This window comes from Sphingomonas sp. CFBP 8760 (assembly GCF_014841615.1).
Taxonomy (GTDB): domain Bacteria; phylum Pseudomonadota; class Alphaproteobacteria; order Sphingomonadales; family Sphingomonadaceae; genus Sphingomonas.
The window spans coordinates 1-57,671 of the sequence record NZ_JACYUG010000018.1 but is presented as its reverse complement, the minus strand read 5'-3'; the positions used below and the strand labels follow the sequence as shown (position 1 = coordinate 57,671).

Annotated in this window: 46 protein-coding genes, 1 tRNA gene, 1 other RNA gene and 3 pseudogenes (1 of these 51 running past the window's edge); 27 read left to right on the top strand and 24 right to left on the bottom strand. The window is 68.0% G+C overall.

The annotated features are described in order from the left end of the window. From IFT82_RS17055 to IFT82_RS17000, 12 genes are all read left to right on the top strand, one after another. Positions 1-464: the 3' end of an alpha/beta fold hydrolase gene (locus tag IFT82_RS17055; RefSeq protein ID WP_244646889.1), read on the top strand. Its footprint begins 499 nt before the window's first position; only the last 464 of its 963 coding nucleotides appear in the window; its start codon lies off the left edge, out of view; it ends in the stop codon at positions 462-464. Continuing rightward, on the top strand, positions 461-1,513 hold the full coding sequence (locus IFT82_RS17050; protein WP_342355142.1) for a serine hydrolase domain-containing protein: 1,053 nt from the start codon (positions 461-463) through the stop codon (positions 1,511-1,513). Before IFT82_RS17055 ends, IFT82_RS17050 begins: the two co-directional genes overlap by 4 nt. Before the next feature lie 322 nt (positions 1,514-1,835). Then, positions 1,836-2,666 carry an aldo/keto reductase gene (locus tag IFT82_RS17045; RefSeq protein ID WP_192129058.1) on the top strand — a complete coding sequence of 277 codons (831 nt, stop codon included), beginning with the start codon at positions 1,836-1,838 and terminating at the stop codon, positions 2,664-2,666. Positions 2,667-2,671: 5 nt separating this feature from the next. Next, on the top strand, positions 2,672-3,196 hold the full coding sequence (locus IFT82_RS17040) for a metallophosphoesterase family protein (protein ID WP_192129075.1): 525 nt from the start codon (positions 2,672-2,674) through the stop codon (positions 3,194-3,196). A 297-nt stretch (positions 3,197-3,493) separates the two neighbouring features. Then, complete coding sequence (locus IFT82_RS17035) at positions 3,494-5,779, top strand: hypothetical protein (RefSeq protein WP_192129056.1); 2,286 nt, start codon at positions 3,494-3,496, stop codon at positions 5,777-5,779. Between the two features lie 17 nt (positions 5,780-5,796). Further along, the gene (locus tag IFT82_RS17030) at positions 5,797-7,143 is read left to right on the top strand and encodes an oligogalacturonate lyase family protein (protein ID WP_192129054.1); all 1,347 of its coding nucleotides are present in this window, start codon (positions 5,797-5,799) and stop codon (positions 7,141-7,143) included. A gap of 150 nt (positions 7,144-7,293) precedes the next feature. Beyond that, positions 7,294-10,122: a TonB-dependent receptor gene (locus IFT82_RS17025; protein ID WP_192129052.1), complete on the top strand. Its 2,829-nt coding sequence runs from the start codon at positions 7,294-7,296 to the stop codon at positions 10,120-10,122. Positions 10,123-10,218: 96 nt separating this feature from the next. Next, the gene (locus IFT82_RS17020; RefSeq protein WP_192129050.1) at positions 10,219-12,483 is read left to right on the top strand and encodes a glycoside hydrolase family 88 protein; all 2,265 of its coding nucleotides are present in this window, start codon (positions 10,219-10,221) and stop codon (positions 12,481-12,483) included. Between the two features lie 20 nt (positions 12,484-12,503). Next, complete coding sequence (pelA, locus tag IFT82_RS17015) at positions 12,504-13,814, top strand: pectate lyase (RefSeq protein WP_192129048.1); 1,311 nt, start codon at positions 12,504-12,506, stop codon at positions 13,812-13,814. A 2-nt stretch (positions 13,815-13,816) separates the two neighbouring features. Next, the gene (locus IFT82_RS17010; RefSeq protein WP_192129046.1) at positions 13,817-15,184 is read left to right on the top strand and encodes a glycoside hydrolase family 28 protein; all 1,368 of its coding nucleotides are present in this window, start codon (positions 13,817-13,819) and stop codon (positions 15,182-15,184) included. Positions 15,185-15,187: 3 nt separating this feature from the next. Beyond that, positions 15,188-17,821 (top strand): glycosyl hydrolase, encoded by a 2,634-nt coding sequence (locus tag IFT82_RS17005; RefSeq protein ID WP_192129044.1) that lies wholly within the window; start codon positions 15,188-15,190, stop codon positions 17,819-17,821. Between the two features lie 377 nt (positions 17,822-18,198). Beyond that, the gene (locus IFT82_RS17000; RefSeq protein WP_244646887.1) at positions 18,199-18,534 is read left to right on the top strand and encodes a DMT family transporter; all 336 of its coding nucleotides are present in this window, start codon (positions 18,199-18,201) and stop codon (positions 18,532-18,534) included. A gap of 199 nt (positions 18,535-18,733) precedes the next feature. On the opposite strand, the gene IFT82_RS16995 is transcribed toward IFT82_RS17000, so the two are convergent. The 6 genes from IFT82_RS16995 to IFT82_RS16970 form a co-directional block, all read right to left on the bottom strand. Continuing rightward, positions 18,734-19,843, bottom strand: a complete 1,110-nt coding sequence (locus IFT82_RS16995; RefSeq protein WP_192129041.1) for a GGDEF domain-containing protein — start codon at positions 19,841-19,843, stop codon at positions 18,734-18,736. Positions 19,844-20,325: 482 nt separating this feature from the next. Beyond that, positions 20,326-20,399 (bottom strand) — tRNA-Gly (locus tag IFT82_RS16990). Positions 20,400-20,442: 43 nt separating this feature from the next. Then, positions 20,443-21,828 (bottom strand): glutamate--cysteine ligase, encoded by a 1,386-nt coding sequence (locus IFT82_RS16985; protein WP_192129039.1) that lies wholly within the window; start codon positions 21,826-21,828, stop codon positions 20,443-20,445. Between the two features lie 53 nt (positions 21,829-21,881). Continuing rightward, entirely contained in the window at positions 21,882-22,844 is a 963-nt protein-coding gene (locus IFT82_RS16980) for a glutaminase (RefSeq protein ID WP_192129037.1), read from the bottom strand. Next, the gene (locus tag IFT82_RS16975) at positions 22,808-24,418 is read right to left on the bottom strand and encodes an amidohydrolase (RefSeq protein WP_244646885.1); all 1,611 of its coding nucleotides are present in this window, start codon (positions 24,416-24,418) and stop codon (positions 22,808-22,810) included. Before IFT82_RS16975 ends, IFT82_RS16980 begins: the two co-directional genes overlap by 37 nt. 167 nt (positions 24,419-24,585) lie before the next feature. Next, the gene (locus IFT82_RS16970) at positions 24,586-25,443 is read right to left on the bottom strand and encodes an NAD(P)-dependent oxidoreductase (protein WP_192129033.1); all 858 of its coding nucleotides are present in this window, start codon (positions 25,441-25,443) and stop codon (positions 24,586-24,588) included. Positions 25,444-25,499: 56 nt separating this feature from the next. Here IFT82_RS16970 and IFT82_RS16965 point away from each other — a divergent pair, with 56 nt between their 5' ends. Next, positions 25,500-26,744, top strand: coding sequence for a threonine ammonia-lyase (locus tag IFT82_RS16965; RefSeq protein WP_192129031.1), 1,245 nt, complete (start codon positions 25,500-25,502; stop codon positions 26,742-26,744). Between the two features lie 50 nt (positions 26,745-26,794). On the opposite strand, the gene IFT82_RS16960 is transcribed toward IFT82_RS16965, so the two are convergent. Continuing rightward, positions 26,795-27,046: a hypothetical protein gene (locus tag IFT82_RS16960; protein ID WP_192129029.1), complete on the bottom strand. Its 252-nt coding sequence runs from the start codon at positions 27,044-27,046 to the stop codon at positions 26,795-26,797. 185 nt (positions 27,047-27,231) lie between these two features. Here IFT82_RS16960 and IFT82_RS16955 point away from each other — a divergent pair, with 185 nt between their 5' ends. Further along, positions 27,232-27,993: an arginyltransferase gene (locus IFT82_RS16955; RefSeq protein ID WP_192129027.1), complete on the top strand. Its 762-nt coding sequence runs from the start codon at positions 27,232-27,234 to the stop codon at positions 27,991-27,993. A gap of 47 nt (positions 27,994-28,040) precedes the next feature. After that, positions 28,041-28,199: a hypothetical protein gene (locus IFT82_RS20600; protein ID WP_207105820.1), complete on the top strand. Its 159-nt coding sequence runs from the start codon at positions 28,041-28,043 to the stop codon at positions 28,197-28,199. A gap of 56 nt (positions 28,200-28,255) precedes the next feature. Here IFT82_RS20600 and IFT82_RS16950 read toward each other — a convergent pair whose 3' ends face one another. The 4 genes from IFT82_RS16950 to IFT82_RS16935 all read right to left on the bottom strand — a co-directional run bounded on the left by IFT82_RS16950 (position 28,256) and on the right by IFT82_RS16935 (position 33,653). Beyond that, entirely contained in the window at positions 28,256-29,047 is a 792-nt protein-coding gene (locus IFT82_RS16950; protein ID WP_192129025.1) for a transglutaminase family protein, read from the bottom strand. Positions 29,048-29,078: 31 nt separating this feature from the next. Next, on the bottom strand, positions 29,079-30,014 hold the full coding sequence (locus IFT82_RS16945) for an alpha-E domain-containing protein (RefSeq protein ID WP_192129023.1): 936 nt from the start codon (positions 30,012-30,014) through the stop codon (positions 29,079-29,081). Then, a complete protein-coding gene (locus IFT82_RS16940) occupies positions 30,014-31,555 on the bottom strand; it encodes a circularly permuted type 2 ATP-grasp protein (protein ID WP_192129021.1) in 1,542 nt (513 codons plus the stop codon). The genes IFT82_RS16945 and IFT82_RS16940 overlap by 1 nt, the downstream gene beginning before the upstream one ends. Positions 31,556-31,646: 91 nt before the next feature. Then, complete coding sequence (locus IFT82_RS16935; RefSeq protein WP_192129073.1) at positions 31,647-33,653, bottom strand: protein-disulfide reductase DsbD domain-containing protein; 2,007 nt, start codon at positions 33,651-33,653, stop codon at positions 31,647-31,649. A gap of 81 nt (positions 33,654-33,734) precedes the next feature. On the opposite strand from IFT82_RS16935, the gene IFT82_RS16930 reads away from it, so the two are divergent. Both IFT82_RS16930 and IFT82_RS16925 read left to right on the top strand, forming a co-directional pair. Then, on the top strand, positions 33,735-35,450 hold the full coding sequence (locus tag IFT82_RS16930) for an alkaline phosphatase family protein (RefSeq protein WP_446740984.1): 1,716 nt from the start codon (positions 33,735-33,737) through the stop codon (positions 35,448-35,450). 162 nt (positions 35,451-35,612) lie between these two features. Continuing rightward, complete coding sequence (locus tag IFT82_RS16925; RefSeq protein WP_192129017.1) at positions 35,613-36,815, top strand: cation:proton antiporter; 1,203 nt, start codon at positions 35,613-35,615, stop codon at positions 36,813-36,815. Between the two features lie 326 nt (positions 36,816-37,141). On the opposite strand, the gene IFT82_RS16920 is transcribed toward IFT82_RS16925, so the two are convergent. The 7 genes from IFT82_RS16920 to IFT82_RS16890 form a co-directional block, all read right to left on the bottom strand. Next, a complete protein-coding gene (locus tag IFT82_RS16920; protein WP_192129015.1) occupies positions 37,142-37,465 on the bottom strand; it encodes a YbaB/EbfC family nucleoid-associated protein in 324 nt (107 codons plus the stop codon). Then, a complete protein-coding gene (locus IFT82_RS16915; RefSeq protein WP_192129013.1) occupies positions 37,462-39,132 on the bottom strand; it encodes a DNA polymerase III subunit gamma/tau in 1,671 nt (556 codons plus the stop codon). The genes IFT82_RS16920 and IFT82_RS16915 overlap by 4 nt, the downstream gene beginning before the upstream one ends. A gap of 230 nt (positions 39,133-39,362) precedes the next feature. Further along, positions 39,363-39,460: signal recognition particle sRNA small type (ffs, locus tag IFT82_RS16910), an RNA gene on the bottom strand. A 66-nt stretch (positions 39,461-39,526) separates the two neighbouring features. Further along, entirely contained in the window at positions 39,527-39,805 is a 279-nt protein-coding gene (locus tag IFT82_RS16905) for a hypothetical protein (RefSeq protein ID WP_192129011.1), read from the bottom strand. A gap of 338 nt (positions 39,806-40,143) precedes the next feature. Further along, positions 40,144-40,449, bottom strand: a complete 306-nt coding sequence (locus IFT82_RS16900) for a 2Fe-2S iron-sulfur cluster-binding protein (protein ID WP_192129009.1) — start codon at positions 40,447-40,449, stop codon at positions 40,144-40,146. Continuing rightward, positions 40,446-41,531: a cysteine desulfurase family protein gene (locus IFT82_RS16895; protein WP_192129007.1), complete on the bottom strand. Its 1,086-nt coding sequence runs from the start codon at positions 41,529-41,531 to the stop codon at positions 40,446-40,448. The genes IFT82_RS16900 and IFT82_RS16895 overlap by 4 nt, the downstream gene beginning before the upstream one ends. Further along, positions 41,528-42,598, bottom strand: a complete 1,071-nt coding sequence (locus IFT82_RS16890; RefSeq protein WP_342355141.1) for a cysteine desulfurase family protein — start codon at positions 42,596-42,598, stop codon at positions 41,528-41,530. Before IFT82_RS16890 ends, IFT82_RS16895 begins: the two co-directional genes overlap by 4 nt. 112 nt (positions 42,599-42,710) lie before the next feature. On the opposite strand from IFT82_RS16890, the gene IFT82_RS16885 reads away from it, so the two are divergent. Continuing rightward, complete coding sequence (locus IFT82_RS16885) at positions 42,711-43,367, top strand: alpha/beta hydrolase (RefSeq protein WP_192129003.1); 657 nt, start codon at positions 42,711-42,713, stop codon at positions 43,365-43,367. 308 nt (positions 43,368-43,675) lie between these two features. Here IFT82_RS16885 and IFT82_RS16880 read toward each other — a convergent pair whose 3' ends face one another. After that, positions 43,676-43,852 carry a hypothetical protein gene (locus IFT82_RS16880; protein ID WP_192129081.1) on the bottom strand — a complete coding sequence of 59 codons (177 nt, stop codon included), beginning with the start codon at positions 43,850-43,852 and terminating at the stop codon, positions 43,676-43,678. Further along, positions 43,849-44,811: a pyridoxal-phosphate dependent enzyme gene (locus tag IFT82_RS16875; RefSeq protein WP_192129001.1), complete on the bottom strand. Its 963-nt coding sequence runs from the start codon at positions 44,809-44,811 to the stop codon at positions 43,849-43,851. Before IFT82_RS16875 ends, IFT82_RS16880 begins: the two co-directional genes overlap by 4 nt. A gap of 187 nt (positions 44,812-44,998) precedes the next feature. On the opposite strand from IFT82_RS16875, the gene IFT82_RS16870 reads away from it, so the two are divergent. Further along, positions 44,999-46,195, top strand: a complete 1,197-nt coding sequence (locus IFT82_RS16870; protein ID WP_342355143.1) for a type III PLP-dependent enzyme — start codon at positions 44,999-45,001, stop codon at positions 46,193-46,195. A gap of 141 nt (positions 46,196-46,336) precedes the next feature. Then, on the top strand, positions 46,337-47,401 hold the full coding sequence (locus IFT82_RS16865; protein ID WP_192128997.1) for a 1,9-bis(guanidino)-5-aza-nonane synthase: 1,065 nt from the start codon (positions 46,337-46,339) through the stop codon (positions 47,399-47,401). 38 nt (positions 47,402-47,439) lie between these two features. On the opposite strand, the gene IFT82_RS16860 is transcribed toward IFT82_RS16865, so the two are convergent. Further along, a complete protein-coding gene (locus IFT82_RS16860; RefSeq protein WP_192128995.1) occupies positions 47,440-48,651 on the bottom strand; it encodes a pyridoxal-dependent decarboxylase, exosortase A system-associated in 1,212 nt (403 codons plus the stop codon). A 137-nt stretch (positions 48,652-48,788) separates the two neighbouring features. Between IFT82_RS16860 and IFT82_RS16855 the strand changes: the two are divergent. Both IFT82_RS16855 and IFT82_RS21535 read left to right on the top strand, forming a co-directional pair. Then, a pseudogene (locus IFT82_RS16855) lies at positions 48,789-49,817 on the top strand (glycerophosphodiester phosphodiesterase); the annotation flags it as partial. Between the two features lie 48 nt (positions 49,818-49,865). Then, a pseudogene (locus IFT82_RS21535) lies at positions 49,866-49,961 on the top strand (PEPxxWA-CTERM sorting domain-containing protein); the annotation flags it as partial. Here IFT82_RS21535 and IFT82_RS16850 read toward each other — a convergent pair. Beyond that, entirely contained in the window at positions 49,947-51,455 is a 1,509-nt protein-coding gene (locus tag IFT82_RS16850) for an AMP-binding protein (protein WP_192129071.1), read from the bottom strand. The pseudogene IFT82_RS21535 and the gene IFT82_RS16850 sit on opposite strands and share 15 nt — an antisense overlap. A gap of 96 nt (positions 51,456-51,551) precedes the next feature. Between IFT82_RS16850 and IFT82_RS16845 the strand changes: the two genes are divergently transcribed. Further along, positions 51,552-51,815, top strand: coding sequence for an acyl carrier protein (locus IFT82_RS16845; RefSeq protein WP_244646881.1), 264 nt, complete (start codon positions 51,552-51,554; stop codon positions 51,813-51,815). A gap of 16 nt (positions 51,816-51,831) precedes the next feature. Here IFT82_RS16845 and trxB read toward each other — a convergent pair whose 3' ends face one another. Further along, positions 51,832-52,800 (bottom strand): thioredoxin-disulfide reductase, encoded by a 969-nt coding sequence (gene trxB, locus IFT82_RS16840; RefSeq protein ID WP_192128989.1) that lies wholly within the window; start codon positions 52,798-52,800, stop codon positions 51,832-51,834. A gap of 109 nt (positions 52,801-52,909) precedes the next feature. On the opposite strand from trxB, the gene IFT82_RS16835 reads away from it, so the two are divergent. The 4 genes and pseudogenes from IFT82_RS16835 to IFT82_RS16820 all read left to right on the top strand — a co-directional run. Next, positions 52,910-55,192, top strand: a complete 2,283-nt coding sequence (locus tag IFT82_RS16835) for an FdhF/YdeP family oxidoreductase (protein WP_192128988.1) — start codon at positions 52,910-52,912, stop codon at positions 55,190-55,192. Continuing rightward, positions 55,189-55,701, top strand: coding sequence for a molybdenum cofactor guanylyltransferase (gene mobA, locus IFT82_RS16830; RefSeq protein ID WP_192128986.1), 513 nt, complete (start codon positions 55,189-55,191; stop codon positions 55,699-55,701). The genes IFT82_RS16835 and mobA overlap by 4 nt, the downstream gene beginning before the upstream one ends. Next, a complete protein-coding gene (gene fdhD / locus IFT82_RS16825) occupies positions 55,698-56,519 on the top strand; it encodes a formate dehydrogenase accessory sulfurtransferase FdhD (RefSeq protein WP_192128984.1) in 822 nt (273 codons plus the stop codon). The genes mobA and fdhD overlap by 4 nt, the downstream gene beginning before the upstream one ends. Before the next feature lie 81 nt (positions 56,520-56,600). Next, positions 56,601-57,251: pseudogene (locus tag IFT82_RS16820) on the top strand (IS701 family transposase); the annotation flags it as partial. Here IFT82_RS16820 and IFT82_RS16815 read toward each other — a convergent pair. After that, positions 57,241-57,671 (bottom strand): IS3 family transposase (locus IFT82_RS16815; RefSeq protein ID WP_192128982.1); only part of this gene is annotated, 431 nt, incomplete at its 5' end. The pseudogene IFT82_RS16820 and the gene IFT82_RS16815 sit on opposite strands and share 11 nt — an antisense overlap.

Sequence of the window (57,671 nt, the reverse complement as noted above, 5' to 3'; positions counted from 1 at the left end):
ATACCGACCTCGGCAAGCTGCGCGCGGAGGAGGCGAAGACGAACGCCGCGTCGATCAAGGCCTATCAGCTTCGCAACTATTATCACGGTGAGTGGCGCGCGGCCTATGACCGCTGGGTCGCGATGCTGGCCGGTCAATATGCCAGCCCCGATGGGAACAGGGTGCGGGACGCACAGGCGCGCCTGTCGGACATGATCCAGACCCAGCCGGTCGCCGCCGAACTGCCCCAGCTGACGGTCCCGACCACGCTCATCATCGGCCAGCGCGACCTGACCGCCTTTCGGGCAAGCAGCGCGCCGGAGGACCAGCGCTCGCGTGTTCGCACCGTGCCGCAAGCGGCCGAGGAGGCGGTGAAGCGCATCCCGAACGCACGCTTGATCCGCCTCGACGATCTCGGCCATTCACCGCAGGTCGAGGCACCCGCCGTCTTCCTCCGGACCCTCCGCGCCGCGATGACGCCGTGAGGCGGACGGCCGGCGCATTGGCGCTGCTGCTCGCCGGCGGTTGCGATGCCGCCCCGGTGCCGCGGCAATCGCCGGCGTCCCGCCCGGTCGAGACGCGTGGCCTGGACGGCGCCATGCTCGCCGACACCGTGACGCAGGCCCGGCGCCTGCCCCGGCTCCGCTCGCTGCTGATCCTGCGTGATGGCCAGATACTGGCGGAGCAACGCTTCAACGGCGGGCCACCGCTCGACCGGCCGGTCAACATCAAGTCCGCGTCCAAGTCGGTGCTGTCCGCGCTGGTCGGCATCGCGATCGCGCGGGGCGTGCTGACCGGCATCGACCAGCGCGTGCTGTCCGTGCTCGACCGCGATGCGCCGCCCGATCCCGACCCGCGTCTCCATCGCCTGACCGTGGAGGATCTGCTGACGATGCGCGCAGGGCTGGAGCGGACGTCGGGCGAGAACTATGGGCGCTGGGTGTCCAGCCGCAACTGGGTCCGCTTCGCGCTGGCGCGCCCGTTCGTCGACGAGCCGGGCGGCGCGATGCTCTATTCGACCGGCAACACGCATCTGCTCTCGGCGATGCTGACCCGTGCGTCGGGTCGCGACACCCATGTTCTGATGCGCGACTGGCTGGCGGCGCCGCTCGGCATCGCGATCCCGCCATGGTCGCGCGATCCGCAGGGCATCTATTTCGGCGGCAACGACATGATGATGTCGCCGCGCAGCCTGGCGCGGTTCGGCGAGCTTTATCGGCTGGGCGGCGTGATCGACGGACGAAGGATCATCCCCGCGCATTGGATCGACGAAAGCTGGACTCCGCGCACCGTGTCGCCGTGGAGCGGCGGGCAATATGGCTATGGCTGGTTCGTCGGCACCAGCCGCGGCCACCCGCTGCGCTTCGCCTGGGGCTATGGCGGGCAAATGCTGTTCATCGTCCCGGACCTGAAGCTGACGATCGTCATGACCTCGGATCCCAACGGGGCACGAGACAATGGCCATATCGCCGCACTCCACGCGCTCCTTGATGACGGGATCGTGCCCGCCGTCGAGCGCGATGCTGCGCCGTAATACCCATTGCGGTGACGATGCCGCAGATCGAAGGCGGCAGTCCGGTGGCGCGACAGACATGGAATCAATCAAGAGATTGCGCTCAGGGTGGCTGCCGACCCGCAAGAAGACATTCATGCCCGCTTGGAAACATCGGACGCTTGGTCGTCTTGTCGATCGCCGATGATCCGCGATGGCGTGACCATCACAGGACAGCCCGCCCCGTTCGTCCCGCCCGGCTTTGAGTGGCCCGCTGTCCGTCCCTCCTCATGAACCGACCGGTATGCACCTGACATCGGCTTCGTTCGTTTGTTCGGCTCCATGGGGTTAGCCGAGGCAAAGCATGCGAACAGTGTCGTTACCGGGCGGCGAACGGATACCCTCACTGGGTCAGGGCACCTGGATGATGGGGGAGCGATCCGATCGCCGGTCGGACGAGATCGCCGCGCTGCGTCTGGGCGTCGATCTCGGCATGACGTTGATCGACACGGCGGAGATGTACGGGGACGGCGCTGCCGAGGAACTCGTCGGCGAAGCGTTGGGTGACGTTCGCGACAAGCTCTTCCTCGTCAGCAAGGCCTATCCCCAAAACGCGTCACATGCTCGCCTGCATGCCGCCTGCGAGGCAAGCCTGAGGCGGCTCGCCACCGACCGGCTCGATCTCTACCTGCTTCATTGGCGAGGATCGGTGCCGCTCGGCGAGACGGTCGAGGCGATGGAGGCGTTGCGAACGGCCGGCAAGATCCGCCGATGGGGCGTCAGCAATCTCGATACCAGCGACATGGGGGAACTGCTCGCGGCTGGCGGTGACGGATGCGCGGTGGACCAGATCCTCTATAATCTCACCCGTCGCGGCCCCGAGCATGATCTGCTGCCGTGGCTGGAGTCTCACGGTATTCCGGCCATGGCGTACAGCCCGGTGGAACAGGGCCGCCTCCTTGCCGATCAGACACTCCGCAGGATCGCCGAGACGATCGGCGCCACGCCCGCCCAGGTCGCCCTCGCCTGGACGCTGCGGCGGGGCGACGTGATTGCCATACCCAAGGCGGGCAGCGTCGCGCACGTCCGCGACAATCGGGCTGCCGTCGACCTGATACTGTCTGATGACGACATGGCCGCGCTCGATGCCGCCTTCCCCGCCCCGCGCAGCCGTCGCCCGCTTGAGATGCTGTGACCGGTATGGCGCTGTTCTTCACCGCCGACACCCATTTCGGCGATCACCGGACGCTCAACATCCATCGCCGCCCTTTCGCGACGGTCGGCGAGATGGACGAGGCGCTCGTCACGGCGTGGAACGCGGTCATCGGCCCGGAAGACGTCGTGTGGCATCTGGGAGACGTGACACGGCGACCGCTCGACGTGGCGGCATTGCTCGCTCGCCTCAACGGTACCAAGCACCTGATCCGCGGCAACAACGATCCCGTTGCGACCGGCGAGGCGGACGGCTGGGCCAGCGTCGGCGATTATGCCGAATTGACGGAGGGCGACCATCGGCTGATCCTCTGCCATTATCCGTTCAGGAGCTGGAATGGCCAGCACCGCCGCGCGATCAACCTGCACGGCCACAGCCACGGCAAGCTGAAACCCATGCTCCGCCAGTATGATGTGGGCGTCGATGCCAGGGATTTCCGTCCGGTTCGACTGGCCGAACTGGTCGCCGGCAAGTTTGCCCCTTTGCCGCCCCCGAGCCATGAACCCGCATGATCGTGAACGACGCCCGCTGAACCGACCCGGCGACGAGCGCTGTCGGAATCATCGGCACAGACCGGGTTACGCTGGCTGCCGACTTCCGTTCGGGGCTCGGGTGGCGATCCTCTTTGGCCCGGCGTTCCTGCCTCCGCCGGGCGAAACGTCAGGCATCTGGTTTGAGGGAGTTTTGTGCAAGCAGAGACGATCGCAGAATCATACCGGTTCATCGAAATTTGTATGATATGTTGCGTGCCAGCGCTGGCTCAGTTATGGACAGTACAACTGACCGTTAGGTGTTGGAGAGTGGATTGAATGCGACACCGTCGGCGCCGTGATGCCTTCCGGTCATTCGGGAAAGGCTCGCTGACGGTCAGTACGACCGTCGCGTTGCTGGCCTTTGTAGCGACACCGGCGGCGGCGAGGATCGACCGGCAGGCGCTGGTCGCGCGTCACATGGTGCTACAGACGCGGATCGATCCCCATGCGCCGGTGATGCTCGGCAACGGGCAGCTCGGCTTCACCGCCGACATCACCGGGTTGCAGAGCTTTTCGGGTCGCTACTCCGAACTGGCGCCCCTGCTCACCATGGCGCAATGGGGGTGGCACAGCTTCCCTAATCCGACGAAGGTGCGGGAACGGGACGGGTGGCGGATGATCCCGGTCGAGGGGCGCGGCAGCCAGCCCTATGCCTGGATGCAGAGCTGGGCGGATGGCGAGAAGAACCCGGCCTATGGCTGGCTGCGCGCCAACCCCCATCGTATCTCGCTGGGCCGGATCGCGCTGGCACTGGGCGAGGCCGCGCCGGACTTCGCCGATGTGACGGAGACCCGCCAGCAACTCGACCTGTGGACCGGACGGCTGACCAGCGAGTTCCGGCTGCGCGGCACGCCGGTGCGGGTGACGACGGTGGTGCATCCGACCGTCGATCTGGTCGCGGTGGAGATCGTGTCGCCGCTGGTGGCGCGGGGCGAACTGGGCGCGACCGTGCGCTATCCCGGCGTCGCCCCGGCGATCAATCCCGATCCGTCGGGCTGGACGCCGCGCGCTACCGAGACGACGCGGGTGCTGACCCGCACTGCCCGGTCGGTCGCGCTGACGCGGACGCTGGACGATACCCGCTACACCTCCCGCATCGACAGCGATGGCTGGCTGGATGTCGCCACCGCTACCGGGGTGCGGGTCACCGGGGGCGGCGGCGACCGGCTGCGCTTCACCGTCCGCTTCACCCCCGATCCGCAGCCCGCCGCGAACCCGGGCGTGCCGGAGTCGATCGACGCCACCGCGCGGCACTGGCGGGATTTCTGGACGAAGGGCGCGGCGGTCGATTTCACCGGCAGCACCGATACCCGTGCGCCCGAACTGGAACGCCGCGTCGTGCTGTCGCAATATCTGTCGGCGATCAACGGCGCGGGTACGCTGCCCCCGCAGGAAGAGGGCCTGTTCTCCAACAGCTGGTACGGCAAGTTCCATCTGGAGATGCACCCGTGGCACGCCGCATGGCAGGCGACCTGGTCGCACCCCGACCTGCTCGCCCGGGCGATGCCGTGGTACGTCGCGCATCTGCCGCAGGCGCGGGCGGAGGCGGCGCGACACAGGGTGCCGGGCGCATGGTGGCCCAAGATGGTCGGGCCGGAGGGGCGGAACAGCCCCAGTCTCGTCTCCCCGTTCCTGATGTGGCAGCAGCCGCACCCGATCCTGCTCGCCGAACTGCTCTGGCGTGCGAACCGTGACGATGCGGTGCTGGCACGGTACGGCGAGGTGGTGGAGGCGACGGCGGACCTGCTGGCGCACTGGCCGCTCGACAAGGGCGGGCGGCTGCAACTGGGGCCGCCGCTGATCCCCGCGCAGGAGAATTACGATCCGCTGACCACGCGCGACCCGACGTTCGAGGTCGAGTATTTTCGCTGGGGCCTGACGACGGCGCAGGCATGGCGACAGCGGCGCGGGCAGCCGCGCAAGCCCGAATGGGACCGGGCGCTCGGACGGATCGCGCCGCCGCCGGTGCGCGACGGGCTGTACCTGCCGGCCGCATCGGTGCCCGGTTTCTGGCGGGACGCGCAGTCGCCGGCGTGTCGCGGCACTGCGGCGGGGCCGTCGTGCAAGAACCGGGATCATCCCTCGTTCCTGATGGCGTACGGCTTCATCCCCGGCGCGCGGATCGACCGCGAGACGATGCGGCGGACGCTGGCGGCGATGGAGGCGACATGGGACCGCCGCCAGACCTGGGGATGGGATTTCCCGATGATCGCGATGACCGCCGCCCGGCTGGGCGAGCCGGACAAGGCGATCGACTGGCTGTTCGCCTCGACGAAAAACAACCAATGGGGTCCGACGGGCATGACGCCGCGCGTCCATCTCGACGAACATGCCGAGGATCTGGTGCCCGCGATCGGCGGCGCGGGCGGGGTCGCGATGGCGCACAATCCCGATGGCCCGGGCTATCGCCGGGCGGCGGAGGCCTATTTCCCGTCGAACGGAGCGCTGCTGCTGGCGGTAGGCATGATGGCGGGCGGCTGGGACGGATCGCGCGGCCCCGCCCCCGGCTTTCCGAAACGGGGATGGACCGTCCGGGCCGAAGGACTGGCCCCCACGCCATGACCGAAGGAAGACCGACCATGACCGCACTGACCCGGCGCGACATGATGCGCGGCACCGTCGCGGCCTCCGCCACCGCCGCGATCGCGACACCCGTGCTGGCGCAGGAAGGCGCCGGGGCGACCGGACCGGTGCCGGTCGACTGGATCGATCCGAAGACCGGCCACCGCATCGTCCGCCTGTCGGGCGACGAGGGCGGCGGCAAGGCGTATTTCTATCGCCCCACTTTCACGCCGCAGGGGGACGCGATGGTGATGTCGACGCCGGCCGGGATCGTCACGGTCGACCTGACCACCCGCCGTCGCCGGATGCTGGTGGCCGATCCGCGCGCCGAACTGCTCTGCGCCGCACGGCGGACGCGCACCGCCTATTACTGGATATCCGATCCGGGCGAGGGCCAGCCGAGCGACCGGCCGCGCACCGTCTACGCGATCGATCTCGACAGCCGCCGGTCGCGCCGGGTCGCCCGGCTGGATCAGGGGCAATGCTGGTCGGTGAACGCCGACGAGACGATGCTGGTCTGCACCATCGCGCATGGCGACACGCCGCTGCAACCCGACGTGCCCGATCCGCGCAATCGCCGGTTCGGGCAGGCGGAATATGCCGCCAACGGCCCCGATGGCCGCCCGCTCAACTTCGCCAAGGCGAAGGGCGTGCGGATGCTGCAACGCTGGGCGGCGCGAGTGCCGATGGAATTGTTCGTCATCGACCTGAAGACCGGCCGGCGGCGCGTGCTGCTGCAATCGACCGACTGGCTGAACCACGCGCAATTCTCCCCCACCGATCCGCAACAGATCATCTATTCGCACGAAGGGCCGTGGCACCGGGTGACCCGCATGTGGCGCATCCGCGCCGATGGCGGCGATCCCGTCGCGATGCACCGGCGCACGATGAACATGGAAATCTGGGGTCATGAATTCTTCAGCCCCGACGGCAAATGGGTCTGGTACGATCTCCAGACCCCGCGCGGGCAGGTGTTCTGGGTCGCGGGGCTGGAACTGGCGACGGGACGACGCCTGTGGCGGCGGGTCGACCAGAACGACTGGTCGGTGCATTTCAACATCTCGCCCGACGGCACGCTGTTCGCGGGCGATGGCGGCGATGCCGACATGGTCGCCCATGCGCCGGACGGCAAATGGCTGGTGCTGCTGCGCCCGGAACCGGTCAGGGACGGGGATACCGAGGTCTACGACCCCGCGCTCGTCACGCCGGAGGTGCTGCGCGGCGAACGGCTGGTCGACATGGGCCGGCACGATTACCGGCTGGAACCCAACCTGACCTTCACCCCCGACAATCGCTGGATCGTGTTCGGGTCGAACATGCACGGGCGCAACCACGTCTACATGGTCGAGGTCGCGAAGACATGATCCGTTCCAAATAATGGAATTTTTTCCATAAAACGGAATGAGTTGCGCCATCCGAAAAGTTGGCATACAACTTCATGACAGAATCGATAAGAAACGGTGAACCAGCCGTTCTTCTGATGACACCGGTGTCAGTTGCCGATGGGAGTGGATATGCAGAACATGTTGATGACGCGGATGGGGTCGTTGCTGGCGACCGTATCCTGCTCGGCGATACTGATCGGGGCCGATGCGGCAGCGGCCCAGACCGTGCCTGCGCCCTCGACGCCGCCATCGGCGACCACCGCCCCGCCCGCCGCCGCCAGCGCGCCCGGCGACCAGATCGCGCCCGATACCACCGCACAGGCGCCGACCACGGATGCTGGTCCCGATGCTGCCGTCACCGACGAACAGTCGGGCGAGATCGTCGTCACCGGCTTCCGCTCCAGCCTGCAACGCGCGCTCAACATCAAGAAGACCGAGGCCGGCGCGGTCGACGCGATCCTGGCCGAGGACATGGCCGATTTCCCCGACCTGAACCTCGCGGAATCGATCCAGCGCCTGCCCGGCATCACCATCGAGCGTGAAGCCGGTCAGGGCCGGTCGATCAGCGTGCGCGGTCTGGGGTCGGATTTTACCCGCGTCCGCATCAACGGGCTGGAAGCGCAGGCGGCGGCGGGCGGCAATCGCGGGCGCGGGTTCGATTTCTCGATCTTCGCATCCGAACTGTTCAACAGCATCACGGTCCGCAAGACCCAGTCGGCCGAGATCGAGGAGGGGTCGCTGGGCGCGACCGTCGATCTCCAGACCGGACGGCCGCTCGATTTCGGCGCGGGGTTCGATTCCGCGGTATCCGGGCAGGCATCTTACAACGACCTGTCGAAACAGGTGCTGCCGCGTATCGCCACGCTGTTCAGCTGGTCGAACGACGACCAGACCTGGGGCGGGCTGGTGTCGGTCGCCTATTCGGAACGCAAGCCGACCAGCGAGAGCTTCAACACCACCCGCTGGCAGAGCGGCAGCGCGGCATTGCCCTATGGGGCCAACCAGAATTTCGGCGGCTGCACCAGCTGCACGACCCCGGCGGACCGGACGCGGTTGCTCAATGCCTTCTATCCGCGCATCCCGCGCTACACCTATGGCCAGTTCAACGAGGATCGGCTGGGCATCACCGCCGCCCTGCAATGGAAACCGGGCGACGATACCGAGGTCGTGATCGATGCGTTGCATTCGCGGTTCAATCAGGAATTCGAGAGCCCGAACGTCGGCGTGATCTCGTTCAGCCGCGGCACCGCCACCGGCGTCCGCGAGACGGTCGTCCGCGATTTCGAGGTCAATGACCGCAACATGCTGGTCTACGGCGTGTTCGACAATGTCGATGTCCGGTCGGAGAACGGTTTCGACCGCAACGAGACCGAATTCACGCAGGTGTCGCTGAACGCCAAACACGCCTTCACCGACCGGTTCCGCGGGCAGCTCAAGATCGGCCGCTCGCTGTCGCGGGCGCGCACGCCGGTCTCGATCTCGTACCAGTTCGATGCGCTGAACGTGAAGGGCTACACCTACGATTTCCGCGACAACGACCGCCTGCCGCTCATCAAATACGGTTTCAACGTCGCCGATCCCAATGCCTATACGCTCACCGAATTCCGGTCGAGCGAGTCCGGCGCGGACTATATCCTCGACGCGTTCTCGGGCGCCCTCGCCTATGATCTCGACGAGCGGTTGACGCTGAAGCTGGGCGGCGAGCGCCGCCATTATGATTTCACCACCTTTGGCCGCAACCGCAACCGCGTGCTGTCCGCCGGCGAGCAGATCCGCGGCGTCGACGGGCTGGGCAAGGTGGAGACGATCGACGGCGGGCTGGACATACCGGCGGGGTCGGACCTGAACTACTACACGCCCGACATCGGGAAACTGACCGACCGGCTGGGGCTGTTCACCAACTATCCGATCAACCCCAACCTCAGCAGCGACCGCGCGGTCACGGAAAAGGACACCGGGCTCTACGCGCAGCTCGATTTCACGATGCCGTTCCTCGGGATGACCGCACGGGGCAATTTCGGGTTCCGCTACGCGCGCACGGAAACCGCATCGTCGGGGTTCCTGAACGCCGCCTACGTGACCGCCGACAACAAGTATAACGACTATCTGCCCTCGGCGAACATGGCGCTGGACGTGACCGACAAGTTCGTCGTCCGGTTCGGTACCGCCAAGGTGATGTCGCGTCCGCCGCTGGGCAACCTGACGCCGGGCGGGTCGCTCAACACCTCCGGCCAGACGATCAACTACGGCAACCCGTTGCTCAAGCCGTTCCGTGCCAAGAATGTCGACCTGTCGGCCGAATGGTATTTCGCGCCGGAAGCGCTGCTGGCGGTGGCGGGCTTCTTCAAGCGGATCGACTCGTTCATCTCCACCGACATCTCGGTCGTGCCGTGGCGCGAGTTGGGCCTGCCGGATTCGCTGCTGATCGGCACCCCGTCGTCGCCCGACCAGAATTTTCAGGTCACGCGCAACATCAACGGCACCGGCGGCACGCTGAAGGGGATCGAGGTCCAGTACCAGCAACCCTTCTCGTTCCTGCCCGCGCCGTTCAACGGCTTCGGCTTCATCGGCAACTACACCCATGTCGCCTCGCGGGTGAATTACGGCACGCCGCAGGCGCCGTCGTTCAACCGGCTGACCGGCCAGTCGTCGAACATCTTCAACACGACGCTGTATTTCGAGCGCGACGGTTTCAGCGCGCGCGTGTCGGCCGCCTATCGCGATCGCTACCTGACCGCGTTTCCCGGCGGCAACGGCAATGACGAGGCGGGGCAGAACGGCACGACCAACATCGATGCCTCGTTCCGTTACGACCTGACGAAGAAGATCTCGCTGACGCTGGAGGCGGTGAACCTGACCGACACGTTCACCGACGCCTATGTCGACACCACCAACCGCGTGTCGAACTACCGGCATTTCGGTCGCGAGATTCTGTTTGGCTTCCGCTGGCGGTACTAATTCCCCTCGCTGCCAGCGGCCCTGGGGTCCGCGACTTCGGGCGCGGACCCGTTTTTATACGATGACGACCCGCAGCCGGTCGGATGGAGAAATGGCATGATCGTTCGCCGGGTACTCTCCCCCGTCATTACCGCCCTTGCGGCGACGGTCCTGTCGACGCAGCCGGCGATGGCGCAGCGCGCGCCCGCGCCGGCTTCGCCACCGACGGCGGCGGTAATCGGGATGGAGACGGCATGGCTCACGCCCCTGCCCCGCCCCGACCTGCGATTCGATGGCGACCGGGCGCCCGATCGCGCCGCCGTGATCCGCGCGATGGAATATGTCGCGTCGGTGCAGATCGCCGACATGAGCCGGCGGCCGATCGCGCTGGCGACCGGCAGCGCGCTGCACGAGATCGGATCGAACTGGGTCGCGGCGGCCTTCTATGTCGGGGCGGCCCGCCTCGCCCGCCTGTCCGACCGGCCCGATACGCTGCGCTTCCTGACCGCGGTGGCGGAGCATTACAATTACGGGCTGCGCGGCGCACGGTCGGCCCGCACGCTGCTCAACGCCGACGACGTGGCGGTCGGCGATCTCTATGCCGAACTCTATGCCCGGCGGCGGCAGGAAGGCGTGCTGATGCCGTTGCAGCAGCGGCTGGATTACGGCGTTCCGCATCTGGCACGACAGGCGAAGGCGGACGATCCGCTGGTCTGGTGGTGGTGCGACGCGCTGTTCATGGCGCCCCCCGTCCTCGCCCGCGCCACCGCATTGACCGGCGATCCGAAATATCTCCGCGCGATGGATGCCGAATGGCGGCGCACGGCAGCGCGGCTATGGTCGCCCGAACACCGGCTGTTCTACCGCGACGCCCGCTTCATCGACCGGCCATCGCCCAATGGGCGCCCGGTGATGTGGGCGCGCGGCAATGGCTGGGTGCTGGCCGGCCTCGCCCGCACGATCGAGGCGATGCCCGCCACCTTCGAGGGCCGCGACTATTATATCGACCAATACCGGACGCTGGCGGGCCGGATCGCGGAGTTGCAACAGCCCGATGGCCTGTGGCGCGCCAGCCTGCTCGATCCGCAGGCGTTTCCCGAACCGGAAACCTCGGGCAGCGGCCTGCTCACCTATGGCCTCGCCTGGGGGATCAACCACGGCCTGCTTCCCCGCGACCGCTACGCACGCGTGGTGACGCGGGGCTGGGCGGCGCTCAACCGCCATGTCCTGCCATCGGGGCTGGTCGGCGCCGCGCAGAAGACCGGGGACCAGCCCGTCCCGACCCGGCCCGACGATGTCGGCCTCTATGCCACCGGCGGCTATCTGCTGGCGGGCAGCGAGGTGGCCCGGCTGCGCGCCGCCCCCCGCACCCTGCCCGAACCCGAACCCGCTCGCGACGACGCGGCCCTGATCGCGGCGACGACACCGCAGCCCCCGCCCCCCGTCACCATCAACACCCCCGAGGAGCGGACGCGCCGCGCGGCCGAGGTTCGCGCGACGCAGGCGCTGGCCTATGATCCCGCCGCCGCCGGCCGCCCCTCCACGATCGAACCGCTGACGCCGCCGACGGGCGACGACCGCCGCCCCCGCGCCCTCGCCTACCACGCCACCGAACGGCTGGACGATATCCTGTGGGAGAACGACCGCGTCGCCTTCCGCATCTACGGCCCTGCGCTGGAGGCGAAGGAGCCGCCCTCGGGATCGGGCATCGACGTGTGGGGCAAGCGGGTGCGCTGGCCCTTCATGCGCCGGCAGCTGAAGTTCCCCAATTACCACATCGATCGGGGCGAGGGGCTGGACTTCTACGATGTCGGCGGCGGCCGTGGCGGCGGCGGCCTCGGCATCTGGCAGGACAACAAGCTGTGGACGTCGCGCAACTGGGCCACGCACCGCATCATCGCCACCGGCGGCGATACCGCCTCGTTCGCGGTGACGTACAGGCCGTTCCCGGTCGATGTCGTGCGCAAGGTGTGGGAGGAACGCCGGTTCGACCTGCCGATGGGATCGAACTTCACGCGGATGACCTCGACCCTGCGGTCCGACACCACCGATCCGCTGGTCGTCGCGATCGGCATCGGCAAGCGGGCGGGCGGCGGCGGCAAGGGGCAAGTCGTGCGCGATGCGGCGCGCGGGCTGCTGACCTTCCATGAACCCGCCGACGCCGGGCACGGCGCGCTGTCGCTGACCGTCGCGGTCGATCCGGCGATGGTGCAGGGCTTCGCGGAGGATGCGAACAACTATCTCGTCCTCGTCCGCGTCACCCCCGGGGTTCCGTTCACCTATTATTCGGGCGCGGGCTGGGACCGTGGGCTCGATTTCCCGACGGCGGCGGCGTGGGACCGGTTCGTCGCCGCCACCCGCTTCGACTTCGCCAAACGATAACGATCAGGAGGGCTCGCCCCATGAAGATCATCCTCGCCGGTTTCGCGCTCGCCCCGATCGCCGTCGTAGCGGCTTCCACCGTCGCGCCGCCGCTCGCAGCGCGGGTATTGCGGATGAACACCCCCGCCCCGTCGCTGACGGCGGACCGGGTGAAGGCGATCCTGCCGCCCGCGCAGCAACCGGCATGGCTCGCCTATCTCGCCAGGTCGGCGCAGGCGCGGCAGGCGGACCGCGCCTCGCTCGTCGCCGAACTGAAACCGGGGCAGACCCCGCCACCGCCCCCCACCGCAGTCGGCGGCGGCGAATACAACATGCCGCTCGATCGCCCGGCGGCGTGGTATGCCGGGCCGGAAGCCCGCACGATCGCCGACGGCATCGTCAGTTTCCAGACCCCGGCAGGCGGCTGGAGCAAGAATCAGGACCGGTCGCGCCCGCCGCGCCTGCCGGGCCAGCGTTATGCCAACGATGCCGAGACGATGGACCCCGACCGGTCCAATTTCGACGCGCCGGAGGACCGGTTCTGGACCTTCGTCGGCACGCTCGACAACGATGCGACGATCCAGGAGATGCGGTTCCTGACGAAGGTGGTCGAACAGAAGCCGGGGCGCGACGGCGACCGGTACCGCGCCAGCATCGTGAAGGGCGTCCGCTACCTGCTGGATGCGCAATATCCCAATGGTGGCTGGCCGCAGGTCTGGCCGCTGGAGGGCGGGTTTCACGATGGCATCACCTTCAACGACAACGCCGTCGCCCGTGCCGCCACGATGCTGCGCGATGTCGGCGGCCAGCCGGTCTACCGGTTCGTGCCGGCCGATCTGCGCCGCCGGGCGACCGCCGCCGTCGGCAGGGCGATCGACGTGATCCTCGCCGCGCAGTTCCGGGTGAACGGCACGCCCACCGGCTGGCCGCAACAGGTCGATGCGCTCACGCTCGCGCCGATCTCCGCGCGCAACTACGAGCCCCGCTCGATCGCCAGCGGCGAGACGACCGATGTCCTGATGTTCCTGATGGACCAGCCGGACCCGTCCCCCGCCATCCGCCGCGCGATCGATGCCGGCGTCGCGTGGCTGAAGGCGCGGGCGATCCATGGCTATGCGTGGGAACGCGTATCGCAGGCGGAGGGGCGCAAGCTGTTCGCCCGTGCCGGGGCGGGGCCATTATGGTCGCGCAACTACGATCTGGTCACGCAGCAACCGATCTTCGGCGACAAGGACCAGCGCATCCATGACGACGTGAACGACATCTCGATCGGCCGCCGCAACGGCTACAACTGGTACGTCACCCAGCCGCAGCGGGTACTCGACCGGGCGGCCGCCGGCGGCAAGGGCTGACCATGGCCGGCCCACGCCCCGATCGCCGGGCGGCGACCGCCGCGATCCTCGCCCTCCCCTTCGCCGCGACGGCGGCGGGCGCGGCGGACGGCACGGCATCGATCCGCGCGTTCGGGGCGGTGGCGGACGGGGCCACCGTCAACACCCGCGCGATCCAGTCGGGGATCGATGCGCTCGCGGCGCGGGGCGGCGGCACGCTGGTTGTCCCGCGCGGCGTGTTCGTCAGCGGTGCGCTGTTCCTGAAGCCCGGCGTCCACCTGCATCTCGATGCGGGCGCGGTGCTGCGCTGCACGACGGACATGGTGCATTTTCCGCCACAGCGGACCCGGATCGAGGGGCATTTCGAGGAAAGTTTCACCCCTGCGCTTATCAACGCCGCGGCGTGCGACGGACTGCGGATCACCGGCGCGGGGACGCTGGACGGGGCCGGGCGACCGGTCTGGGACCTGTTCTGGAAACGGCGCGCCGCCGCGCCCGATCCGGGCAACTTCCCCAATATCGGCCTGCCCCGCGCGCGGCTGGCCCTGATCGAGCGGTCGCGCGGGGTGACGATCGACGGCGTCACCTTCCGGGATTCGCAGTTCTGGAACCTGCACCTCTATCGCTGCCGCGACGTCACCGTCCGGCGCACCCGGTTCGAGGTGCCCGACGACTATCAACAGGCGCCCAGCAGCGACGGCATCGACATCGACAGTTGTCAGGACGTGACGATCGACGGCTGCTATTTTTCGGTCACCGACGACTGCATCGCCGCCAAGGGCTCGAAGGGGCCGAACGCCCTGTCGGATACCGACAGCCCCCCGGTGGAGCGCATCCGCGTGCGCAACTGCCATTTCCGTCGTGGCCATCAGGTCTTTTCCTGCGGCAGCGAGGCCACGATCATCCGCGATGTCGTGGTGGAACGAAGCACCGTGAGCGGCGCGATGGTGCTTGCCCGCCTGAAGCTGCGCCCCGATACGCCGCAGCGGTACGAGAACGTCACCTTTCGCGACATCACACTCGACAACGCCGGCGGTGCGATCGTCGCGGTGGAACCCTGGACCCAGTATCGCGATCCACGCGCGGCCGCGCCGCCGTCTCACGTTCGGGGCCTCTCCTTCGTGCGGATCAGGGGTCGGTTTGGCGCATTCGGCACGATCCGGCCCAACCCGGGCCAGACCACGATCGACGACATCGCGTTCCGCGACATCGACGTGCGACTGACGCGCCCGGTACTGGTGGCTGACGGCGTGCAGGGGCTGCGCTTCGACCGCGTCCGGGTCAACGGCACCGTGCAATCACCCCCCTTACGTGACGGCCGGAAGCGGAAACATCTGACGCAACCGAACGAAGCTCGCCAAGCCGGGATCATGCCCACAAGGGCCGGTTGATCGATGACCCGCGTCATTCTGCTGCTTGCCCTGTTGTCGACCGCGCCCGCTGCGGCACAGGACGCGCCATCGGGCGGGACCGGTCTGTGGGATCGTTTCCGGTCACCGCCAGACGACGCCCGTCCCCTGGTCCGCTGGTGGTGGTTCGGCCCCGCCGTCGACACCGCCGAACTGGATCGCGAGATCGCGGCGATGAAGGCTGGCGGGTTCGGCGGGTTCGAGGTGCAGCCGACCTATCCATTGGCGTTGGACGATCCGGCGGCGGGCATCCGCACCCTGCCCTTCCTCTCCGATCCATTCCTGTCCGCGCTTCGTCATGTCGGCGACACCGCCCGCATGACAGGGATGCGGATGGATGTGACGATCGGCAGCGGTTGGCCGTTCGGCGGCCCGCACGTGCCCGTGTCGCAGGCGGCGGCCAAGGTCGATATGGTGCGGGTTTCGGTGCCGGCGGGTGCCGATCGCGTGCCGGTGCCACCGATGCAGCAGGGTGAGCGGATGCTGGCGGCGTTCATCGACGGCCGCCGCCTCGCCATGGTCGCGACGGATACCGTATCGGTGAAGGCCAGCCCGGTCGAACGCCAGATGATGGTCTTCGTCGCGGGTCGCACCGGCCAGCAGGTGAAACGTCCCGCGGTCGGGGCCGAGGGGTTCGTGATCGACCACGTCAGCACCGCCGCCGTCACGCGCCATCTCACGATGGTCGGCGACCGTCTGTTATCGGCGTTTGCCGGCACGACACCGCCCTATGCGATGTTCTCCGACAGCCTCGAAGCCTATGGTTCGAGCTGGACGGACGATCTGCCCGAGCAGTTCCGCCGCCGTCGCGGGTACGATCTGCTCGATCATCTGCCCGCGCTGTTCGCCGATACGCCCGACAGCGCCGCCGTCCGGTTCGACTGGTCGCGGACGCTCTCCGAACTGGTCGATGAACGCTATCTGCGGCCGATCACCGATTGGGCCCATGCCCGCGGCACCCGTTTCCGCGCGCAAGTATATGGCTTTCCGCCGCCGACGCTGTCGAGCAACGCGCTGGTCGATCTGCCGGAGGGCGAAGGGGCCGACTGGCGTTCCTTCACCTCGACCCGGTGGGCGACGTCCGCCGCTCATCTCTACGGCCGGCCGGTCGTGTCATCGGAAACGTGGACGTGGCTGCATTCGCCGGCATGGGCAGCAACCCCGCTCGACATGAAGGTCGAGGCCGATCGGCATTTCCTGCAAGGGGTCAACCAGATCGTCGGTCATGGCTGGCCCTATTCGCCGCCGGGTGCTGGCGAACCCGGCTGGGCCTTCTATGCGGCGGCGGCGCTCAGCGATCACAACCCCTGGTATCCCGCGATGCCGGCGGTGACGCGATATGTGCAACGCGTGAGCGCGATGCTGCGTGAGGGGACACCCGATGGCGATGTGGCGATCTATCTGCCGATCGAGGATGCCTTTGCCGATATGCGCCCCGCGCACGCCTCGGTGAACGAGGAAATGAGGTCCAGGCTGCGCGACGATGTCGTGGCGCAGGTACTGGACGCGGGGCACGGCGTCGATTTCGTCGATGCGCAGGCGATCGTGGCGGGAAAGCTGAACGCCCGCGTGCTGGTGCTGCCCCGCCTGACGCGGATCGATCCGGCGGCCCTGCGCGCCATCGCGGCGTGGGTGGATCGCGGCGGACTGCTGGTCGCGACCGGCGGCGCGCCCGGTACAGCGGGTGGCCTGCGTGACGGTGTGGCCGGGGGTCGTACCGTTCGCACCCTGGCGCGGTCGCTTTTCCGGCGGAGGAACGCCTCGATCGTCTCGCCCGAAGCGCTGGGCGAGACATTGCGGCGGATCACATCGCCCACGATGGTGCTGGCGCAGCCCGATGCGGCGGTCGGCTTCGTCCGGCGCCGGATCGCGGGCGGCGACCTCTATTTCGTCGTCAACACCAGTGCCCGGTCGATCCGGACGACCGCGCGCTTTGCGGGCGACACCGGCAAAGGCGAATGGTGGGACCCGCTGAGCGGCACCCGACAGGCGGCAGGAGGCGGCGACGTTCCGCTCGACCTCGCCCCCTATCAATCACGTCTGCTGGCGATGTCACCCGGCCTGCCCCCCGCAGGTCCGGCGCGACCGCTGCGGCCATTGCTCGACCTGTCGACCGGGTGGGAGACGACGCTGCACGCACCGCCACCGGGAACCTCCTGGACCAGCGTTCTGGCGCTGCGCCATTATTCGGGCGCGATCCGCTATTCGCGGCGCTTCGTCCTGCCGAAACACGGATCGTCAGGACCGGCGATCCTAAATTTCGGCGAGGGAACGCCAGTGTCGGACGGTAGCAGCGATCGCCCACGCGCTGCGATTGCCGCCCCCGTGCGGGAAGCCGCGCTCGTCGGCATCAATGGCCGTGAGGCGGGCACCGTCTGGGCGGCACCGTGGCAGATCGATATCGGGCCGTTCCTGCACCCCGGCCAGAACCGCATCGACGTCACCGTGATGAGCGGCGCCACCAACGCCCTGTCCGCGCGCACGCCGCCCGATCGCCGGTTGCTGACCATGCGGTATGGCGAACGCTTCGTCGATCAGGACCGCGACAAGCTGGCGCCTGCTCCATCAGGGTTGCTCGGTCGTATCACGCTGAACGTGGCATTCTCCGATATGCCCTGAACAGGGTACAGCGACCAATTCAGGGCGTCACGCCGGCACCCCCCGACTTCCGCCCCGGGTCTGTCGGAGGCTCGCTCTCCTGGGAAGGCGGGGCCCCCATGAGCTAGACGACGAACGGGTTTGGGTCCGGCGATCACCAGCAGGCGACGAATCAACGGGACCACGAGCGCGACCATGCCTCACGCCCGGCTACGTCAACGAACGACATCCTGCCGCGATGACTATCCGAAAGCGACCATGCCGCTTATTACCACTTCGCGGCATTCGCAGTCGGAAAAGCCGACCCTAAAACCGGTTAGGCTGAACGCGCCCAATTGCGGCTGTTGTGAACGACTAAAGCAGCATCGCAATTTCGCCTCACCCGGTGTGCTACTGGAATGCTCATGAACTATGTCATGCTCGCAATCGCGATTGTCGCCGAGGTTTGCGCCACCACTGCAATGAAGCAGTCCAATGGATTCACTCGCTTGCCTTGGACAGCGGTCACCGTGATTGGCTACTGTATTGCTTTCTACTTTCTGTCTCTGACCCTTAGAACGATCCCGACAGGAATGGCCTATGCGATCTGGTCAGGCGTCGGCATTGTTCTTGTTTCAGCTGCTGCATGGGCGTTTCAGGGTCAGAAGCTCGATGCTGCTGCCGTGATTGGGATGGGGCTGATCATTGGCGGTGTTGTGGTCATGAACACGTTTTCGAAGGCCTCGGCTCACTAATAAGTGGACGCCCGCTTCGGACATAACGGCGGAGGAGATACCCTCCGCCGTCAGCGCGCATTTCCGCCATTTTTGAACCCGACGTTCCCCTAAACGGGAGCGATGTTCCCCCCGTGCGGTACGTCCACTAACCACCAAAACTTGATCTGTCTTGAGGGAGGATCAATAATTTGCATTATGAACTTGCAGCAGGCCGGCCTTATCCGGTGAGGCGCAAGGGCAAATTACAACGCAGGCTTGCGCCCTTCCCGGTACGCTTGGCCGCGTAAAGCGCGACGTCGGCCTGAAGGCGCAATTGTTCGACGGTAGCGCCGTCTTCAGGGAAGCAGGCATAGCCAATGCTTGCGCCAATGCGGACCGTGGCGTCACAGATTGAATAGGCCTCGTCGGCGATCGACGCCACCAAGGTGTCGCCGACATGGCCAACCGCATCGGGAGTCATATTGCGGACCACCACCATGAACTCGTCCCCGCCGATCCGCGCCATCAGGTCGCCCGGTCGAACGGCACTCGCCAGCCGTTGGCCAACCGCTCGTAGCAACAAATCGCCCACTGCGTGCCCATGAGCGTCATTGACTGCTTTGAATCCGTCCAAGTCTATCCCCAAGACGGCTAGGATGTCGTCGTCCGCCGCCGGCAGTCCGACCAGCGCGGCATCCAGCCCCGTTCGGTTGAGCAGGCCGGTCAGCGCATCGTGATCGGCAAGATAGCGCTGTTGCGCTTCCGCCCGTAGCGATGCGGTAAGCAAGTGCTGGAAGGTCCGCACGATTTGCATCGCCCCCATTAGAAACAGCGGTGTCATCGGCAGTAGCAGCCACAGCCAGAGATTACCGGATAGCGCCGCGCCGACCTTGAACGGCAGATCACACAGACAGACCAGCAGCAACGCCAGTCGCGGTGCTGAAAAATTGCGCGCGCAGAGCGGTCCGATGATGCCCATGATGAGGGTCGCTGCCAGCACCATCAGTGGCAAATTGGATGTTTGCAGGGCGACGGATGCAAGCAGGCCCTGCATCAGGCACCACGCCATCGACAGCATCACCGGCACGCCCACGTCGGGTACGCCGCCCACCTGCCAGATGTCGCGCACGCGCTTCAGCACCAACACACGCACCGCAAGAAGCGCCACTTCGCACGTGCCAAGCAGCGCAAAAACCAATCCGCCGTGCAATATCAAGCATGCGGCTGACAGCACCAGGCTGTTGGTCGAGCCCATTACAATCGCGAGCGGCGATGACAGCAACTGCCCCAGCAGGACGCTACGTCCGTCTGCATCGATCTCACACCTGGGATCGAGCAGCCACGACATCGCCCGGTTCGGACGCACTATTCGGGCAATTGGCCTGTCGGTTATGGCGAAAGAAACCTTCGTAGTTTGGAGCGCAGATACCTCGAAAAGCTTGCAATATGGTTGGCAGTGTTCGCCTTTCGCTATGCAAACGACCGCGAACCGATTGCTAAAAGCGCATATCGAACAGTGTTGCTTTGTCTCTCGGGTCTCGCGATGGAAAAACCGGATACGTCTTATATGAGCATGCGGTGTCGCCTCTTCCAAGCGAGGTCCCGAAAGCGATCGGACCGTTCACCACCATTTTCGGACGTAGCGTTCCCATAGGCGGCATCGAGGATGCTCCGTGGAATACCCACGCCAGCGACCGATAGCGATGCCACATCCCCGCCTCGCATCGCGAACGCCTCGGAAATTCAACCTCTTGCGAATGACAGGTCGATCCAAGGCCCGCCGCCGGAACCGGTACAGGCGCACGTCTCAGGTGACGCTGGCAGAGGGAATGGAGCGGGTAACGGGAATCGAACCCGTGTATTCAGCTTGGAAGGCTGCTGCACTACCATTGTGCTATACCCGCGCTGCACCCGGACTAGCGTCGCCGCACGCCGGGCGCAAGCCGGTCAGAAGCGTGCTTCGGCGTAAATCCGCGATACGTCGCCGTTCCAGTCGCCATGATAACGCTCCAGCAGCATCTCGGCCGGCACCTTGCCGCTGCGCACGATCTCACGCAGCGGTTCGAGGAAGCCGGTTTCGTCGTCGCCCGACGCATTGAACCGGCCCCGCGCCGCCAGCCCGGCATGGGCGATGTCGAGCACCGCCCCGGCGATATCGCGCAGGCGACCGCCGCCGGGCAGCGGCGCATCCAGCGCCATCGCCGGCACCGCGTCGCGCAGCGCCTGCCGTTCCTCCAGCGTCCAATGCTTCACCAGATCCCACGCCGCATCCAGCGCCGCGTCGTCGTAGAGCAGGCCGACCCAGAAGGCGGGCAGCGCGCAGATGCGGTTCCACGGGCCGCCATCCGCCCCGCGCATTTCGAGGAAGGTCTTCAGCCGCACTTCGGGAAAGGCGGTGGACAGATGATCGGTCCAGTCGTCCAGCGTCGGCTTCTCGCCCGGCAGCACCGACAGCTCGCCGCGCAGGAAATCGCGGAAGCTCAGGCCCGCCGCATCGATATACCGACCCTCGCGATAGACGAAGTACATCGGCACATCGAGCATGTAGTCGGCATAGCGTTCATACCCGAACCCGTCCTCGAACACGAACGGCAGCATCCCCGTGCGCTGCGGATCGGTGTCGGACCAGATATGGCTGCGGAACGACAGCATCCCGTTGGGCTTGCCCTCGGTGAACGGCGAATTGGCGAACAGCGCGGTGGCCAGCGGTTGCAGCGCCAGGCCGACGCGGAACTTCTTCACCATGTCCGCCTCCGACGCATAGTCGAGGTTCACCTGGATGGTGCAGGTGCGCAGCATCATGTCGAGCCCCAGCTTGCCGACTCGCGGCATGTGCCGGCGCATGATGCCGTACCGCCCCTTGGGCATCACCGGCAGTTCGGCGCGGGTCTTGTCCGGCCACATGCCCAGGCCGAGAAAGCCGACCCCCAGCCGCTCGCCCGCCGCCTTCACCTGTTCCAGATGCCGGCCGGTTTCCGCGCAGGTCTGGTGCAGGTTTTCGAGCGGCGCGCCCGACAGTTCGAACTGCCCCGCCGGCTCCAGGCTGACGCTGCCGTCCGCGCCGTTCAGCGCGATCACGTTGGTGCTGCCGTCCGGGCCGATCTCCTCGACCGGGCGCCAGCCATGCTCGGTCAGCGCCATCAGCAGGTCGCGGATACCGCCGGGCTCGTCATAGGAGGGCGCGCGGTGATCGGCGGTGCGATAGACGAACTTCTCGTGTTCGGTCCCGATCCGCCAGCGGTCGGCCGGCTTCTCGCCGCGCGCGAAGCTGGCGATCAGCTGGTCGCGCGATTCGATGATCGGAGAGGCGGCGGCGGCGAGTTTTGTCGTCATGAACCGCGCCTTACGCGGGCGCGAACGGCCGCGCCAGATAGCTTGAGTTGCCCCTACCCCGCCTCGAACGCGGACCAGCCGGTGCGCTGCACCAGCCGTTCCAGCGCCAGCGTGCCGAGTTGCGAATTGCCGCGCGCGTTGAGGCCGGGCGACCACACCGCGATGCTCGCCCGCCCCGGCGCCACCGCCAGGATGCCGCCCCCCACCCCCGACTTGCCGGGCAGGCCGACCCGGAACGCGAACTCCCCCGATCCGTCATAATGGCCGCACGTCATCATCAGCGCGTTGATCCGCCGCGCGCGCAGCCGCGACACCACCTGTCGCCCGGTGCCGGGGTTCGCCCCCGCCGCCATCAGATATCGCCCCGCCAGCGCCAGTTGCCGGCAACTCATCGCCAGCGCGCATTGATGAAAATAGACGCCCAAGGTCCGTTCGGCCGGATGGTGGATATTGCCGAACGATCGCATGTAATTCGCCAGCGCCGCGTTGCGGTGGCCGGTCGCCAGTTCCGCCTCCGCCACCGCGCGGTCGATCACGATCGTGTCGTCCCCCGCCAGCGCGCGGACGAAACGAAGCGTCTCGCCGATCGCCTCGCGCGGTTCGTGCCGGCCCAGCAGGATGTCGGCGACCACGATCGCGCCGGCATTGATGAACGGATTGCGCGGGATGCCGTGTTCCGCCTCCAGCTGCACGATCGAGTTGAACGCGCTGCCCGACGGCTCCACCCCCACCCGTCGCCACAACTGGTCGCCGACATGGCCCAGCGCCAGCGTCAGCGCGAAGACCTTGGAGATCGACTGGATCGAGAACGCCTCGTCCGCGTCGCCGGCCAGATGGCAGGTGCCGTCCATCTCGATCACCGCGATGCCGAAGCGGTTCGGATCGACCGCGGCGAGCGGCGGGATGTAATCCGCGGGGCGGCCGCGATCCGGGGCCGCCGCCATCTCCGCCGCGATATCGGCGACGATCGCGGATAGGTCTATTTCCGCTCCCACACCTTTTCGCCCCCGATCCATGTCTCCTGCACCTTCGTCGCGCGCAGTTCGGCGGTGCTGGCGGTGGCGGGATCATGATCGATGATCAGGAAATCGGCGCGCTGGCCCGGCGCCAGCCGCCCGAACTTCTCTTCCGCGAACCCGGCATAAGCACCCCCTTGCGTGAAGGCGCGCCACGCCTGTTCGCGCGTCACCGCCTGTTGCGGCTGCCAGCCGCCATAGGGCTGGTCGTCCGCCCCCTGCCGCGTGAATGCCGCCGCCCAGCCGGCGAAGGGATCGGGCTGCTCGACCGGGTAATCCGATCCGAACGCCAGCGGCGCGCCGTTCGCCAGCATCGACCGCCACGCATAGGCCCCCGCCAGCCGTGCCGGCCCCAGCCGCGCCTCCGCCATCGTCCGGTCGCTGGTCTGGTGGACCGGCTGCATCGACGCGACGATGCCGTGCTTGCCGAACCGGGGCAGATCGGCCGGATCGATCACCTGCGCATGTTCGATCCGCCAGCGCCGGTCGCCCTTGTACGTCTCCGCCAGTTCCTCGATCGCGCCCAGTGCCTGCGCGTTGGCGGCATCGCCGATCGCATGGACCGCGATCTGATAGTTATCCATCGCCGCCCGGCTCATCAGGTTGCGGATGACGGTGTCGGTCATGAAGCCCAGCCCGCGCTGCCCCGGCGCATCGGCATAGGGGGCCTTCAGCCACGCACCGCGCGATCCCAAGGCGCCGTCGCCGTACAGCTTCACCCCCACCAGCCGCAGCCGATCGGCATAGAGCCACGGCGTCGGCCCGTTGCCGCCGATCCGCACCGTATCCTCCATCCCCGCGCCATAGCTCATGATCCGCACGCGCAGCGCGCCGCGATCCCCCGCCCGGCGATAGGTCAGCCAGTCGTCGACGCTGGTGCCCATGTCGGCGGTGGCGGTCACCCCGGCGGACAGCAGGGCGACCTGCGCCTTCATGAACGCGACGTCGCGTTCCTTGGGCTGCGGCTGCGGCACCGCCTTGCGGATCAGGTCCTGCGCCGCGTCGACGAAGACGCCGGCGGGTTGCGTGCCCGTCTTCTCGATCCGGCCCCCCGGCGGCGACACGCTTTTGGCGGTCACGCCCGCCGCCTTGATCGCGGCGCTGTTGGCCCAGCCGGCATGGCCGTCCACCCGGGCCAGGAGCACCGGCCGGTCGGCGACCACGGCATCCAGATCGGCGGCGGTCGGAAATCGGCCCAGCCCCCAGATCTCCTGGTTCCAGCCGCCGCCCACGATCCATTTGCGATCGGGATTGGCGGCCGCATAGGCCGCGATCCGTGCCTTCGCCTCGTCCAGCGTCTTCGTGCCCGACAGGTCGAGTTCGACCTGCCGGAACCCCAGTTCCAGCACATGGCCATGCGCGTCGACGAAACCGGGGATCAGCACCCGCCCCTTCATGTCCGCCCGCCAGTCCAGCTTGTCGGGCCGCTTGTCCTTCGCCGACAGCAGCTTCACGACCTTGCCGTCCAGCGACATCAGCACGCCGGTGAAGCGCACGACCTTGCCGTCCGCGTCCAGCGTCACGCCGTCGACGTTATCGACCAGCGCGTCGGCCAGAGCCGGCGTCGGAAGCATAAGGGCCAGCGCGACAAGCAAGCCCCTCCCCGACACAATCACCCCGTCAGACCCTTTCTGCCTCCCCGGCGAAGGCCGGGGTCCAGTGGGGAAAGCCTTGCCGATCATCCGTAACTGTTCACCCAACTGGACCCGGGCCTTCGCCGGGAAGGGGCACGAAAGACTATTCACTTCGGCAACCTCCGCACCAGCGCGCTGGTATCCTGCCGCGCGCCGCCCATCGCCTGCACCTCGGCATAGAATTGATCGACCAGCGCCGCGACCGGCAGCACCGCGCCGTTCGTCCGTGCCTCGTCCAGCGCCAGCGCCAGATCCTTGCGCATCCAGTCGACCGCGAAGCCGAAATCGAACCGTTCCTCGGCCATCGATTCCCAGCGATTGACCATCTGCCAGCTCTGCGCCGCGCCGCCGGAGATCGCCGCCAGCACCTTGTCCGTATCCAGTCCGCTGTTCTGGGCAAAACGCAGCGCCTCCGCCACGCCCTGCACCACGCCGGCGATCGCGATCTGGTTGCACATCTTGGTCTGCTGCCCCGCTCCCGCCGGGCCGACATGGACGATGCGCGCGGCATAGGCCGCCATCAGCGGCTCGGCCGCCGCGAACGCCGCGTCGGACCCGCCGCACATGATCGACAGCTTGCCGTTCTCGGCCCCCGCCTGCCCGCCCGACACCGGCGCGTCGAGCACCAGCAGCCGGGTTTCATCCGCCAGCCGCCGCGCGATCGTCGCGGACACGGTGGTGTGGTCGACGAACAGCGCGCCATCCGCCATCGCTGCGAACGCGCCGTCCGGCCCCAGCGTCACCGCCGCCAGATCGTCGTCGTTGCCGACGCAGGCGAACACCGCCGCCGCATCCCTCGCCGCCGCTGCGGGCGTATCCGCGACGCTGCCGCCATATTTCGCCGCCCAGGCCGCCGCCTTGGCCGCGGTGCGGTTATAGACGGTGACGTCATGCCCGGCCGCGACCAGGTGCCCCGCCATCGGCGCCCCCATCACGCCGGTTCCGATGAAAGCCAGTTTTGCCATATCGGCTCCCGCATAAGCGGTGTTTCCCCACCGCGCCAGACGGTCTAACGGGGGGCATGGCAACACAGGTCAACTCGCAACCCGAGCTTCTTCCGGTCGATATCGCGGACGTTCGCGCCGCGCACGACCGCATCCGTCCCTCGATCGTCCGCACGCCGACGCTCATCAGCCGCACCCTGTCGCAGATGACGGGCGCGACAGTGTATCTGAAGTTCGAAAATCTTCAGTTCACCGCCGCCTACAAGGAACGCGGCGCGCTCAACACGCTGCTGCTGCTGTCGGACGAGGCGAAGGCCAAGGGCGTGATCGCCGCCTCCGCCGGCAACCATGCGCAGGGGCTGGCCTATCACGCCAACCGGCTGGGCGTGCCCGCCACGATCGTGATGCCCACCAACACGCCCACCGTGAAGGTCGTGCAGACCGAGGGGCACGGCGCCAACGTCGTCCTGCACGGCGATACGTTCGATGCCGCCTATGCCCATGCCCGCGTGCTGGAGGGGGAGCGCGGCTTCACCTTCGTTCACCCGTTCGACGATCCGCGCATCATCGCCGGACAGGGCACCGTCGCGATCGAGATGTTCGAGGACGTGCCCGCGATCGACACGCTCGTCACCCCGATCGGCGGCGGCGGCCTGATCTCGGGCATGGCCACGGTCGCGCGATCGCTGGGCCGCCCGGTCGAGGTCGTCGGGGTGGAGGCGGAACTGTTCCCGTCGATGTACAACCGCATCAACGGCACCGACCATCCGTGCGCGGGCGATACGCTGGCGGAGGGGATCGCGGTCAAGGAGCCGGGCGGCATCACCGCGCGGATGGTCGCGCAGCTGGTCGACGAGATCCTGCTGGTCAACGAACGCAGTCTGGAAGAGGCGGTCAGCCTGCTGCTCCAGATCGAGAAGACCGTGGTCGAGGGGGCGGGCGCCGCCGGTCTCGCCGCGCTGCTCGCGCATCCGGGCCGGTTCGCGGGGAAGACGGTGGGGGTGGTGCTGTGCGGCGGCAACATCGACACGCGGCTGCTCGCCAACGTCCTGCTGCGCGATCTGGCCCGGTCGGGCCGGCTGGCGCGGCTGCGGATCAGGTTGCAGGATCAGCCGGGGGCCCTGTTCAACGTCGCCCGCATCTTCGAGCAGCAGCGCGTGAACATCATCGAGGTCTATCACCAGCGCGTCTTCACGACGCTGCCGGCCAAGGGCCTCATCACCGATATCGAATGTGAAACGCGGGACCGGTCGCATCTGAACCGGTTGATCGCCAGCCTGATCGAGGGCGGCTACGACACCACGCAGGTGGAACTCGCCTGACCGGCCAGGGGCAGGGAAACGGGGGCCGGCATCACCGGCCCCCGCAACGATCAGTTGCTGTCCGAATCGTCTTCGTTGTCGTTGACGATCGCAACGACGCCGATCGCGGCGACGCCAGCTGCCAGCACGGCCGCAATCAGGCCGGCACCGGCCAGGTTGTTCTTCTTCGCGGTCGGGGTCGACGCACGCGCGACCGACAGCGACGATGCCTTGTTGGCGACGGGGGCGGCGAACGCCGGTGCGGCCATAACCGGAGCAGCGACCATCGCCAGGGCCGAAGCCAGTGCAGTAACCTTACGCATCAATAATTCTCCCATGCAGTGAATTGCCGCAACGCGGTAGCATAACAGTCGTTCCTTGGTCTACCGTCACCTGATAATAGCGGCAAAAGCGGGTGCGACGGGCCGAATAATGGTTAACGCGCTTTTCATCAGCGCGATGGCCATACATATACGGGCATGTCCGTTTTTCCGGGGGTATTTCGGCGGTGACCGCGCCTTTTCGCTTTCCGCGCTTCTTCGTCACCAGTCCGTCCCCCTGCCCCTATCTGCCGGGGCGGCAGGAGCGGAAGGTGTTCACCGAACTGACCGGCCCGCACGCCACCGAACTCAACGATGCGCTCAGCCGCATCGGGTTCCGCCGGTCGCAGGGGGTCGCCTACCGTCCGTCCTGTGCAGGCTGCACCGCCTGCGTGTCGGTCCGCGTCGTCACCGCCGAATTCCACCTCAACGCCACCCAGCGCAAGCTGATGAAGCGCCATGCCGATCTGGAGGTCAACGCCTGCCGCGCCTGGGCCACCGACGAGCAGTATCGCCTGCTGCGCCACTATCTCGCCGCGCGCCACCCCGGCGGCGGCATGGCGGGGATGGACGAGGACGATTATGCCGACATGATCGAGCATTCGCCGGTCAACTCGCTGATCGTCGAATATCGCGAACCATCGGTCGATGGCCGTCGCGGCCGGCTGGTCGCGGCCTGCCTGACCGATCGTCAGGCGGACGGCCTGTCGATGATCTACAGCTTCTTCGTGACCGACGACGAGACGCGGACCAGCCTCGGCAATTTCATCATCATCGACCACATCATGCGCGCCCGTGATGCCGGGCTACCCTATGTCTATCTCGGCTATTGGGTGAAGGGATCGGCCCGGATGGCGTACAAGACCCGCTATCGCCCGATCGAGATACTTGGCCCCGCCGGCTGGCGGCGACTGGCCGATACCGATCTGGAGCCGCTGGTCCACGCCTGACCGGTGGCCGAATCCATGCCGCGATCGCCGCGGCAGGGTGTAGGATCATGTCGGGCGCTTCGCCCGCGAAGGACACCGCCATGGCCAAGAGCCAGCAGAAATCGAACAAGGAAGTCCGCAAGCCCAAGGCGGAAAAGGTCAAGACGATCGCCGCCAACGCCTCGACCAAGGGCACGCCGGTCACGACGACGACGACCAAGAACTGATCGCCCGCCATCGTCGAGGCCGGCCGGGATGATCGCATTCCGTCCGGCCCCCGGCCTTAGGCTTCCGCCACCCGCACCTCGACATCCAGCCGTTCCTGGCCGTCGCCCAGCCGCGATCCGGCGATCGGCGCCGCCCCCACCGCGTCCAGCGCGATCGCGACGCGGACATGATCGTCCTGCGGGCACAGCCCCGTGCAGGAATCGAACCCGACCCAGCCCAGCCCGTCGATATACGCTTCCGCCCAGCCATGCGGGGTCGGCCGGTGCTCGCCCGCCAGCCGCGAATAACCGGAGACGTAGCGCGCCGGCACGCCCAGCCCGCGCGCACCGACCAGAAAGATATGCGCCACGTCGCGCGGCGTCGCCTCGCCCCGCGCGAAGGCGGCGGCGGCGGTCAGCCCGGCGGGGCGGGAGCGGTCGAACACGAACTGTTCGTGCAACGCCGCGTTCAGCCGGTGCAGCGTGCCCAGCGGCGTCTCTCCCGCCTGTTCCGCCACGAAGGCGGCGATCCCGGCATCCGGCATCGTCAGCTCGGTCGCGCGCAGGAACACGGGCGGCGGCAGCGTTTCGGTCAGGCCGTGCAGCACCCCGTCCGAATGGGTGGTCAGCACCTCGCCGCTGATCTCGATCTCCAGCCCGTCGAGCGGCCCTTCGGCATAGAGCATCGTCACCCGGTTGCCCCAGCCGTCGCGCCCGTCGCGCAGCTTGGCATCGCAATCCACGTCGATCCGCCAGTCCGCGACCGTCTGGTCATGCGTGTCGGGCGGGGTGACGCGCAGCAACTGCACCAGTCGGGCCTGCGGCTCTGAAAAGTGGTACGCGGTACGGTGTAGGATCGATAACCGCATATGGCCCCCTGATATTATCCGTTCGATATCGTCAGCCGAACTTGAACTGCCGCCCGATCGCCCCGTGCAGCAGCGCGTTTTCCTCGATGAAGGATTGCAGATACTGATGCAGTCCGGAAGCGATCACCTCGCCCGACCGGGTCTTCGCCATCCGCGTCGCGCGCAGCCGCGCCATCCGGTCCGCCTCGCCATGCTGCCCGGTCCGCTTGGCCAGCATCAGCAGCACGTCCACCGTCTCCTCGACCGACGCGGCAAGGCTGCGCGGTAGTTCGGCGCGCGCGATCAGCAGGTCGATGACGTTGCCCGGTCGCAACCCGTCCGAATACAGCCAGCGATAGGCGGTGACGGCGGATACCGTCTGCAGGATCGTCGTCCACTGGTCGCGGTCGACGACGCCGCCGACCCGCTCCCCCTCGGGCAGCAGGATATGGTATTTCACATCCAGCAGCCGCGCGGTGTTGTCCGCCCGCTCCACCGCCTGCCCCAACCGGATGAACCACGTCGTCTGGTTGCGCAGCATCCGGTGGACCGCGCCCTCGAACCCGCGCGTCTCGTTCTTTACCGCCTCGACCAGGTTGAGCACCGAGGTGGCATCGGTCGCGGCGGGTTTCGCCTCGAACATCAGCCACGCCCGGTTGATCGCGCTCCACGCCTCGCGGGTCAGCGCGGTGCGGACGGCGCGGGCGTTGTTGCGCGCCATGTCGAGGCTGTGGACGATCGATCCGGCATGGCTGTTGTCGATCGTCAGGAACCGCGCCACCTCGCTGCGCTTCAGTTCGGCGCCGGCCGCCTCGAACGCGGCATCGGTATCGGTCACCGCCAGGGCGGACGCCCAGGCGGCACAACCGGCCGGGCGCGGCGACAGCACGTCGAGCCGCACCGTCGCCTCCACCAGCCGGGCGATGAAGTCGGCCCGCTCGAAATAACGGCCCAGCCAGTAGAGCGAGGATGCGGTACGACTGAGCATCAGCGGGTCACGCCCTGATTCATGCCCTGCGTACCTTGCGTCTGCGTCATCCCGCCCATCGTCTGGCTCTGCCCATCGCCCTGACTCTGGCCTTGGCCCTGACTCTGGTGCGGCCGGTCGTCCATCAGCACGAAACTGTCCTTGGTGCCGCCGCCCTGGCTGGAATTGACCACCAGCGATCCTTCCTTCAGCGCGACGCGGGTCAGTCCGCCGGGCACCACCTGCACCCCGCGCGATCCGGTCAGCACGAACGGCCGGAAATCGACATGGCGCGGCGCAAGGCCACTGTCCGCCAGCGTCGGCACGGTCGACAGCGCCAGCGTCGGCTGCGCGATGTAGCGATGCGGCTCGGCGATCAGCGCGGCGCGGAACGCCTCGATCTCCGCCTTCGACGCGGTCGGGCCGACCAGCATCCCGTAACCGCCCGATCCGTCGACCAGCTTCACCACCACGTCTGCCAGATTGTCGAGGACGTATTTCAGCGCCTGCGGCTCGCGGCAACGCCAAGTCTCGACATTGGGCAGCTTCGCCTCGCCCCCCGAATAGAAACGGACGATCTCGGGCATGTAGCTGTAGATCGCCTTGTCGTCGGCGATGCCGTTGCCCGGCGCGTTGATGATCGCGACGTTGCCGGCGGCATAGGCGGCGATCAGCCCCGGCACGCCCAGCGCCGAATCCGGGCGGAACACCAGCGGATCGAGATAATCGTCGTCGACCCGGCGATAGATCACGTCCACCTTCACCCGCCCCGCGATCGTGCGCATCCACACCATGTCGTCGTCGACGACCAGATCGGCGGCCTCGACCAGCTCGATCCCCATCGAATCGGCCAGGAAACTATGTTCGTAATAGGCGGAGTTGTAATGGCCGGGGGTCAGCACGACGCAGGTCGGCGCGCTCACGCCGATCGGCGCGACCGACTTCATCGTCTCCAGCAGGCGATCGGGATAGCTGTCCACCGCCGCGACGCGGAAATCGCGGAACAGTTCGGGGCACAGCCGCAGCATCGCCTCCCGGTTCTCCAGCATGTAGCTGACGCCGGAGGGGGTGCGGGCATTGTCCTCCAGCACGAAGAATTCGTCGGGGCCGGTACGGACGAGGTCGATGCCGCAGATATGCGCCCAGACGCCGTGCGGCGGGCGCATCCCGGCGATCTCGGGCCGGAACTGCGGGTTGCCCAGCACCAGATCGGTCGGCAGCACGCCCTCCTTCAGGATGCGCCGCTCGCCGTAGATATCCTCCAGAAACGCGTTGATCGCCTCCACCCGCTGGATCAGCCCGGCCGACAGCCGTTCCCATTCGTCGTGCATGAAGACGCGCGGCACGATGTCGAACGGGATGATCCGTTCGCTCGCCTCGCTCTCGCCATACACCGCGAAGGTGATGCCCAGCTGGCGGAACGTCGCCTCCGCCGCCTGCTGGCGCCGGCGCAGTTCGGCGTCGGGCGTCGCCTCGATCCAGCGGCTCAGCGCGGCGAGCTCGGCCCGCGGCGGCGGGCCGCCAGCCATTCCCATGATCTCGTCGAACGCTTGTTTCACCATTGGAACGGTCAATCACCCCGCATTGAGCAAGGTTCCATGCTGCGCGGATTTGTCGCACTGCACAAGGGCCGGAATGGGGCTTTTCTCCCGCCTATCGTCCCAGCCCCTCCAGCATCGCCGGGGTCAGCACCTGCGGCAGCACCCGTGGCGCGGCCGCCCCCGGGGCGTAATAGAGGTACAGCGGCACGCCCGCGCGGTTATGCCGTTCGATGAAGCGGCCCAGCACCGGGTCGCCGTCCGTCCAGTCGCCGACCAGCACCGCCACCTTGTTGCGCGCGAACGCCGCCTGCACGCCCGATCGCTCGATCGCCGCCTTCTCATTCACCTTGCAGGTCAGGCACCAGTCGGCGGTGAAATAGGCGAAGACCGGCCGCCCCTCCGCCCGCAGCGCCGCCAGCCTGCTCTCCGAAAACGCATCGCCCGCCGTCGCGGTCGCCGCCCCCGCCGGCACCGGCCGCACCACCGCCACCGCGCCCAGACTGGCGATCACCGGCAGCATCGCCCAGCCGAGGCCCAGCCCCGCCATCTGCCGCCGCCCGCCGATCCACAGCCCCAGCCCGGCCAGCAACGCCGCCGCCAGCCCCAGCGTCATCCCCTCGACGCCCGCCTGCCGCCCCAGCACCCATGCCAGCGCCAGCGCGGTCAGCCACATCGGCACCGACAGGATACGCCGCAGCCGCCCCATCCACGCCCCCGGCTTCGGCATCCGCTGCCGCAGCGCGGGCACGAAGCCCAGCAGCAGGAACGGCAGCGCCAGCCCCAGCCCCAGCCCGCCGAACACCGCCAGCGCCGCCGGCACCGGCAGCACCAGCGCCGCGCCCAGCGCCGCGCCCATGAACGGCCCCGAACACGGCGTCGCCACGAACGCCGCCAGCGCCCCGGTGGCGAAGGCGCCGCCCACGCCCTTGCTCGCCCCCGCACCGCCGGCCCAGCGCGGCATCGGCACCTCGAACAACCCCGACAGGTTCAGCGAGATCGCCACCGCCAGCAGCAGCAGCACGACCACGACGCGCGGGTCCTGCAACTGGAACGCCCAGCCGATCGTCGCCCCGCCCGCCCGCAGGCCCAGGATGATCGCCCCCAGCGCCAGACACACCAGCACGACCCCGCCGGCATAGGCCAGCGCCTCGCGCCGGGCCTCGCGCTCGCCGGTGTTGGCGCGGGCGAGGCTCAGGGCCTTCAGGCTCAGGATCGGGAAGACGCAGGGCATCACGTTCAGGATCAGCCCGCCCAGCACCGCGCCCGCGAAGGCGACCAGCGCCGCGACCACCCAGCCGCCACCGCCGGCCGTGCCGGGCACGGCACCGGGCCGCGCGGTGATCGCCAGCCCCTGCCCCGCGCCGATCCGCAGCACCGCGGCGAACGGCGCGGTCGGCGTGCCCTTCGTCGTCACGATCACCCGGTCGCCGACCCGCTCGACGGTCTGCGCCGCCGCCGGCTCGATCGATCCGGTCGCGGCGGGGAACAGATACGCCTCCGACAGGGCCGCATCCGCCGGATACGGCACCGCGACGCGCAATGCGCCGTCGGTCACGGCCCACGTGGCCGTCTGCGCCAGCGGCCGGGGGATCGCGCGGCGCCACGCATCGAAGCGCGCCCGCGTCGCCGGGGTGATCGCCCCGTCGCCCACCGTCAGCGTGGTCGCCAGCGTCTGCTCCTCCGGCACGCAGACGGTGCGGGTGCAGACCAGATATTTCAGCGTCAGCCGGATCGGCAGCGCGGTGCCGTTCGCCAGCCCCGCCGGCACGGTCAGCGCCACCAGCGGCGCATAGGGCCGCTCGTAGACGTAATTCATCAGCCCCGCGACGACCAGCGTCTCGGGCACCGGCCAGTCCGCCGCCGCCGCCGTCACGCCGGTGGGCAGCGTCCAGCCGAAGCTCGCCGGGAAACCGGCATCGCCGGGGTTCGACCAGTAACCGTGCCAGCCGGCCTCCGGCCGCGTCTCGATCGCCAGCGTCACCGGCTGGCCGGCGCGCGGGCGTTCGCTTTCCGCCACCAGCCGCATCGCCAGATGCGGGCCGTCTGCCGCCGCCTGCGCCAGCGCGGGTGACCCGAACGCCAGGAGGATCGTCATCAACATGACGCCGAGAAACCGCATGATAGTCATCTGATACCGATCCGTCCGGCCGATCGCGGCCAGCCGGCGTCTTGCACTAAGCGCCGGGGCAATGCACCAAGGATGCCGATGAAAACCGCTCCCTTCCTCACCGCCGCCGCCCTGCTTCTTGCCGCCGCCCCGGCCGCCGCCCAGACCTCTCCCGCCGGCCAGTCGTCGCCCATACCCGGGGCCAGTGCGTCCGCGCCCGTACCGCCACCCGCGCCGACGCCGCCGCCGCCGCCTTTCCCCGCGACCCCGCCCAAGCTGATCGTCGCGATCTCGGTCGACCAGTTCGCCGCCGACCTGTTCGCGCAATATCGCAACCATTTCTCCGGCGGCCTCGCCCGGCTGCTGACCGGCGCGGTGTTCCCCTCGGGCTATCAGAGCCATGCCGCGACCGAGACGTGTCCCGGCCACTCCACCATCCTGACCGGCTATCGCCCCGCGCATACCGGCATCATCGCCAACAACTGGATCGACCAGCGCGTCGGCCGCCCCGACAAGACCGTCTATTGCTCGGAGGACGAGCGCGTCCCCGAATCGACGCACGACCGCTATACCGTGTCGGACATGCACCTGAAGGTGCCGACGCTGGGCGAGCGGATGAAGGCGGCGAACCCCGCCGCGCGCGTCGTCTCCGTCGCCGGCAAGGATCGCGCCGCGGTGATGATGGGCGGCCACAAGGTCGACGAGCTGTGGTGGTGGGACGGCAAGACCTATGTCTCCTATGCCGGCCGCGCGGTGCCGCCGGTGGTGCAGCGGACGCGTGACGCGGTGGCGGCGCTGGTCGCCCGGCCGCAGGCGGCGCTGCCGCTGCCGGGCTGGTGCCGGCCGGTCGATGCGCCGATCGCGGTGGCGGGGATGACGCTGGGTCAGGGCCGCTTCACCCGCACGGCCGGCGACCTGAAGGCGTTCCGCGCCTCGCCCGCGTCCGACGCGGCGGTGCTGGCGATGGCGGCGGGGCTGGTGCAGGACATGCAGCTGGGCAAGCGCGCCATGACCGATCTGATCGCGGTCGGCCTGTCCGCCACCGATTACATCGGCCACTCGCTGGGCACGCAGGGTGCCGAGATGTGCATCCAGATGAACGAGCTGGATCAATCACTCGCCGGCTTCTTCGCGGTGCTGGACGAGACCGGCGTCGATTACGAGGTGATGCTGACCGCCGATCACGGCGCGCACGACATGACCGAACGGCAGCTGCGCCGCGCGATGCCGATGGAGGCGCATGTCGATCCGCAGACGCTGGCCAAGCCGGTCGGCGCCGCGATCGGTGCCGCGCTGGGCATCGCCGGCCCGGTGCTGCTGGGGACGGAGGGCGACATCTATCTCGATCAGGCGCTCACCCCGGCGCAGCGGCCCCGCGTGCTGGCGGAGGCGGTACGCCGCTTCGCCGCGATGCCGCAGGTCGCCGCCGCCTTCACCGGCGCCCAGATCGCCGCGACGCCGATGCCGACGTCGCCGCCCGAGACGTGGACCCTGATCGAGCGCGCGCGCGCCAGCTACGATCCCGAACGGTCGGGCGACCTGCTCGTTCTGCTCAAACCCCGCGTTACGACGATCCAGAGCCCCGCCCCCGGCTATGTCGAGACGCACGGCAGTCCGTGGGATTACGACCGCCGCGTGCCGATCCTGTTCTGGCGCAAGGGGATGACCGGGTTCGAACAGCCGCTGTCGGTCGAGACGGTCGACATCATGCCCACCCTCGCCGCGACGATCGGCCTGCCCGTATCGGGTCAGGACGGCCGCTGCCTCGATCTCGACCCCGGCCCCGCCGACACCTGCGCCGCGCGGTGACCCTTGCGCTCCCCTCCCCTTCAGGGGAGGGGCCGGGGGTGGGGCCTATCTCCGGGCGTGGCGCTTGCGGTGACGCCCCACCCCCACCCCTCCCCTGAAGGGGAGGGGATTTCCATCGATCGATCATATGCGACACCAAGATCGCGGCTACAGGGGAAGACCATGCACGCGATGTCGCCGACCGAGATATTCCTGCTGGCGATGCTGCTGATCTTCTCCGTCCCCTATGCGGTCTGGCGGCTGGGGCGGACGGATTACTGGGCGCCGCTGGTGGTGGTGCAGATCATCGGCGGCATCCTGCTGGGGCCGGGCGTGCTGGGCGCGCTGTTCCCCGGCTATTACGCCTTCGTCTTCTCCCCCCAGACGATCGGATCGCTCAACGGCATCGCCTGGTGGTCGGTGATGATGTTCGTCTGGATCGCCGGCATCGAGCTCGATCTGGGCGAGGCGTGGCGGCAACGCCACGAGACTAGCGTCACCGCGTCGTGCGCGCTGCTGGTCCCGCTCGTCACCGGCAGCCTCGCGGCGCTGCTGATGCTGCGCTTTCCGGGCTGGCGCGGGCCGCAGGGTGCGACATGGCAGGTGGTGCTGGGCATCGGCATGGCCTGCGCGGTCACCGCGCTGCCGATCCTGATCCTGCTGATGGAGAAGCTGGAGGTCCTGCGCCAGCCGCTCGGCCAGCGCGTGCTGCGCTATGCCAGCCTCGACGATGTCGCGATCTGGGGGGTGCTGGCGATCATCCTGCTCGACTGGGACCGGGTCGGGCGGCAGGCCGGCTTCTTCATCGGCTTCACCATCGCGACGCTGCTGATCCGGCGGCTGATGCCGCGGATACCGGAACGGGACCGGTGGTATGTCAGCCTCGTCTGGCTGGCGGCGTGCGGCTTTGCCGGCGACTGGGCCGGACTGCACTTCATGGTCGGCGCGTTCCTGTCGGGCGTCGTGCTGGATGCGCGCTGGTTCGATCAGGAACGGATGGACCAGTTCCGCCACACCATCCTGCTGGCGGTGATGCCGGTCTATTTCCTGTCGACCGGCCTCAAGACCCAGTGGGATGTCGGCGGCACCGCGGTCTTCGCGGGCGCGGCGCTGCTGCTGGTCGCCTCGGTCGCGGGCAAGCTGGCCGGGATCGGGCTGGCGGGGCGGATACTGGGCTGGAAAAAGGGCGACGCGCTGACGATCGGCTGGCTGCTCCAGACGAAGGCGCTCATCATGATTATCTTCGTCAACATCCTGCTCGACAAGCAGATCATCACCAACGAGACATTCACCGCGCTGCTGCTGATGGCGGTGGCCAGCACGATGCTGACGGTACCGATGGTCGCCCCCCGGCTGAAACGGGCGGACCGCATCGGTCAGCGATGATCGATGACGCTCACGCGTTTCCCACGGTCATCGTGACGCGAGGCTGTGAAGCCGCAAAACAGGAGATGGTTCGCGCAGAGGCGCAGAGGACGCGGAGCGTTGTGCCGGGATTACGGTAGCCCCACCCCGATCCGTCATTGCGAGCGCAGCGAAGCAATTCAGGGCGTCCTGGTCCGGCACTGGATTGCTTCGCTGCGCTCGCAATGACGGATCAATCCGATGTCATCTGACTCCAGCGATTGTCCGGTACGGGACATCCCTGCGTCCTCCGCGCCTCCGTGCGAACCAATCTTTCAATTCAGAAGTGTCCGCGCGTCCGACCGGACTCAGAACGGCAGCTTGAACCCCGGCGGCAGCGCCAGACCGCTGGTCATCTTCGACATTTCCGCGCCTGATACCGCATCCGCCTTCGTGCGCGCATCGTTGAACGCGGCGGCCAGCAGGTCTTCCAGCATCTGCTTCTCGGACAGCTGCATCAGCGAATCGTCGATCGCGATGTTCATGATCCGGCCCTTGGCCGATGCCTTCACCTTGACCAGGCCACCGCCCGCCACGCCCTCGACCTCGATCGTGTCGAGGCTCGCCTGTGCCTTTTCCAGTTCGTTCTGCACGTTCTGGGCCATCGCCAGGATTTCGTCCATATTCTTCATGCCAACCTCCGTTTGCCCGGCCAGTCCTCCAGGACGGTTTCGGGAAAAGCCTCACGCGCGGCCCGTATCATGGGCGAGTCCCATACCGCCAGCCGCTTCGCCTCCGCGTTCGCGTCTTCCTGTTCCTTCAGCGTCGGCGTGCCGGGTACGTCGTCGAACCCGATCCGCCAGCCTTGTTTGGTCAATAGCTTGAGCGCCGCCGTCAGTTCCGCGACGGTATCCGCCGTCATCGGCCGGCTGCCGCTCAGCATCAGGTCGGGCGGCGCATAACGGACGACGCGCGCGCCGTTGTACAACCGTGCCGCCAGCGCCAGCGAGCCGCTGTCCTCCAGCCGCGCGACCAGATCCTCGAACGTCTCGGGCACCAGCGACGGTGCGGGTTCGGGCGCGACCGCAACCGCAGCAGGCGTCGGTGCCGCAGCGATCGCCGGGGCCGCCGACGCGGCCTGCACCGCGCCACCTTCCGCCAGCCGCCGCGCCAGTTCGCCCGGATCGGGCAGTTGCGAGGCGTGGATCACCCGCAGCAGCGCCATCTCCGCCGCCTCGATCGGCAGCGCGGCGGTCGCCACCTCGTCATGCCCCTTCAGCACCAGTTGCCACAACCGGTGCAGCACCGGAAACGACAGACCGGTCGCCCAGTCGGCGCGCGCGGTGCGTTCCTCCTCCGGTTGCGCCGGATCGGGGGCCGCGCCCACCTTGGTCAGGGTGATGCCGTGTACCGTCTCCAGCAGCGCGCGCAGCACCGCGACCGGATCGACGCCATAGTCATATTGCCGCCGCAGCGACGCGAGCGAGCCCGCCGCATCCCCCGCCAGCAGCATCGCGAACAGGTCGCGCACCGCGCCGCGATCGGACAGGCCCAGCATCTGCCGCACCGCATCGGCGGTCACGCCGCTGACGCCATGGCCGCCGTCCAGATCGGCATGGGCGATCGCCTGATCCAGGATCGACAGGCCGTCGCGCGCCGATCCTTCCGCCGCGCGTGCGATCAGCGCCAGCGCCTCCGGCTCGGCGGTCACGCCCTCCTTGCCGCACACGTCGGCGAAGTGCGCCGCCAGCTTTTCGGCGGGGATGCGCCGCAGGTCGAATCGCTGGCAGCGCGACAGGACGGTGATCGGCACCTTGTTCACCTCGGTCGTGGCGAACAGGAACTTCACGTGCGCGGGCGGTTCCTCCAGCGTCTTCAACAGCGCGTTGAAGGCGTTCTTGGACAGCATGTGGACCTCGTCCACGATGTAGATCTTGAAGCGCGCGGTGACCGCCGCATAGCGTGACGCGTCGATGATCTCGCGCACGTCGTCGACGCCGGTATGGCTGGCGGCGTCCATCTCGATCACGTCGATGTGCCGCCCCTCGGCGATCGCGCGGCACGGCTCGCACACCCCGCACGGATCGATCGTCGGGCCGCCCTGCCCGTCCGGGCCGATGCAGTTCAGCGCCTTGGCGATCAGCCGCGCGGTCGATGTCTTGCCCACCCCGCGCACGCCCGTCATCAGGAAGGCATGGGCCAGCCGGTCGCGCTTGATCGCGTTGCCCAGCGTCGTGACCATCGCATCCTGCCCGATCAGTTCGGCAAAGGTCTGCGGCCGGTATTTGCGGGCGAGAACGCGGTACGCCTCCGCCTTCGCGGGCTGGGGCGGTTCGCCGAGATCGAAGGAGTCGGGCATCGGTGCCGTCCTAGCGGGTCGGGGCGGCGGTGTCGAAGGGGTGACGGATGATTCGGGTAGGCGGCGGGGGGTGCACCCGTGCTTTCGTCGCCATGGGAGGGGTGCGTGGTGCCGGGGCGATCGGGGCTGTTCCGAACCGGCGTTCCTGGAAAGAAGGGACGTCGCGGCGAAGCCGCCCCGTCAGCCGGCGCTGTGCGCCGCTGGCCGCGCTTGGCAGCTTCTGCTGCCTGCGCGGTGGGAGCCGGAACGACCCGCAGCGAAATCGTTGCGGCTGCTTCCGTCAGGATCTGACCGGGTTGGCGACGACCACGTCCGCCCGACTCCCGCTGGCCCTATGGCGGAGCCGGGCGATCCGATCAAGCCCGGCCCCCGCAAAACTTCAGGGCCCAAAAGGTCACCGATTGACGCGGAAACAGCGGCGTACCGGCCCGTAATAGCCCCGCTGTACCCGGCAGACCACGCGGCTGCGCGCCCGCGGCCCCCGGTTGAAACCGCGCCCGCGATCCCCGCGCCAGCCACGATCGTCCCGCCAGCCGCGCCGCTCGCCCCGCCAGCCGCGATCGTCGTGGCGGTCGTAACCGTAACCGTGGCGCGGCTGCGCATCGGCCGGGGCGGTGGCAAAGGTGCCGGTGGTGGCGAGCAGCGCGGCACCGATCAGGGCGATGATCTTCATCACTGTTACTCCTGTACGCGCCCGTCGAACGCGGCGGGCATCGACGTTCTGGCACCGAGACGATGGATCGAGGCTGAATTGCCGGTTGTCAGATCGTCAGCTTTGCCGACGCTCCTTGCCGTCATGTGTGCCCCCCCCACCGCCGTCATTGCGAGCGCAGCGAAGCAATCCAGTGCCCCACCCACAACGGCCGATGGGCCGCCCCGCCGCCCATGTCCTACACGCCCGCCCCACGCTATACGGCAGCGGTCGCTCCTGCCCATTGCCGGCAGCACCGTCCCGCGACCCCCTGTAGGATGCGACTTTAGTGACTTTCCGGTGTGACTTTCCGATCGCGGTCAGGGTATCCGCACCGTCATCCCGTCCAGCGCGTCGGTCAGCCTGATCTGGCACGACAGCCGGCTGGTCCGCGTCGCGTCCGGCACCAGATCCAGCATGTCCTCCTCGTCCCCACCCGCCGGCGGCATACGATCAAAATCGGCTGCATCGACAACGACATGGCAGGTCGCGCAGGCAAGCTGACCGTTGCACGTCCCCTCCAGCGGCTGCCCCGCCGCCTGCGCCGCATCGAGCAACCGATCGCCCTCGCGGCCCGCCGCCGCGACCACGCCGCCGTCACGCGTCACGAAGCGCAACCGGATCATCGCTGCGCCCCCGCCGCCGCGATCAGCCGCCCGATCGCCGCCGTGAACCCGTCCGGGTCGGTATAGCGGCCGAACCCGATCCGGATCGACGACCGCGCCGCCGCCTCGTCCAGCCCGATCGCGCGCAGCACATGGCTCGACCGCCCCGATCCGCTGGCGCAGGCCGATCCGGCGGAGAACGCCAGATCGCGGCAATCCGACATCAGCCGCGCGACATCCAGTCCCGGCCGATACAGGTTCAGGTTGCCGCGATACCGTGGCGCATCGGCCCCGTTCAGCCGCCAGCCCGCCGCACCGAACGCCGCCGTCGCAATATCGCGCAATCGCCGGACCAGCGCGGCGTCGTCCTCCGCCAGCGTCGTCATCAGCCCTGCCGCCACCCCGAAACCCGCGCACAGGGCGGGACTGAGCGTACCCGAACGCCCCGGCGCCTCCTGCCCGCCGCCATGCAGCAGCGGCGCGGGCACCACGCCATCGCGCAGCCACAGCGCACCGATTCCCTTGGGGCCATGAACCTTGTGGGCCGACACGGCCACCAGATCGCAGGTCGCGGGAATGTCGACCCGGCCATAACCCTGCACCGCGTCGCACAGCATCAGCGCGCCGGCGGCATGGGCCAGTTCGGCCAGTGCGGCAATCGGCTGGATCACCCCGATCTCGTTGTTGACCAGCATCGCCGCGACCAGCCCGGTGCCGGGCACGATCGCGCCACGGGCGGCATCCAGGTCGACCAGCCCGTCGCGGCCCACCGGCAGGATCGTCACCGCCCGCCCCCGCGCCGCTTCCGCCGCCACCGTATCCAGCACGGCGGCATGTTCGGTGGCCAGCGTCACGATGCCGCCGGTGGTGCCCTTGATCGCCCAGTTCAGCGACTCGGTCGCGCCGCTGGTGAAGGCGATGCGTCCCCCGGCGGGCAGCAGGGCGGCCACCCGGTCCCGCGCCACCTCCACCGCCGCCCGCGCGGCACGGCCGGGGCGATGCGATGAATGGGGGTTGGCATGCTGGTCGCGCAGCCACGGCAGCATCGCCGCCAGCGCCTCGGGCGCCAGCGGCGTCGTCGCCTGATAGTCGAGATAGGTCATGCCACCAGCCGCCGCGTCGCCCGCGCCACATCGCGCCACGCCGCGATGAAGGCATCCACCTCCCCCCCGGTCGTGGTCCGGCCGAAGCTGACCCGGATCACCTCGCGCCCCGCCGCCTCGTCCCAGCCCATCGCGGCCAGCACATGGCTTGGCTTCATGCTGCCGCTCGCACAGGCGCTCCCCGCCGATACGGCGAAGCCGCCCAGATCGAGCCGGATCAGTTGGGCGGCGGATGCGGTGCCCGGCAACCGGTACGACCCGATCGCCGGATGGCGCGGCGCCCCCACCCCCACCACCTGCCCGCCGGAACGGACCACGGCGTCGTCCAGCCGCGCGCGCAGCGGTGCCAGCCGCTCGGCATCCTCCGCCTCGGCGATCGCGGCGGCATAGCCCAGCACGGCGGGCAAATTCTCGGTGCCGGGGCGATAGCCGCGCTCCTGCCCGCCGGTCGGCATCAGCGTTGCCAGATCGCGGACCAGCAGCGCCCCGATTCCCGGCGGCCCGCCGCGCTTGTGGGCGGACAGCGCGATAAAGTCGGCATGATCGGCCAGCGAGGTGCCGGCGGGCATCTGCGCGGCATCGACCAGCAACAGGCCGCCGCCCGCATGGACGGTGGTGGCGATCGCGGCGATCGGCTGGCGCACCCCGGTCTCGCTGTTGCACCACTGCACCGCCACCAGCGGCCGGTCGGGCGCGGCGGCCAGCCACCCGGCCAGCCCCGCCTGATCGACCAGCCCGTCCGCGCCCACCGGCAGCACGGTCGCGGCCGGCGCGGCGCGCAGCACCGCGTCATGCTCCACCGCGCTCACCGCGACCGCCGCCGCCACGCTGCGCCCCAGCGCGATGGCGAGCGATTCGCTGGCGCCGCTGGTGAACAGCGTCTCGTGCCGCCAGCCATAGGCGTCGGCGACCACCCGTCGTGCCCCCTCCAGCGCCGCCTTCGCCGCCCGCCCTTCGGCATGGGGGGAGGACGGGTTGGCCCAGTCGGCCAGCGCCGCCAGCATCGCCGTGCGGGCGGTGGCGGTCATCGGCGTGGTCGCGGCATGGTCTAGATAAATGCGGGGCACGGGGCGGGTTTCCGGTGGTGCCGTGGGGCACCGATTGCGAAAGGGCGGGTTCGGGCTATATAGCGCGCCACGTTCCGCGCTCCACCCGGCGCGCCCCGATTGGTGAGTTTCCATGCCCGAAGTCATTTTCCCCGGACCCGAAGGCCGTCTGGAAGGGCGTTTCGCGCCGGCCCCCCGCCCCCGCGCGCCCGTCGCGATGATCCTGCATCCGCACCCCAGCGCGGGTGGTACGATGAACAACCGGATCGTGCAGGAACTTTACAAGACGTTCCAGCGCCGCGGCTTCGCGACGCTGCGCTTCAACTTCCGCGGCGTCGGCAAAAGCCAGGGCGTGTTCGACAACGGCATCGGCGAACTGTCCGATGCGGCTTCCGCGCTCGACTGGGTGCAGAGCTTCCATCCCGAGGCATCGTCAACCTGGGTGGCGGGCGCGGGTTTCGGCGCGTGGATCGGGATGCAGTTGCTGATGCGCCGCCCGGAGATTCGCGGCTTCATCTCGATCGCGCCGCCGGCCAACCTGTTCGACTTCACCTTCCTCGCCCCCTGCCCCTCGTCGGGCATCATCATCCAGGGCGAGAATGACGAGGTCGTCACGCCGGGATCGGTGCAGAAGCTGGTCGACAAGCTGCGCACGCAGAAGCACATCACGATCCATCACGACACGATTCCCAAGGCGAACCACTTCTTCGAGCACGAGATGCCCGAGCTGATGGGCAGCGTGGACAAGTATCTCGACATGCGCCTCGATCCGAGAAGCCCGATCAAGTAAGGCGCGCGAACCGACGACCCGGCAAAGCCGGATCGAGGCCCGCAGGGCGCGCCCGGCCGACGGCGCCGGCGGCGCCGTTCGACGCCACGGGCTTTGCCCGTGGCGGGGCCGCTGCTCCATTCCCGTCACCTTGGCGCCGACAAGACTACCGCACCTCCCCGGCGAAAGCCGGGGTCCAGTTGGGCGACGCGTGGTAACGACATACTGCGGCCTTCCCACCTGGGCCCCGGCCCTCGCCGGGGAGGCAGCCGTGGCGGACGGCATACCCGTTCCACCTGCGCGGCGATGACGGGAGCAGGGAAGCACCCCTACAACGTCCAGATCAGCACGTTCCCCAGCAACACCACCGCCATCACCAGCATCAGCACGCCCTTACGCCGGTCGCCCCGCCGCAACAGGGCGATACCGCCGGCGACACAGGCGAAGCATCCCAGCATCGCGATGGCGGGCGCCGCCGCCGCGATCGACCCCAGCGGCCCGGTCACGCCGCCAGCGCCCTGGCATAACCGGCCATATCGACATTGCCGCCGGACAGCATCACCAACATCCCCGCCTCCACGGTCACCCGCCCGGCCAGCACCGCCGCCAGCGCCACCGCGCCGCCCGGCTCGACCACCAGCCGCAGTTTCTCCGCCGCCCAACGTTGCGCGGCCGCGATCTGGACCTCGCTCACCGTCACGCCCGTCGCATCGCGTCGCGACAGGATGTCGAAGGTCAGCGGCGATACCCGCGTCGCCTGCAGCGAGTCGCAGGCGGTCGACGGCGGGTTGGGGCCGACCGGCTCGATCCACGATGCCTCCAGGCTGCGGCGCATATCGTCCCAGCCCTCCGGCTCAACCACGGTCATCCGCGCCTCGGGCAACGCCAGCGCCAGCCCCGCCGCCAGACCACCGCCGCCGCACGGCGCCACGACCTGCACCGGCGCGCCCAGCCCGGCCGCGATCATCTGCACGCCGGCCTCGATCCCGGCCGATCCCTGCCCCTCGATGATCCATGGATCGTCGAAGCTGGGGACCAGCGTGCTGCCCCGCGCCTCCGCCAGCCGGGCGGCGATCCTTTCCCGACTTTCGGTGGCACGGTCGTAATCGACCACCTCCGCCCCCAGCGCCAGCGTCGCCTCCCGCTTGGTGCGGGGCGCGTCGGCGGGCATCACGATCGTCGCCGCGATACCCAGCCGGCGCGCGGCCCATGCGACCCCTTGCGCATGGTTGCCGGACGAGAAGGCGACGACGCCCCGCGCCCGGCTCGCCTCGTCCAGCGCGGTCAGGCGGTGCCATGCCCCGCGCAGCTTGAACGACCCGATCGGTTGCAGGCATTCCGCCTTGAACGCTACCGGCCGCCCGTCGATCTCATGGACGAACAGTGGCGACGGCGGCAGCACGCGGGCGATCTTGTCGGCGGCATCGCGGACCCCCGCCCGTGTCGGTTGTCGCAAAATTGTCACTTTTCATCCTCTCGTCGCATCAGCCACTTTACATGCGGGTTCGGCGACCCTAGATCGCGCCTCCGCTGCCCCATGGGACTTCCAACCGCAAGGCAGCTTTTTCGTCGTCATGCCGCAAGGCAATTGGAGGTCCCTTGATTTGCAACATCACCCCGCGCTGGCGTTAGCGCCCCGTTCGACAGCCCGTATTGTCGCGGGCCTCGACATCGCCAAGAGCAAGCCGGTCGACCCGGTGACGCTTGTTCGTCCGCACGCCGCTGCGCGCGCCGCCCGGTTCTTCGTCGAGAAGTTCCCGGGCCGCTCGATGTACGCGGTCAAGGCGAACCCGTCGCCCGACCTGCTGCGCGTCCTGTGGGACAATGGCATTACGCATTACGACACCGCCTCGATCGCCGAGGTTCGTCTGGTCATGTCCACCCTGCCGGGGGCGGTCTGCTGCTTCATGCATCCCGTGAAGTCGCCGGAAGCCATCGCCGAGGCGTATTTCGTTCACGGCGTCCGCACGTTCTCACTCGACAGCATGGAAGAGCTGGAGAAGATCGTGGCGGCGACCACGCAGGACGATGACAGCGCGGCGACCGACCTGACGCTGTGCGTCCGGATGCGGGTGTCGTCGGAATATGCCAAGCTCAGCCTGGGGTCGAAGTTCGGCGTCAGCGTCGAGGAATCGCGCGAACTGCTGATGGCCACCCGCCAGGCGGCGGACGCGCTGGGCATCTGCTTCCATGTCGGCAGCCAGACGATGTCGCCCGATGCCTATGCGGGGGCTATGGAGCGCGTGCGCGCGGCGATCGTCGGCGCGGCGGTGACGGTGGACGTCATCGATGTAGGCGGTGGCTTCCCCTCCGCCTATCCGGGCATGACCCCGCCGCCGCTGGAGCGTTTCTTCGAGACGATCCACCGTGCGTTCGAAAGCTTGCCGGTATCCTATTCGGCCGAACTCTGGGCCGAACCGGGCCGGGCGCTGTGTGCCGAATACGCCTCCGTCGTCGTCCGCGTCGAGCGGCGGCGCGGGACCGAACTGTTCATCAACGACGGCGCCTATGGCACGCTGTTCGATGCCGCGCATATCGGCTGGAAATATCCGGTGCAGTTGCTGCGCGAGCCGGAGTCGGACGCGCGTGACATGGACTTCAGCTTCTGGGGTCCGACCTGCGACGATATCGATTATATGAAGGGTCCGTTCCCGCTGCCCGCGGATACGAACACCGGCGATTATTTCGAGATCGGGATGCTCGGCGCCTATGGCACCGCGATGCGCACCGGCTTCAACGGCTTCGGCACGGGCGACACCGTGTTCGCCGGGGACGAGCCGATGCTGTCCGTCTACCTGGATGACCAGCCGGTCGCAGCGGTGCGGACGGGCAACGTCGTCAAGCTGTAACGGTCCGCCGTCATGATCGGCTGTCCCGGTTCGCCGGGACGGCCGATCACCTGTTTCGCCTGATCCCGGCGGGATCACGGCACCGGGGTTTCCGCGTCCCCTTCAACGACGACGGCTCGCGAACGAATACCGGAGTTTCGCATGAACGACCTTTCCCACGACGCCCAGAAGAACGCCCAGCGCAAGGCGGAACTGCTCTCGACCACCGTCGAGCATATCGACATCACCAAGTTCGACGCGCGGCCGATCGTCGACGCGATGAAGAAGATGAGCTTCACCAGCCGCGACCTCGGCCGCGCGACCGACATCTACAACCAGATGCTGGCCGACAAGGACTGCTCGATCTTCCTCGTCATCGCCGGCTCCACTTCGGCCGGCGGCTGCATGGACCTGTATGCGGAACTGCTGCGCAACAACATGATCGACGGCATCGTCGCCACCGGCGCGACCATCGTCGACATGGATTTCTTCGAGGGCCTCGGCCACAAGCATTACCAGGCGCTGGAGGTGCCGGACGACGATACGCTGCGCTCGCTGCTGATCGACCGCATCTACGACACCTATATCGACGAGGAGCAGCTCCAGCACGTCGACCACACGATCTTCGAGATCGCCGAGACGCTGGAACCCCGCCCCTATTCCAGCCGCGAGTTCATCCGCGAGATGGGCAAGTACCTGGTCGAGCACGGCAAGAAGGAAAACAGCCTCGTCAAGCTCGCCTATGAGCATGACGTGCCGATCTTCTGCCCGGCCTTCGTCGACAGCTCGGCGGGCTTCGGCCTCGTCAAGCATCAGGTCGATGCGGCGAAGGCCGGCAAGCCGTACATGGTGCTGGATGCGATCGCCGACTTCCGCGAACTGACCGACATCAAGATCAAGGCGGGCACCACCGGCCTGCTGATGATCGGCGGCGGCGTGCCGAAGAACTTCATCCAGGACACCGTCGTCTGCGCCGAGATCCTGGGTCACGACGACGTGCAGGTCCACAAATATGCGGTGCAGATCACCGTTGCCGACGTGCGTGACGGCGCCTGCTCGTCCTCGACGCTGCAGGAAGCGGCATCGTGGGGCAAGGTGAACACCGGCATCGAGCAGATGGTCTTCGCCGAGGCCGGTTCGGTGATGCCGCTGCTGGCATCCGACGCCTATCATCGCGGCCTGTGGAAGGACCGGGTGAAGCGTCGCTGGGGCGCCAGCTTCGACTGACATGACGAAGCCCCTCCCCCGACCCGGAGGGGCTTTTTCTAGGCCACGATCTCCGTGGCCGGCGGATGGCCCAGAAAGGCGGACGGACTCGCCGTCGCGCCGTAGGCCCCGGCGAGGAACACCGCAATCAGGTCGCCGACCTCCGCTCTCGGCAGCGCGACCCGGTCGCCCAGCCGGTCGAGCGGGGTGCAGAGCGGGCCGACGACGTTGACCGTCTCGGTCGCCTCCTCCCCCATCCGATGCGCCACCGCGATCGGATAGTTGCGACGCACGACGGTGCCGAAATTGCCGGACGCGGCCAGTTGGTGATGCAAGCCGCCGTCGAGGATCAGGAACGTCTCGCCCCCGCTTTCCTTCCGGTCGATCACGCGGGCGAGATAGACGCCCGCCTCCGCCACCAGCCAGCGGCCCAGTTCGATCGCGAACCGGCTGTCCCGCAGCACCGCCGGCCGTACCGCCAGCGCGGCGTCCAGCCGCTCCCCGACCGCCTCGACGTCGAGCGCCCGGTCCCCGGTGAAATAGGGCACGCCGAAACCGCCGCCGAGATTGACCAGCGGCGGGGCCGCCCCCGCCTCCTCCGCCAGTCGCGCCGCCAGCGCCAGCGTCGCGGCCTGCGTATCGGCGATCGCCGCCGCGTCCAGCGCCTGACTGCCAGCGTAGAGGTGGAAGCCGCGCCAGTCCGCCCCCGCCGCGATCAGGTGCCGGACCAGGGCCGGCACGCGCACCGCATCGATTCCGAACGGCGATGGCCGCCCGCCCATCTTCATCCCCGAACCGCGCAGTTCGACATCGGGATTGACCCGTACCGCCAGTCGCGGCCGCTGCCCCAAACGGTCGGCGATGGCCAGCGCCCGGTCGGCCTCCCCTTCCGACTCGAGGTTCAGCGTCGCTCCCGCCGCGATCGCCGCCGCCAGTTCCCCGTCACGCTTGCCGGGGCCGGCGAAGCTGATCGCCCCGGCCGGCTTCACCGCCAGTGCCCGGCCCAGTTCGCCGGCGGACGCGACGTCGAGGCCGTCGACCAGGGGCGAGATGGCGGCGAGCAACCCCGGATGGGGATTGGCCTTGATCGCGTAATGCAGGTCGACCCCCGGCATCGCGGCGCGGAACCGGGCGATCCGTGCCGCGACGATTCCGGGATCGTACACGAACACCGGCGTTTGCCCAGCGCGGTCGATGGCGGCAGCGCCTGCGATCGTCAGCATCCCGGCCTGACCCGAAAAATCGGGCGGCAACGGTCCCATCGGCTTCATCGGCCGGCTCCTCGTCGTGGATCGATCATATCGACGCTGTCACAAAGCCTTTATCGATCTGTCACGGTTCTGATGCGAACCCATGGTTAATACCCGGTCAGGGCGGCACCCGATGCCGCGTTCGGGGAGCAGTATCCATGCCACGTCATATCCGTTTCGCCACCCTTCTTCTTGCCGGCGTCACCGGGCTGGGCGCCGCCGCCGAGGCTGCGACCCCGATCGTCTTCGCGCATCGCGGTGCCAGTGCCTATCGCCCCGAACACACCCTCGCCTCCTATACGCTGGCGATCGAACAGGGCGCGGATTTCATCGAGCCCGACCTCGTTTCCACCAAGGACGGCATCCTCGTCGCGCGGCACGAGAACGAGATCGGCGGCACCACCGACGTCGCCGACCGCCCGGAATTCGCCAGCCGCCGGACGACCAAGACGATCGACGGCGTCCGCATGACCGGCTGGTTCACCGAGGATTTCACGCTCGCCGAGCTGAAGACGCTGCGCGCCGAGGAACGCATCCCCGGCACCCGCCCCGGCAACACCGCCTATAACGGCCAGTTCCAGGTGCCGACCCTGCAGGAGGTGATCGATCTGGTGAAGCAGAAGGAGATCGAGACGGGTCGCAAGATCGGCATCATCCCCGAAACCAAGCATCCGACCTATTTCGACCGGCTCGGTCTGTCGATGGAGGAACCGCTGGTCGCGACGCTGAACACGAACGGCTATACCGGCAAGGATGCCAACGTCTTCATCCAGTCGTTCGAGGTCGCCAATCTGGTCGAACTGAACAAGCTGACCGAAGTGCCGCTGGTCCAGCTGATGACTACGCGCGGCGGACGGCCGTGGGATTTCATCGCATCGGGCGATACCCGCACCTATGGCGATCTGCTGACCACCGCCGGGCTGGCCGGCGTCAAGGCCTATGCCGACGTGCTCAGCACCGACAAGAGCGTGCTGATCCCGCGCGATGCGGCCGGGCGGCTGGCCAATCCTAGTTCGGTGATCGCGGATGCCCATGCGGCGGGACTGCTGGTGGTGCCCTACACCTTCCGCCCGGAAAACACCTTCCTGCCGACCAACCTCAGGAACGGCAGCAGCGCCAATGCCTTTGGCAACGACCAGGCCGAATTCCTCGCCTTCCTGAACGCGGGCGTCGACGGGGTGTTCGCGGATGCACCGGACCGGGCGCGCGCCGCCGTCACCCTGTTCGCCTCGATGGTGCCGGAGCCGTCGAGCTGGGCGATGATGCTGGGCGGTTTCGCCCTGATCGGCGGCTCCCTGCGCCGCCGCGGCCGGGCGTTAGTCCGCGCCTGACAGCGCCGCCCGGATCGCGGCGCGGTCCAGCTTGCCATTGGCATTGCGGGGCAGGACCGCATGCCAGGCATAGCGAACGGGTTGCATGAAACCCGGCAGGTCGATGCGGAGGCGGGCACGCAGCGCCACCTCCGCCATCGGCTCGCCGGCCAGCGCCACCGCGATCACCTGCCCCTGCCGCTCATCGGCGACGCCGACCGCCACCGCCTCGCGCGCTTCCCCGCCCGCGAGGATCGCTTCCTCCACTTCCTGCGGGCTGATGCGGTGGCCGGCGCTCTTGATCATCTCGTCATCGCGACCGACGAACCGGAACAGGCCGTCCGCATCCTCCGTCACGGTATCGCCAGACCATACCGCGCCCCCCCCCGAGCGGGCGAAGCCAGGGGCGGGGCGGAACCGCTGCGCGGTCCGCGCCGCATCGCGCCAGTACCCCTGCGCCACCAGCGGCCCGGCATGGACCAGTTCACCGGCCTCCCCGGCCCCAGCGCGTGTCCCGTCGGGACGGACCGCCATCACCTCCGCGAACGGGATTGCCCGGCCGATCGAATCGGGATGGGCATCGACCAGCGCGGGATCGAGATAGGTCGACCGGAACGCCTCGGTCAGCCCGTACATCGGATAGACGTCGGCCGCCGGGAACCGCTGGCGCAGCGCCCGTATCATCCGCGGGGTCAGCGCGCCGCCGGAATTGGTCAGGCGGTGCAGCCGTGCGGCGGTATCCGCCGGCCACTCCGCCTCCAGCAACTGCGTCCATAGCGGCGGCACCCCCGCCAGCGTCGTCGCGCCCGTCCGCTCGACCGCCTTCACCACGTCCCGTGCGGTCAGATAGTCGATCGGCGCCACCGCCGCCCCCGCCGCCCATGTCGAGAACAACTGGTTCTGCCCGTAGTCGAACCCCAGCGGCAGGACGCCCAGCACCCGGTCCGCCGGGGTCAGCCGCAGATAATGCGCCACCGCGATCGCCCCCAGCCACAGATTGGCATGGCTGAGCATCACGCCCTTGGGCCGGCCGGTCGATCCGGACGTGTAGAGGATCGCCGCCAGGGTGGCCGGGTCCGCATCGGACGGCGCCATTCCCCCGCCCGCCAACGGCACGGTAGCCTCGGGGACCACGGCACAGTCCGCCGGCACGTCATCCGGAACGAGGGTCCCCGCCCGCGACGGCTGGGTGACGAGCAGACGCGCACCGCTGTCGGCCAGGATATGCGCCACCTGCGCGCGGCGAAGTGCGGGATTGACCGGCACATGGACCAGTCCCGCCCGCACCGCGGCGAGCGGCATCACACAGGCGGTCCGCGTCTTGGGCAGCCACGTCGCCACCCGGTCGCCCGGCATGGCGCCTTGCCGGGCCAGCCATGCCGCAGCGGCGGCGACCGCATCCTCCAGCGCCGCGTAGGTCAGCACTCCCGCCCGATCGACCAGCGCCGTCGCCTCTGGCGCCCCGCGCAGCGTCAGCCGGTCGAGCGGGCGGGGAACAGGATCGGGGGCGTTCATCACCGGGGACATAGCAGGGCCCCATAGCAGGGCCGTTGCCGTTTTCATCCCCGCACGCTACCGCGCCGCGCAACGAAGCCGGGGGACAGGATGACGATGCGCAACCCAATCGACGATCAGGTTCGCGGCGTGCTGGCCGATACCCTCGGCCTGTCCGCCGACCGCGTCGCCGCTTTCACGGACGACACGCCGCTGTTCGGCGCGCTGCCCGAACTCGATTCGATGGCGGTCGCAGGCGTCCTGACCGAACTGGAAGACCGGATCGGCATCCTGATCGAGGATGACGAAGTCGATGGCGACATGCTGGAGACGTTCGGCTCGCTGGCCGATTTCGTGCGACGCAAGGCCGCCGTCGCCTGACGATCCGGCGGCGGCGTTACTCCGCCGCTTCGGCCAGCTCCTCGAACTCCGCTGCCGCCAGGAAGCGCTCGGCATCGAGCGCGGCCATGCAACCGGTACCGGCGGCGGTCACCGCCTGACGATAGATCTTGTCCGCCACGTCGCCGCACGCGAACACGCCGGCCACGCTGGTACGGGTCGATCCCGTCTCGACCGCGATATAGCCATCGTCGTCGAGCGCGAGGTGGCCACGGAACAGTTCGGTCGCGGGATGATGACCGATCGCGACGAAACCGCCCTCGACATCGAGACGGCTATGCTCGCCGGTGACGGTATCCTCCAGATCGAGCGCGACGAGGCCGGCATTGCCGCCGCCGTCGACGAATTCGCGGACTTCCTTGTTCCACAACACCGTGATCGCGGGATGGGCGTGGAGGCGTTCCTGCAGGATGCGTTCCGCGCGCAGGGTGTCGCGACGGTGGATCAGCGTCACGTCGTCGCTGTGGTTGGTCAGGTATAGCGCCTCCTCGACCGCGGTGTTGCCGCCGCCGATCACCGCCACCTTCTTGCCGCGATAGAAGAATCCGTCGCAGGTGGCACAGGCGGATACGCCCTTGCCCTTCATCGCGTCCTCGCTTTCCAGCCCCAGCCACTTGGCCTGCGCCCCGGTGGCGATCACCAGCACCTCGCCCTCGTACACGTCGCCGCCGTCACCGATCAGGCGGAACGGGCGGCGCGACAGGTCGACCTCGACGATGGTGTCCCACATCAGGCGGGTGCCGACATGCTCAGCCTGCTTCTGCATCTGCTCCATCAGCCACGGGCCCTGGATCACGTCGGCGAAGCCGGGATAGTTCTCGACATCGGTCGTCGTGGTCAACTGGCCGCCGGGCTGGATGCCCTGCACCACGATCGGCGCCATTCCCGCCCGTGCGCCATAGATGGCGGCGGACAGCCCGGCGGGGCCGGAACCGAGAATCAGCATGCGCGTGGTATGGGTGGTCATCGAACGATCCTGCAATGTTACGCTCATCTAGGCGTATCGACGGGGAATTTGAACCTGCCCCGCATCGAAACCCCGCCCCGGCGCGTTCCGCTGCCAAGCGGAGGATGGCATGAGCGACGATAAAGACGTGGTAATCAAGGAATATACCGCTCCTGCCGGGGGCTGGGGTTCGATGAAGGGCATGTCCAGGATACTGCCCAAGGAGGGCATCAGCCCCGACCTGCTCGATGCGCTGCGCCGTCAGAACAAACCGGAAGGCGTGATGTGCGTCAGTTGCGCGTGGGGAAAGCCCGCCAAGCCGCACATCGCCGAATTCTGCGAGAACGGCGCGAAGGCGACCGCGTGGGAATTGACCGGGCTGCGCGTGACCCCCGATTTTTTCCAGCAGCATACCGTCTCCGAACTGGAAAGCTGGCCCGATTACGATCTGGAGCAGGCCGGTCGGTTGACCCATCCGATGAAATACGATGCCGCCACCGACAAATATGTCGCGGTCGGCTGGCAGGAGGCGTTCGACGCGATCGGCACCACGCTGAAGGCGTGCGATCCGACCAAGGTCGTGCTCTACGCGTCCGGCCGCGCCAGCCTTGAAACATCGTTCATGTACGGGCTGTTCGCCCGGATGTGGGGGCAACAGAACCTTCCCGATTCATCCAACATGTGCCACGAGACCACCTCGGTCGGGATGAAGAACGCGATCGGATCGCCCGTCGCGACCATCCAGATGGAGGATTACGACAAGTGCGACGCGATCTTCGCGTTCGGGCAGAATGTCGGCACCAATGCGCCGCGGATGCTGCACACGCTGAAGGACTGCGCGGATCGCGGCGTGGAGATCGTCACGTTCAACCCGCTGCGCGAGCGTGGCTGGGAACGGTTCGCCGATCCGCAGAACCCGGTGCAGATGGCAGGGGGCAAGCCGACCCGGATCTCCAGCCAGTATCACCAGGTAAAGGCCGGCGGCGACATCGCCGCGATCCTGGGCATGTGCAAATATGTGATCGAGGCGGACGACCGTGCGGTGGCGGAGGGCGGTCCCCGCGTGCTCGACCATCATTTCATCGAGCAGCATACCGTACGCTTCGACGAGTTCGCCACTTTCTGCCGCAACGCGCACTGGGACGAGATCGTCCATGAAAGTGGCCTCAGCCGCAACGCCATCGAGGGTGCCGCGCGGGTCTACGCCAAGGCGGAGCGGGTAATCGCAGTCTACGGCATGGGCATCACCCAGCACCGCTACGGCATGGACAGCCTGTACATGCTCATCAACTTCCTGCTGCTGCGCGGCAACATCGGCCGCGAGGGGGCGGGACCGGGGCCGGTGCGCGGGCACAGCAACGTGCAGGGCCAGCGTACCGTCGGCATCACCGAGAAGACCGAACTGGCGCCGGTCGAGCGGCTGAAGGAACTGTTCGAGTTCGAACCGCCGACCGAAAAGGGCTGGGACACGGTGGAGGCGTGCCGCGAGATCATCGCCGGCACCGCGCAAGGTTTCGTCCAGCTCGGCGGCAACTTCCTGCGTGCGACACCCGAACATGCCGCGATGAAGAAGGCATGGGCCAATCTGCCGATCACCGTCCACATCGCCACCAAGTTGAACAAGAGCCATCTGGTACCGGGCAAGCAATCCTATATCCTCCCCTGTCTGGGCCGGATGGAGCAGGACATGCAGGCGAGCGGCCGGCAGGCGGTGTCGATGGAGGATTCGTTCAGCCATATCTACGGATCGGTCGGCAAGGCGACTCCGGCGGCCGAAACGCTGCTGTCCGAACCGGCGATCGTCGCCGGCATCGCCAAGGCGGTGCTGCCGCCCAATCCCAATGTCGACTGGGACGCATGGGTCGGCGACTATGGCCTCGTCCGCCATGCGATCGAGAATGTCTATCCTGACAAGTTCGCCAACTACAATGAACGCCTGTTCGAGCCGGGCGGTTTCTGGAAGGGCAATCCCGCCGCGCATCGCGAATGGCAGACGGAAAGCGGCAAGGCGGAGTTCAACGTACCGCGCGCCCTCAACTCCAGTGGCTTCGCGGAAAAGGACGGGCGGTTCCGGCTGGTGACGTTGCGCTCGAACGACCAGTTCAACACGACCATCTATGGCTATGACGACCGTTTCCGCGGCATCAAGGGCACGCGGATGGTGGTGATGATGAACCGTGCCGATATCCTGCGGCTAGGTCGCAACGACGGTGATACGATCGCGCTGGAAAGCGATGCCGATGACGGGGTCGACCGCGTCGTGGATGGCCTGCGCATCGTCGAATACAACATCCCCGAAGGAACGATCGCCGGCTATTATCCCGAACTCAATTACCTGATCCCGCTCGAACACCACGCTCTGGAAAGCCACGTGCCGGCGGCCAAGTCGGTGCCGGTGCGCATCCGGACATGAGCCGGCTGCTCGGCGCGGTCCTGGCGGGCGGACTGTCGTCGCGCTTCGGGTCTGACAAGGCGCAGGCGATGTTGGGCGGGCAATCGCTGATCGATCATGCCATGGCCACGCTCCGCCGCCATGCCGATGACGTGATCGTCGTCGGCACGCGCGCGGGCGGACTGCCCGACCTGCCGCGAGAGGGACTGGGGCCGCTGGGCGGGATCGCCGCGGCACTCGATCATGCCGCCTCCCACGGGTTCCGGTGCGTGCTGACGATCGGCTGCGACATGCCGCGCCTTCCCGACGCGCTGATCCCCGCCCTTCTCGAACGCGGCCCCGCCTATTGCGAGGATGCGCCGGTCCTGGGGCACTGGTCGGCAGCACTGGGGGCGCATCTGCTGTCGCATATCGAGATAGCGCCCAATCGATCGGTACGCGGCTGGGCGCGCAGCGTCGGCGCGTTGCCGATCATGTCGCCCACCCCGTTGGCCAACGTCAATACGGTCGAGGACCTGATGGCGTTGTGACGGGTGGCCGGACGCGCGCCGTCACCCTGCTGAGGCCAGACGGGACGACGGCAGGCGAGCGAACGATCGCGGTGGAGGTGCCGGTCTCGATCGAGGTCGACGGTCTCGGCTATGCCGTGATGATGATGACGCCGGTCGATCTGGCCGCGTTCGCGACCGGTTTCATGCTGACCGAACGGCTGGCGGACGACGCCGCGGACGTGATCGACATCGACCCCTTCGAGACGGCCGATGGCTGGATCGTCCGCATCACGCTGGCCGATCGTTGCCGGGGTCGCATCCAGGACCGCGTTCGCCACCGTACCAGCGACACCAGCTGCGGGCTGTGCGGGATCGCCGGGCTGGAACAGCTCCGCCGCCCTGCTCCCGTCGCTCCGCCGCCGCGGACCACGACCGCCGCCCTGTTCACGGCGTTGGCGAACGTTCGCGATCATCAGCCGCTGAACGCCGCGACCGGCGCCACCCATGCCGCAGTGGCCTGCGACACCGAGGGACGGATCGTGGCGGCCTATGAGGATGTCGGACGCCACAACGCGCTCGACAAGCTGGTCGGCGGATTGGCAGGGGCTGCGATCGAGGGGTTTATCCTCGTCACCTCACGGATCAGTTTCGAGATGGTCGACAAGGCGCTGATCGCAGGCGCCCCGCTGCTGGTCGGGGTATCCGCCCCGACGACGCTGGCGATCGAGCATGCGGAGGCCCACGGCCTGACCCTGATCGCCCTCGCCCGGGGCGACGCGATGCTGGTGGTCAACGATCCGTGGAACAGGTTTGCGAGTGGTCGCGAAGAACAGCGACCACGGGGGTCGACCGGCTAGCACTACTTTGGCAGGTTGAAGGAACCAGCTTGAATTGTCGTTGATTCCCATTTGTCGGTGTATGCTGGCGGACTTAGGACGATGGCGGTGGATGAGAGTTGGCGGACCGATCTGGAGCGATGGCTTGAGCCGTTTCTGGCGGGGCTGTCCCATCCAGCGCGGCGCAAGATGTGCCCGCAGTATGTCGCCGGTCTGTTTGGTCCTGGCGACCGCAAGAGCGTGCAGCCGATGGCCGCCCGGGGCGGCGAAGCCGGCTACGATCAGCTTCATCATTTCGTCGCAGCAGGGATATGGGAGAGCGCTCCGCTCCAAGCCGCGCTGCTAAAGGAGGCCGACCGGCTGGTTGGTGGCACCGGCGCGTTCCTCGTCATCGATGACACGGCAATGCCGAAGAAAGGCCGTCACTCCGTCGGTGTGGCGCCGCAATATGCATCTTCGCTTGGCAAGAATGCGAACTGTCAGACACTGGTTTCGGTGACGCTGGCATCACGCGAGGTGCCGGTGATGGTTGGCCTCCGCTTGTTCCTACCAGAAAGCTGGACCAGCGATCCAGAGCGCATGGCGAAGGCGAAGGTCCCCGATGACCGTCGGGTCGTCCTGACCAAGCCGGAGATCGCGATAGAGGAGATCGACCGGATCAGAACTGCTGGTGCGCGCTTTGGCTGCGTGCTGGCAGACGCCGGATACGGTGATCTTTCCCTGGTTCGACGGACACGCTGGGTTAGCTGGTCATGCGCTGCTCGGCTTGCTCGGGAGTTAGATACCCGAGTGCCGAGTGCATCCGATGCCGGTTGTAATAGCCTTCGATGTATCCGAACAGCGCCTGTCGAGCTTCCGCCTGGGTCGCCCAGCGGCATTGATGGACCAGTTCGACCTTCAGGGTGTGGAAGAAACTCTCCATCGGGGCATTGTCGTAGCAATTACCGGTGCGGCTCATCGAGGGCACGGCGCGGATCGCCGACAGGTGATCGACATAGGCACCGGCGGCATATTGCGACCCGCGATCCGAGTGGCGGATGAGGCCGGGCGCTGGACGCTGCCGCTGAGCGGCCATCATCATGGCAGCGAGTGGCAACTCGGTTCTCATATGGTCACGCATTGGACTTGCCCCGGAAAAGTGGAGAGTTCCCCTGAGGTGAAAGGCGAACTCGA

Bases quoted from the DNA above. Each gene is read 5' to 3' on its own strand.
- IFT82_RS17045 (WP_192129058.1), top strand. From the start codon at position 1,836: ATGCGAACAGTGTCGTTACCGGGCGGCGAACGGATACCCTCACTGGGT.
- IFT82_RS17040 (WP_192129075.1), top strand. From the start codon at position 2,672: ATGGCGCTGTTCTTCACCGCCGACACCCATTTCGGCGATCACCGGACG.
- IFT82_RS17035 (WP_192129056.1), top strand. From the start codon at position 3,494: ATGCGACACCGTCGGCGCCGTGATGCCTTCCGGTCATTCGGGAAAGGC.
- IFT82_RS17030 (WP_192129054.1), top strand. From the start codon at position 5,797: ATGACCGCACTGACCCGGCGCGACATGATGCGCGGCACCGTCGCGGCC.
- IFT82_RS17025 (WP_192129052.1), top strand. From the start codon at position 7,294: ATGCAGAACATGTTGATGACGCGGATGGGGTCGTTGCTGGCGACCGTA.
- IFT82_RS17020 (WP_192129050.1), top strand. From the start codon at position 10,219: ATGATCGTTCGCCGGGTACTCTCCCCCGTCATTACCGCCCTTGCGGCG.
- pelA (WP_192129048.1), top strand. From the start codon at position 12,504: ATGAAGATCATCCTCGCCGGTTTCGCGCTCGCCCCGATCGCCGTCGTA.
- IFT82_RS17010 (WP_192129046.1), top strand. From the start codon at position 13,817: ATGGCCGGCCCACGCCCCGATCGCCGGGCGGCGACCGCCGCGATCCTC.
- IFT82_RS17005 (WP_192129044.1), top strand. From the start codon at position 15,188: ATGACCCGCGTCATTCTGCTGCTTGCCCTGTTGTCGACCGCGCCCGCT.
- IFT82_RS17000 (WP_244646887.1), top strand. From the start codon at position 18,199: ATGCTCATGAACTATGTCATGCTCGCAATCGCGATTGTCGCCGAGGTT.
- IFT82_RS16995 (WP_192129041.1), bottom strand. From the start codon at position 19,843: ATGTCGTGGCTGCTCGATCCCAGGTGTGAGATCGATGCAGACGGACGT.
- IFT82_RS16985 (WP_192129039.1), bottom strand. From the start codon at position 21,828: ATGACGACAAAACTCGCCGCCGCCGCCTCTCCGATCATCGAATCGCGC.
- IFT82_RS16980 (WP_192129037.1), bottom strand. From the start codon at position 22,844: ATGGATCGGGGGCGAAAAGGTGTGGGAGCGGAAATAGACCTATCCGCG.
- IFT82_RS16975 (WP_244646885.1), bottom strand. From the start codon at position 24,418: ATGCTTCCGACGCCGGCTCTGGCCGACGCGCTGGTCGATAACGTCGAC.
- IFT82_RS16970 (WP_192129033.1), bottom strand. From the start codon at position 25,443: ATGGCAAAACTGGCTTTCATCGGAACCGGCGTGATGGGGGCGCCGATG.
- IFT82_RS16965 (WP_192129031.1), top strand. From the start codon at position 25,500: ATGGCAACACAGGTCAACTCGCAACCCGAGCTTCTTCCGGTCGATATC.
- IFT82_RS16960 (WP_192129029.1), bottom strand. From the start codon at position 27,046: ATGCGTAAGGTTACTGCACTGGCTTCGGCCCTGGCGATGGTCGCTGCT.
- IFT82_RS20600 (WP_207105820.1), top strand. From the start codon at position 28,041: ATGTCGGGCGCTTCGCCCGCGAAGGACACCGCCATGGCCAAGAGCCAG.
- IFT82_RS16950 (WP_192129025.1), bottom strand. From the start codon at position 29,047: ATGCGGTTATCGATCCTACACCGTACCGCGTACCACTTTTCAGAGCCG.
- IFT82_RS16945 (WP_192129023.1), bottom strand. From the start codon at position 30,014: ATGCTCAGTCGTACCGCATCCTCGCTCTACTGGCTGGGCCGTTATTTC.
- IFT82_RS16940 (WP_192129021.1), bottom strand. From the start codon at position 31,555: ATGGTGAAACAAGCGTTCGACGAGATCATGGGAATGGCTGGCGGCCCG.
- IFT82_RS16935 (WP_192129073.1), bottom strand. From the start codon at position 33,653: ATGCGGTTTCTCGGCGTCATGTTGATGACGATCCTCCTGGCGTTCGGG.
- IFT82_RS16930 (WP_446740984.1), top strand. From the start codon at position 33,735: ATGCCGATGAAAACCGCTCCCTTCCTCACCGCCGCCGCCCTGCTTCTT.
- IFT82_RS16925 (WP_192129017.1), top strand. From the start codon at position 35,613: ATGCACGCGATGTCGCCGACCGAGATATTCCTGCTGGCGATGCTGCTG.
- IFT82_RS16920 (WP_192129015.1), bottom strand. From the start codon at position 37,465: ATGAAGAATATGGACGAAATCCTGGCGATGGCCCAGAACGTGCAGAAC.
- IFT82_RS16915 (WP_192129013.1), bottom strand. From the start codon at position 39,132: ATGCCCGACTCCTTCGATCTCGGCGAACCGCCCCAGCCCGCGAAGGCG.
- IFT82_RS16905 (WP_192129011.1), bottom strand. From the start codon at position 39,805: ATGAAGATCATCGCCCTGATCGGTGCCGCGCTGCTCGCCACCACCGGC.
- IFT82_RS16900 (WP_192129009.1), bottom strand. From the start codon at position 40,449: ATGATCCGGTTGCGCTTCGTGACGCGTGACGGCGGCGTGGTCGCGGCG.
- IFT82_RS16895 (WP_192129007.1), bottom strand. From the start codon at position 41,531: ATGACCTATCTCGACTATCAGGCGACGACGCCGCTGGCGCCCGAGGCG.
- IFT82_RS16885 (WP_192129003.1), top strand. From the start codon at position 42,711: ATGCCCGAAGTCATTTTCCCCGGACCCGAAGGCCGTCTGGAAGGGCGT.
- IFT82_RS16865 (WP_192128997.1), top strand. From the start codon at position 46,337: ATGAACGACCTTTCCCACGACGCCCAGAAGAACGCCCAGCGCAAGGCG.
- IFT82_RS16860 (WP_192128995.1), bottom strand. From the start codon at position 48,651: ATGAAGCCGATGGGACCGTTGCCGCCCGATTTTTCGGGTCAGGCCGGG.
- IFT82_RS16850 (WP_192129071.1), bottom strand. From the start codon at position 51,455: ATGAACGCCCCCGATCCTGTTCCCCGCCCGCTCGACCGGCTGACGCTG.
- IFT82_RS16845 (WP_244646881.1), top strand. From the start codon at position 51,552: ATGCGCAACCCAATCGACGATCAGGTTCGCGGCGTGCTGGCCGATACC.
- trxB (WP_192128989.1), bottom strand. From the start codon at position 52,800: ATGACCACCCATACCACGCGCATGCTGATTCTCGGTTCCGGCCCCGCC.
- IFT82_RS16835 (WP_192128988.1), top strand. From the start codon at position 52,910: ATGAGCGACGATAAAGACGTGGTAATCAAGGAATATACCGCTCCTGCC.
- mobA (WP_192128986.1), top strand. From the start codon at position 55,189: ATGAGCCGGCTGCTCGGCGCGGTCCTGGCGGGCGGACTGTCGTCGCGC.